The sequence below is a fragment of the Novosphingobium meiothermophilum genome, assembly GCF_003171715.1.
Taxonomy (GTDB): domain Bacteria; phylum Pseudomonadota; class Alphaproteobacteria; order Sphingomonadales; family Sphingomonadaceae; genus Novosphingobium; species Novosphingobium meiothermophilum.
In genome coordinates, this window is record NZ_QGHL01000015.1 from 1 (window position 1) to 54,384 (window position 54,384).

Annotated in this window: 60 protein-coding genes and 1 tRNA gene (1 of these 61 only partly in view); 26 read left to right on the forward strand and 35 right to left on the reverse strand. The window is 62.6% G+C overall.

The window, feature by feature from the left end:
• Positions 1-92: 92 nt before the first annotated feature.
• The 4 genes from DKM43_RS13020 to DKM43_RS16590 all read right to left on the reverse strand — a co-directional run bounded on the left by DKM43_RS13020 (position 93) and on the right by DKM43_RS16590 (position 4,862).
• Positions 93-1,151, reverse strand: coding sequence for a type I restriction endonuclease (locus DKM43_RS13020; protein ID WP_109798937.1), 1,059 nt, complete (start codon positions 1,149-1,151; stop codon positions 93-95).
• Entirely contained in the window at positions 1,148-2,413 is a 1,266-nt protein-coding gene (locus tag DKM43_RS13025) for a restriction endonuclease subunit S (protein WP_109798938.1), read from the reverse strand. The genes DKM43_RS13020 and DKM43_RS13025 overlap by 4 nt, the downstream gene beginning before the upstream one ends.
• Positions 2,410-4,434, reverse strand: coding sequence for a type I restriction-modification system subunit M (locus DKM43_RS13030; protein ID WP_109798939.1), 2,025 nt, complete (start codon positions 4,432-4,434; stop codon positions 2,410-2,412). The genes DKM43_RS13025 and DKM43_RS13030 overlap by 4 nt, the downstream gene beginning before the upstream one ends.
• Positions 4,435-4,526: 92 nt before the next feature.
• Positions 4,527-4,862: a DUF6471 domain-containing protein gene (locus DKM43_RS16590; protein WP_201739870.1), complete on the reverse strand. Its 336-nt coding sequence runs from the start codon at positions 4,860-4,862 to the stop codon at positions 4,527-4,529.
• A gap of 96 nt (positions 4,863-4,958) precedes the next feature.
• Between DKM43_RS16590 and DKM43_RS13040 the strand changes: the two genes are divergently transcribed.
• Entirely contained in the window at positions 4,959-6,038 is a 1,080-nt protein-coding gene (locus DKM43_RS13040) for an IS1595 family transposase (protein ID WP_161554091.1), read from the forward strand.
• Here DKM43_RS13040 and DKM43_RS13045 read toward each other — a convergent pair.
• From DKM43_RS13045 to mgtE, 4 genes are all read right to left on the reverse strand, one after another.
• Positions 5,993-6,541 carry a hypothetical protein gene (locus DKM43_RS13045; RefSeq protein ID WP_109798941.1) on the reverse strand — a complete coding sequence of 183 codons (549 nt, stop codon included), beginning with the start codon at positions 6,539-6,541 and terminating at the stop codon, positions 5,993-5,995. The genes DKM43_RS13040 and DKM43_RS13045 overlap by 46 nt on opposite strands.
• Before the next feature lie 93 nt (positions 6,542-6,634).
• Positions 6,635-6,725 (reverse strand) — tRNA-Ser (locus DKM43_RS13050).
• Positions 6,726-6,841: 116 nt separating this feature from the next.
• Positions 6,842-7,249 (reverse strand): DUF1489 domain-containing protein, encoded by a 408-nt coding sequence (locus tag DKM43_RS13055; protein ID WP_109798942.1) that lies wholly within the window; start codon positions 7,247-7,249, stop codon positions 6,842-6,844.
• A gap of 57 nt (positions 7,250-7,306) precedes the next feature.
• Complete coding sequence (gene mgtE / locus DKM43_RS13060) at positions 7,307-8,770, reverse strand: magnesium transporter (RefSeq protein ID WP_109798943.1); 1,464 nt, start codon at positions 8,768-8,770, stop codon at positions 7,307-7,309.
• Between the two features lie 110 nt (positions 8,771-8,880).
• Here mgtE and DKM43_RS13065 point away from each other — a divergent pair, with 110 nt between their 5' ends.
• A complete protein-coding gene (locus DKM43_RS13065) occupies positions 8,881-9,336 on the forward strand; it encodes a peptidylprolyl isomerase (RefSeq protein ID WP_109798944.1) in 456 nt (151 codons plus the stop codon).
• A gap of 62 nt (positions 9,337-9,398) precedes the next feature.
• Here the strand turns inward: DKM43_RS13065 and gltX are convergent, their stop codons facing one another.
• The 3 genes from gltX to DKM43_RS13080 all read right to left on the reverse strand — a co-directional run bounded on the left by gltX (position 9,399) and on the right by DKM43_RS13080 (position 12,971).
• Complete coding sequence (gene gltX, locus DKM43_RS13070; protein WP_109798945.1) at positions 9,399-10,745, reverse strand: glutamate--tRNA ligase; 1,347 nt, start codon at positions 10,743-10,745, stop codon at positions 9,399-9,401.
• A 39-nt stretch (positions 10,746-10,784) separates the two neighbouring features.
• Positions 10,785-11,225: a hypothetical protein gene (locus DKM43_RS13075; RefSeq protein ID WP_109798946.1), complete on the reverse strand. Its 441-nt coding sequence runs from the start codon at positions 11,223-11,225 to the stop codon at positions 10,785-10,787.
• A gap of 78 nt (positions 11,226-11,303) precedes the next feature.
• Positions 11,304-12,971, reverse strand: coding sequence for an NAD+ synthase (locus DKM43_RS13080; RefSeq protein ID WP_109798947.1), 1,668 nt, complete (start codon positions 12,969-12,971; stop codon positions 11,304-11,306).
• 102 nt (positions 12,972-13,073) lie between these two features.
• On the opposite strand from DKM43_RS13080, the gene DKM43_RS13085 reads away from it, so the two are divergent.
• Positions 13,074-14,009 carry a ribose-phosphate pyrophosphokinase gene (locus DKM43_RS13085; RefSeq protein ID WP_109798948.1) on the forward strand — a complete coding sequence of 312 codons (936 nt, stop codon included), beginning with the start codon at positions 13,074-13,076 and terminating at the stop codon, positions 14,007-14,009.
• A gap of 39 nt (positions 14,010-14,048) precedes the next feature.
• On the opposite strand, the gene DKM43_RS13090 is transcribed toward DKM43_RS13085, so the two are convergent.
• Positions 14,049-15,026: an AraC family transcriptional regulator gene (locus DKM43_RS13090; RefSeq protein WP_109798949.1), complete on the reverse strand. Its 978-nt coding sequence runs from the start codon at positions 15,024-15,026 to the stop codon at positions 14,049-14,051.
• A 180-nt stretch (positions 15,027-15,206) separates the two neighbouring features.
• Between DKM43_RS13090 and DKM43_RS13095 the strand changes: the two genes are divergently transcribed.
• Together DKM43_RS13095 and DKM43_RS13100 are read left to right on the forward strand one after the other, a co-directional pair.
• Complete coding sequence (locus DKM43_RS13095; RefSeq protein ID WP_109798950.1) at positions 15,207-15,986, forward strand: inositol monophosphatase family protein; 780 nt, start codon at positions 15,207-15,209, stop codon at positions 15,984-15,986.
• Between the two features lie 9 nt (positions 15,987-15,995).
• Entirely contained in the window at positions 15,996-16,466 is a 471-nt protein-coding gene (locus DKM43_RS13100) for a gamma-glutamylcyclotransferase family protein (protein WP_109798951.1), read from the forward strand.
• On the opposite strand, the gene DKM43_RS13105 is transcribed toward DKM43_RS13100, so the two are convergent.
• From DKM43_RS13105 to DKM43_RS13155, 11 genes are all read right to left on the reverse strand, one after another.
• Positions 16,461-17,342: a LysR substrate-binding domain-containing protein gene (locus DKM43_RS13105; protein ID WP_109798952.1), complete on the reverse strand. Its 882-nt coding sequence runs from the start codon at positions 17,340-17,342 to the stop codon at positions 16,461-16,463. The two genes, DKM43_RS13100 and DKM43_RS13105, sit on opposite strands and share 6 nt — an antisense overlap.
• Positions 17,343-17,352: 10 nt before the next feature.
• On the reverse strand, positions 17,353-18,306 hold the full coding sequence (locus tag DKM43_RS13110) for a CBS domain-containing protein (protein ID WP_109798953.1): 954 nt from the start codon (positions 18,304-18,306) through the stop codon (positions 17,353-17,355).
• A 20-nt stretch (positions 18,307-18,326) separates the two neighbouring features.
• Complete coding sequence (gene ybeY / locus DKM43_RS13115; RefSeq protein WP_109798954.1) at positions 18,327-18,830, reverse strand: rRNA maturation RNase YbeY; 504 nt, start codon at positions 18,828-18,830, stop codon at positions 18,327-18,329.
• A complete protein-coding gene (locus tag DKM43_RS13120; protein ID WP_109798955.1) occupies positions 18,830-19,888 on the reverse strand; it encodes a PhoH family protein in 1,059 nt (352 codons plus the stop codon). Before DKM43_RS13120 ends, ybeY begins: the two co-directional genes overlap by 1 nt.
• Positions 19,889-19,995: 107 nt before the next feature.
• Entirely contained in the window at positions 19,996-21,348 is a 1,353-nt protein-coding gene (gene miaB, locus DKM43_RS13125; protein ID WP_109798956.1) for a tRNA (N6-isopentenyl adenosine(37)-C2)-methylthiotransferase MiaB, read from the reverse strand.
• Positions 21,349-21,442: 94 nt separating this feature from the next.
• The gene (locus DKM43_RS13130; RefSeq protein ID WP_236632580.1) at positions 21,443-22,240 is read right to left on the reverse strand and encodes a lysophospholipid acyltransferase family protein; all 798 of its coding nucleotides are present in this window, start codon (positions 22,238-22,240) and stop codon (positions 21,443-21,445) included.
• A complete protein-coding gene (locus DKM43_RS13135; protein WP_109798957.1) occupies positions 22,224-22,646 on the reverse strand; it encodes a Fur family transcriptional regulator in 423 nt (140 codons plus the stop codon). Before DKM43_RS13135 ends, DKM43_RS13130 begins: the two co-directional genes overlap by 17 nt.
• 125 nt (positions 22,647-22,771) lie before the next feature.
• Entirely contained in the window at positions 22,772-23,212 is a 441-nt protein-coding gene (locus tag DKM43_RS13140) for a MucR family transcriptional regulator (protein ID WP_109798958.1), read from the reverse strand.
• A gap of 165 nt (positions 23,213-23,377) precedes the next feature.
• Entirely contained in the window at positions 23,378-23,851 is a 474-nt protein-coding gene (locus DKM43_RS13145; protein ID WP_109798959.1) for a GNAT family N-acetyltransferase, read from the reverse strand.
• Positions 23,852-23,898: 47 nt separating this feature from the next.
• The gene (gene tsaB / locus DKM43_RS13150) at positions 23,899-24,516 is read right to left on the reverse strand and encodes a tRNA (adenosine(37)-N6)-threonylcarbamoyltransferase complex dimerization subunit type 1 TsaB (protein ID WP_109798960.1); all 618 of its coding nucleotides are present in this window, start codon (positions 24,514-24,516) and stop codon (positions 23,899-23,901) included.
• A gap of 14 nt (positions 24,517-24,530) precedes the next feature.
• Positions 24,531-25,109 carry a NifU family protein gene (locus tag DKM43_RS13155; protein WP_109799056.1) on the reverse strand — a complete coding sequence of 193 codons (579 nt, stop codon included), beginning with the start codon at positions 25,107-25,109 and terminating at the stop codon, positions 24,531-24,533.
• A gap of 109 nt (positions 25,110-25,218) precedes the next feature.
• On the opposite strand from DKM43_RS13155, the gene DKM43_RS16735 reads away from it, so the two are divergent.
• Positions 25,219-25,842, forward strand: a complete 624-nt coding sequence (locus tag DKM43_RS16735; RefSeq protein ID WP_236632581.1) for an FKBP-type peptidyl-prolyl cis-trans isomerase — start codon at positions 25,219-25,221, stop codon at positions 25,840-25,842.
• A gap of 91 nt (positions 25,843-25,933) precedes the next feature.
• The gene (locus tag DKM43_RS13165) at positions 25,934-28,825 is read left to right on the forward strand and encodes a M16 family metallopeptidase (RefSeq protein WP_236632582.1); all 2,892 of its coding nucleotides are present in this window, start codon (positions 25,934-25,936) and stop codon (positions 28,823-28,825) included.
• 12 nt (positions 28,826-28,837) lie between these two features.
• Here the strand turns inward: DKM43_RS13165 and DKM43_RS13170 are convergent, their stop codons facing one another.
• The 3 genes from DKM43_RS13170 to DKM43_RS13180 are packed head-to-tail and all read right to left on the reverse strand — an operon-like array spanning position 28,838 to position 32,042.
• Complete coding sequence (locus DKM43_RS13170; protein ID WP_145960525.1) at positions 28,838-29,518, reverse strand: TadE/TadG family type IV pilus assembly protein; 681 nt, start codon at positions 29,516-29,518, stop codon at positions 28,838-28,840.
• The gene (locus DKM43_RS13175; protein WP_236632583.1) at positions 29,515-30,105 is read right to left on the reverse strand and encodes a TadE/TadG family type IV pilus assembly protein; all 591 of its coding nucleotides are present in this window, start codon (positions 30,103-30,105) and stop codon (positions 29,515-29,517) included. The genes DKM43_RS13170 and DKM43_RS13175 overlap by 4 nt, the downstream gene beginning before the upstream one ends.
• On the reverse strand, positions 30,102-32,042 hold the full coding sequence (locus DKM43_RS13180) for a Tad domain-containing protein (protein ID WP_109798963.1): 1,941 nt from the start codon (positions 32,040-32,042) through the stop codon (positions 30,102-30,104). The genes DKM43_RS13175 and DKM43_RS13180 overlap by 4 nt, the downstream gene beginning before the upstream one ends.
• Before the next feature lie 212 nt (positions 32,043-32,254).
• Here DKM43_RS13180 and DKM43_RS13185 point away from each other — a divergent pair, with 212 nt between their 5' ends.
• Positions 32,255-33,628, forward strand: coding sequence for a class II 3-deoxy-7-phosphoheptulonate synthase (locus tag DKM43_RS13185; RefSeq protein ID WP_109798964.1), 1,374 nt, complete (start codon positions 32,255-32,257; stop codon positions 33,626-33,628).
• A 64-nt stretch (positions 33,629-33,692) separates the two neighbouring features.
• Here the strand turns inward: DKM43_RS13185 and DKM43_RS13190 are convergent, their stop codons facing one another.
• The 6 genes from DKM43_RS13190 to DKM43_RS13215 all read right to left on the reverse strand — a co-directional run bounded on the left by DKM43_RS13190 (position 33,693) and on the right by DKM43_RS13215 (position 40,055).
• Positions 33,693-34,082 (reverse strand): ribonuclease HI, encoded by a 390-nt coding sequence (locus DKM43_RS13190; protein WP_109798965.1) that lies wholly within the window; start codon positions 34,080-34,082, stop codon positions 33,693-33,695.
• A 12-nt stretch (positions 34,083-34,094) separates the two neighbouring features.
• Entirely contained in the window at positions 34,095-35,174 is a 1,080-nt protein-coding gene (locus DKM43_RS13195; protein ID WP_109798966.1) for a phosphotransferase family protein, read from the reverse strand.
• Complete coding sequence (locus tag DKM43_RS13200; protein ID WP_109798967.1) at positions 35,171-36,259, reverse strand: Zn-dependent alcohol dehydrogenase; 1,089 nt, start codon at positions 36,257-36,259, stop codon at positions 35,171-35,173. The genes DKM43_RS13195 and DKM43_RS13200 overlap by 4 nt, the downstream gene beginning before the upstream one ends.
• Positions 36,260-36,283: 24 nt before the next feature.
• A complete protein-coding gene (locus DKM43_RS13205; protein WP_109798968.1) occupies positions 36,284-37,576 on the reverse strand; it encodes an acyl-CoA dehydrogenase family protein in 1,293 nt (430 codons plus the stop codon).
• Between the two features lie 158 nt (positions 37,577-37,734).
• Positions 37,735-39,204: an MFS transporter gene (locus DKM43_RS13210; protein WP_161554092.1), complete on the reverse strand. Its 1,470-nt coding sequence runs from the start codon at positions 39,202-39,204 to the stop codon at positions 37,735-37,737.
• A 2-nt stretch (positions 39,205-39,206) separates the two neighbouring features.
• Entirely contained in the window at positions 39,207-40,055 is an 849-nt protein-coding gene (locus tag DKM43_RS13215; protein ID WP_109798970.1) for an SDR family NAD(P)-dependent oxidoreductase, read from the reverse strand.
• A gap of 194 nt (positions 40,056-40,249) precedes the next feature.
• Here DKM43_RS13215 and DKM43_RS13220 point away from each other — a divergent pair, with 194 nt between their 5' ends.
• The 4 genes from DKM43_RS13220 (at position 40,250) to DKM43_RS13235 (ending at position 43,749) form a co-directional block, all read left to right on the forward strand.
• Positions 40,250-41,422 (forward strand): acyl-CoA dehydrogenase family protein, encoded by a 1,173-nt coding sequence (locus tag DKM43_RS13220; protein WP_109798971.1) that lies wholly within the window; start codon positions 40,250-40,252, stop codon positions 41,420-41,422.
• Between the two features lie 3 nt (positions 41,423-41,425).
• On the forward strand, positions 41,426-41,689 hold the full coding sequence (locus tag DKM43_RS13225; RefSeq protein ID WP_109798972.1) for a hypothetical protein: 264 nt from the start codon (positions 41,426-41,428) through the stop codon (positions 41,687-41,689).
• 3 nt (positions 41,690-41,692) lie between these two features.
• Entirely contained in the window at positions 41,693-42,832 is a 1,140-nt protein-coding gene (locus tag DKM43_RS13230; RefSeq protein WP_109798973.1) for an acyl-CoA dehydrogenase family protein, read from the forward strand.
• 113 nt (positions 42,833-42,945) lie between these two features.
• Positions 42,946-43,749, forward strand: a complete 804-nt coding sequence (locus tag DKM43_RS13235) for an SDR family oxidoreductase (RefSeq protein ID WP_109798974.1) — start codon at positions 42,946-42,948, stop codon at positions 43,747-43,749.
• A 28-nt stretch (positions 43,750-43,777) separates the two neighbouring features.
• On the opposite strand, the gene gmk is transcribed toward DKM43_RS13235, so the two are convergent.
• From gmk to DKM43_RS13250, 3 genes are read right to left on the reverse strand one after another with little or no spacing between them, the layout of a single operon-like run.
• Positions 43,778-44,443: a guanylate kinase gene (gene gmk / locus DKM43_RS13240; protein WP_109798975.1), complete on the reverse strand. Its 666-nt coding sequence runs from the start codon at positions 44,441-44,443 to the stop codon at positions 43,778-43,780.
• Positions 44,444-44,491: 48 nt separating this feature from the next.
• Positions 44,492-44,914, reverse strand: a complete 423-nt coding sequence (locus DKM43_RS13245; protein WP_109798976.1) for a hypothetical protein — start codon at positions 44,912-44,914, stop codon at positions 44,492-44,494.
• Between the two features lie 8 nt (positions 44,915-44,922).
• Positions 44,923-45,420, reverse strand: coding sequence for an SspB family protein (locus tag DKM43_RS13250; RefSeq protein ID WP_109798977.1), 498 nt, complete (start codon positions 45,418-45,420; stop codon positions 44,923-44,925).
• 86 nt (positions 45,421-45,506) lie between these two features.
• Between DKM43_RS13250 and hisB the strand changes: the two genes are divergently transcribed.
• The 14 genes from hisB to DKM43_RS13320 form a co-directional block, all read left to right on the forward strand.
• Positions 45,507-46,100, forward strand: coding sequence for an imidazoleglycerol-phosphate dehydratase HisB (gene hisB / locus DKM43_RS13255; protein WP_109798978.1), 594 nt, complete (start codon positions 45,507-45,509; stop codon positions 46,098-46,100).
• Positions 46,093-46,722, forward strand: coding sequence for an imidazole glycerol phosphate synthase subunit HisH (gene hisH / locus DKM43_RS13260; protein ID WP_109798979.1), 630 nt, complete (start codon positions 46,093-46,095; stop codon positions 46,720-46,722). The genes hisB and hisH overlap by 8 nt, the downstream gene beginning before the upstream one ends.
• Positions 46,723-46,727: 5 nt before the next feature.
• Positions 46,728-47,453: a 1-(5-phosphoribosyl)-5-[(5-phosphoribosylamino)methylideneamino]imidazole-4-carboxamide isomerase gene (hisA, locus tag DKM43_RS13265; protein ID WP_109798980.1), complete on the forward strand. Its 726-nt coding sequence runs from the start codon at positions 46,728-46,730 to the stop codon at positions 47,451-47,453.
• A 15-nt stretch (positions 47,454-47,468) separates the two neighbouring features.
• On the forward strand, positions 47,469-48,230 hold the full coding sequence (hisF, locus tag DKM43_RS13270; protein WP_109798981.1) for an imidazole glycerol phosphate synthase subunit HisF: 762 nt from the start codon (positions 47,469-47,471) through the stop codon (positions 48,228-48,230).
• A 100-nt stretch (positions 48,231-48,330) separates the two neighbouring features.
• Positions 48,331-48,495, forward strand: a complete 165-nt coding sequence (locus tag DKM43_RS13275; RefSeq protein WP_161554093.1) for a PEP-CTERM sorting domain-containing protein — start codon at positions 48,331-48,333, stop codon at positions 48,493-48,495.
• A gap of 33 nt (positions 48,496-48,528) precedes the next feature.
• On the forward strand, positions 48,529-48,852 hold the full coding sequence (locus tag DKM43_RS13280) for a phosphoribosyl-ATP diphosphatase (protein WP_109798983.1): 324 nt from the start codon (positions 48,529-48,531) through the stop codon (positions 48,850-48,852).
• A 1-nt stretch (position 48,853) separates the two neighbouring features.
• Positions 48,854-49,231 carry a histidine triad nucleotide-binding protein gene (locus tag DKM43_RS13285; protein WP_109798984.1) on the forward strand — a complete coding sequence of 126 codons (378 nt, stop codon included), beginning with the start codon at positions 48,854-48,856 and terminating at the stop codon, positions 49,229-49,231.
• Positions 49,232-49,304: 73 nt separating this feature from the next.
• Complete coding sequence (locus tag DKM43_RS13290) at positions 49,305-49,769, forward strand: YbgC/FadM family acyl-CoA thioesterase (RefSeq protein ID WP_109798985.1); 465 nt, start codon at positions 49,305-49,307, stop codon at positions 49,767-49,769.
• Complete coding sequence (tolQ, locus tag DKM43_RS13295) at positions 49,766-50,467, forward strand: protein TolQ (RefSeq protein ID WP_109798986.1); 702 nt, start codon at positions 49,766-49,768, stop codon at positions 50,465-50,467. Before DKM43_RS13290 ends, tolQ begins: the two co-directional genes overlap by 4 nt.
• A 3-nt stretch (positions 50,468-50,470) precedes the next feature.
• Entirely contained in the window at positions 50,471-50,923 is a 453-nt protein-coding gene (locus tag DKM43_RS13300) for an ExbD/TolR family protein (protein ID WP_201739871.1), read from the forward strand.
• A 10-nt stretch (positions 50,924-50,933) separates the two neighbouring features.
• Positions 50,934-51,935 (forward strand): hypothetical protein, encoded by a 1,002-nt coding sequence (locus DKM43_RS13305; protein ID WP_109798988.1) that lies wholly within the window; start codon positions 50,934-50,936, stop codon positions 51,933-51,935.
• Positions 51,932-53,311: a Tol-Pal system beta propeller repeat protein TolB gene (gene tolB, locus DKM43_RS13310; protein ID WP_109798989.1), complete on the forward strand. Its 1,380-nt coding sequence runs from the start codon at positions 51,932-51,934 to the stop codon at positions 53,309-53,311. Before DKM43_RS13305 ends, tolB begins: the two co-directional genes overlap by 4 nt.
• A 100-nt stretch (positions 53,312-53,411) precedes the next feature.
• Entirely contained in the window at positions 53,412-53,918 is a 507-nt protein-coding gene (pal, locus tag DKM43_RS13315) for a peptidoglycan-associated lipoprotein Pal (RefSeq protein WP_109798990.1), read from the forward strand.
• A gap of 122 nt (positions 53,919-54,040) precedes the next feature.
• Positions 54,041-54,384: the 5' portion of a J domain-containing protein gene (locus DKM43_RS13320; protein ID WP_109798991.1), read on the forward strand. 190 nt of this gene lie beyond the right edge of the window; the window shows 344 of its 534 coding nt (coding positions 1-344); the start codon lies at positions 54,041-54,043; the stop codon falls past the right edge of the window.

Consider the following 54,384-nt stretch of genomic DNA (forward strand, 5'->3'; position numbering starts at 1 on the left):
CCCCCATGATCTGATGATCAAACAGGCGGCATGAACGACAACCGGGATTAGCTTAACTCAGCCGCCAAACTGTCCAAGAAGGCGGGACCACCTCAGACGTTACGATCCGTGACGATGATGGCAGCGTCGAAGATGGGCGTGCCATCATCCTGCCGCAGCTTGACGAGGTCGTGAGCCGTCCATGCAATAGTCGAGGTTTTGCCCGAGCCGGCACTGTGCTCGCAGAGGTAGGCCTGTCCCGGGCCCTTCGCCTTGGCATCGGCGATCATCTTGTTCACTGCGTCCCACTGGTGGAAGCGCGGGAAGATCAGCGTCTCCTTCGTCGACCAATTTCCCTTGAGGTCCACCACCTCTCTCTTCTCGACGTAGACGAAGCTATGGAAGATGCGCAGCCAAGCGTCTCGCTGCAGCACGTCTTCCCAGAAATAGGCAACCGGGTATTCGCCGTCGTCCCGGGCAGGATTGCCCGCACGCCCATCGCGGCCCTTGTTGAAGGGAAGGAAGAAGGTGTTCTCGCCCGCCAGCTTGGTCGTCATCCAGATCTCGCTGTCTGACATCGCGAAATGGACAACGGCGCCGCGCTTAAAGGTAAGCAGTGGCTCCTTGCGCTTGGTGCGCGGGTCAATCGGCAGACGATCTTCGCGATACTGCTGCTTGGCCGCCTCGACTGATTGGACGAAGTCGGTCTTGAGCTCGACAGTGGCGACCGGAAGCCCATTGATGAAGAACACGAGATCGATCTCGAAGTCGGCGCTGTGATGGTAGCGCAGCTGAGGAACGACTCTAAGGCGATTGGCTGCGTAGCGGGCGAGGACATCCTGATTGCGTTGATCCTCTGGCGCCGCCTCGCTTACATCGATGTGACCGCAACCGGCGATATCGAAACCGCGACGGAGGACTTGGACGGTGCCGTGCTTTTCCAGCGCCTGGTCGAGCCGGTTCTTCAGGACCTTGAGGGCATTGTCGCCGTTCAGCGCAACCAGCTTGTCCCACTTCGCGGGCTGGGTCTGCTTGATCCAGTCGACCAAGTCGGCGGTGAAGATCGCATAGTCCTTGTCGTAGTCAGCAGAGATACCAACTAACCAACCTTGCGCCTCCAGCTTCTGGACGATGTAGGCCTCGAGGTGCTTCTCGTGATGCAAATCGCTCATGCGACATTCCTGACATCGATCTTGCCGGTCACGGCGGCAGCAATAAGTGCGGTGCGGTGCTCGCGCAGCAATTCGATACTGCGTGATAATTTCGAAATTACGGCATCGATCACGCTGATTTCGGATTGCAGAAACTTCACGATTTCGATCTGCTCTTCTCGAGGCGGGACAAGGATCGTCATTCTTTTGATGTCATCGAATCCAAGGGATTGGCGAAGGCCTCCTGCCATCGAATAGAAAACCTTGAGCAAATCATAACTCCGCATGAGATAGTTTAGATAATGCGGATTCATATCGTTGACGCGGACTGCCAGATATGCAGATGTGATTATACCTCTTTCACCTGCTATAGCTGAACGCAGGCTACGCTTGTCATTCTGCAGATCTGTAAATCTGAACACCAAATCATCTTTTTCGATAATCTGATATGTCTCGAACGAGTTAGGAAGGAGCCCTTCATTCCTATTTATGTCCTTTCGAACGATTCTTCCGTAGCTCAACGAGAGCAAATTTGCCTCTAACATTCCTAGGTTCTTCAACCGCCTCTCTATCGCAAAAGCCGAAAATGGCGCCTCCTCCCAATGTGAAGGAATTTTACCGACCCAGGCCGCTCTAGACGATTTTTTCGAGATACATCCATTCAGACCATTAGTGACCGCTCTTGTTATTAGTGCGTCACGCTTCTCTTTAAGTAAGATAGCCTGCTTTTGCTTAAATGCGATTAGCTTATCAATGCGCCAAGTCTCGCGATCAATGAAGTTAGCTATAACAATCTGCTCATCGATAGGCGGCAACGCCCAAAGACAATTCCCAACATCTTGAAAGCCAATCGTTTGTCGAATTCCCGCTCCCAAGGTCTTCATATGCCGAATGTCGAAGATGTGGAGAAGGTAATTACCAAAGCGCGTATCGATCTTCGCCTCTTTTGCCCGTAGAACTATATACGCCGGACTTACCACTACGTCCATTTCTGAGAGAGCAGTGCGAAGACTAACTAGATCGTAGTTAAGATTGATGGGATTGATCAGAAATTCTCCGGCTCGAACCTCTTGATAAGTAGCAAGGGTCTCCTCCGCGATCTTGTCTCCATCTTTTTTTACCACTTTTCCGTAACTGATGGCTCCCGCAGGCAGCTCTGGGGCAGCAACCTTTGCTTTCTCAGTCAACGAAAATTTGATCTTTTCTATGCTCCAGTGAGCAGGAATGTCTTCCATCCAACCCACAGGCGCCGCTTGATAATCGCTATAGGGGAGACGCTTCATGCCGTAACCTCGTTCAGAAGCGCAGCGATATCTGCTTCGATTGCCTTCAATTCCGCATCAATAACCTCGAGATCGCGAGGAGGTTGATACCGGTAGAAGTAGCGGTTGAAGTTGATCTCATAGCCAACAACCCCGACGTCTCGGTCCTGTTCATCGCGGAAGCTCAGATCGACATAAGCATCCGCAGCCCAAGGCAGCACCTCGCTTGCCATGTAATTGTCGATAGATGTTCCGAGCGGAACGTTTTCGAAATCCGTGAGATCGTCATCGGGAACGATGTTGCCCTTCCCATCTTTCACGGGTTCAGCATCGGGATCGCGCACACCGAAGGCGCCGATGAACGCTTTGATCAGCGCCTTGTCCGCTTTGCCGAGCGCTGCATTCTTCTTGCTGGCAGCTTTGGCGAAGGGCTCAAGCCAGTCGTATTCATGTTCGCGCCCAACGTGCGCGACGAGGATAGATGTCCATGCCTCCCTCTGATTGTCGGACAACTTGGTCCATGCTTTCTCGTTATCTAGGGCAGCAAAACCCTCCTCACTGATTACGATTTTTATTCGAAGCGGCCTGAGCACCTTTAAGCGTCGATATCCGAACTCTTCGTAGTGAAAAATCTTGCTTGTCTCGGTCTCCTCGAACGCAGAGTATGTGTTGACAATCTGGCGGGTCTGCTCGCCGCTGACCATGCGCTTCTTGTTCCCCTCGCTCTTCCGCATTGGGGTGTAGAGAGAGGTTGCATCAATGAGCTGCACTTTCCCCTGCCGTGTCGTCGGCTTCTTGTTCGACAAGATCCAGATGTAAGTGCCGATGCCGGTGCGGAAGAAGATCTCAGTCGGCAGAGCGATGATCGCTTCGACGTAGTCATTCTCAAGAAGGAAGCGCCGGATCTCGGACTCGCCTTGCCCGGCGTTCCCGTTGAACAACGGTGAGCCCGAAAGCACGATCGCAGCTCGTCCGCCTCCACGCTCCGGTGCCTCCAGTTTGCTGACAAGGTGCAGCAGGAACAACATGGATCCATCGCTGACCCTTGGAAGCTTGGGGCCAAACCGCCCTTCGAACTTCTTCTCCTGATGCTCGCGGACAACGGCGGCCTGGTCCTTCTCCCACTTCTTGCCGAAGGGCGGGTTGGAAATGCAGTAGTGGAAGCGCTCATTGGCATACTGATCATTCGACAAGGTGCTGCCGAGCTTGATGTTTTGGGAGAGGTCTCGCCCGGGGTCTGATTCCAAGGTCTTGAGTAGCATGCCGGCAAGGCAGACCGCATGGGTCTCAGGTTCGAGCTCCTGTCCATGCGGAACGACAACCGGAGCGATGCTGTATCGGTCGCGCAGGCTCTGGATGTGCTCCATGCCATCAGCGAGGAAGCCGCCCGTTCCGCAGGTTGGGTCGTAGAGCGTGCGGATCAGGCCGGGGTTATTGATGAACAGTTCATCGTCGGGGTCAAGCAGTAGCTCGATCGCGAGATGCACCACGTCGCGGGGCGTCATGAAGTCTTCGGCCGCCTCGTTGACCTCTGCCCCGAACCGGCGGATGAGGTGCTCGTAGATGTTGCTCATCACCCGCTCGGGAACCGAATCCGGATGCAGATCGGTGTCGGCGAAGTTCTGGCAGATCCGGTAGAGGACCCCCTGCTTGTCCATGCGGGCGATGGTGTTGGCGAAGTCGAACTGCTCGAAGATGACGCGAGCGTTGTCGCTGAACTTCGAAATGTAGTCCTCGAGGTTCTGCCGCGTCCGCGTCGCACCCAACGTCGCGAGCGAGTAGTTCGACGTGTTGTAGAACGGGTAGCCGGTGATCTGGCGCAGAACCACGCCGAGGTCGATGTCCTCACCAGAGAGACTTGCCACGGTTTCCAATGCTTCTTCGCGGGTAGGCTCTAGAACGCACTCAAGGCGCCGAAGAAGAGTGAAGGGCAGAATGATTTTGCCAAATTCGGTATGCTTGAAGTCACCCCAAAGGTCGTCGGCGTTCTTCCAGATAAAATCCGCCAGGGTGGTGTTCTTCGAAGATCTGGTCTCATTCATGATAATTCTGCGTCCCTGTTCTCATCATCGATTAGCTTATAGGATATCTTCTGATTTCAGCAAAATACCTTAAGCCGCGTGCCTGCGCTCTCTTATTTCTTCGTAGCAGGTGACGAGTCACGACTATGACTCTGGCGTGCCAGGAGTTGCGCGCCTTGATTGCCGATGCCGTCGCCGTTCAGGAGTGAATCGGAAGTCGGAATCTGGATCCAGTCGACCCCGATGGCGACCATCGCCTGCAAGAAGAACACGTGGGTGAATCGACCCCGTGAAACCTTGTTCTTGATCGCGGCTTCGGTCTCTTCGATCCCCAGGCGCGCGAGCAGCTCAACAAGTCGGGCATAGCTCAGGCCTCTCCGCATGAGTTCGGCGCGCAGAATGTTCCGCGCAAGCGATTCCCAATCCCCCTCGTTCAACGTCTCTGCCATCTTGCCCAACTCCAAAGTGCCGCATCCGGCATAAAAAGTCTCACATACGCAACTTTGCCCTTGATGTGCGGGCAGATAGGTGTCATATGCGAGACCATGAGTAGCGCAAGTGAGACTGGAAAGGCAAGGAGGGGCAGGAAAAAGCCTGCTCGCCCGTGCTTTCGCCAGACGAAAGCTTGGCGCGATTTCTCCCTCAAGGACCTGGAGAAGATCACCGAAGAGGAGGCGAAGGACATTTTCCGGAAGCTCCGCTGGCCCGATACCAATGGCGAACCAGTCTGTCCTTGGTGTGGCTCTCACGAACATTGGTGGCTTGAAAACCAGCAGCGCTGGAAGTGTCGCGCACCGAAGTGTCGAAAGCTCTTCTCCCTGACCAGCAACACGATGTTCGCCAACAAGAAGAAGTCCTTCAAGGATCTGATCGTGGCTGGTCGGGCCTTCGCGATTGGTGCCAAGGGCAAGAACGGTATCGACATGTCCGCTGAACTCGGTTGCGAGTATAAGACGGCGTTTGCTCTTCAGCACAAGTTTCGCGAAGGTCTCCTGAACAGCCAGATGGAAACCCGTCTTGAAGGCGAGGTTGAAGTCGATGGCGCCTGGTTCGGTGGATACATCAAGCCCGAGAACAAGAAGATCAATCGGGTCGACCGGCGCTTGAAGGAAAATCAGAATGGCAAGAGGCGGGTCGTCGTAGGCGCCCGCGAACGTAAAGGGAAGCGCCGCACAATCGTCGGCGTCTTCGATGGAGAAGATCAAGCGACCGCCTGGCTCTCAGAGCGCATCGACACCATGAGCCAGATCTATGCTGACGAAGCCCCTGCCTGGCTTGATCTCCATGCGACGCACAAGACGGAACGCGTCAACCACAGCGAGGAATACGCCCGAGGCGAACGCAACGAGATCAATACGAACCAGATGGAAAGCTTCTTCTCGAGGCTCCGCCGCTTCGAGATCGGGACACACCATAACATCTCGGGCCCGTATCTCCTCCGCTATGCAGCTGACGCAGCATGGCGCGAAACCAACAATGAAATGACGCTGAAGAGCCAGACAATGGCGATCCTTCAGGCAGCCATCCAATCGCCTCCGTCGCGGTCATTCTCGGGTTATTGGCAGCGTGGAAGCGCAAATCACGAGGATGTGCTTTTCGAAGACGTGTTCGCCGGCTTCATCTGACGCCTGCGCTCTTCGGCCGTGCAGATGCGCCACTTCCTTGCGAACTTGGCCCCGTCATGCGTCACGAGGCCCTTTTGCAGCTTGTCGCGCAAGGTAGCGTCGATCGAGTTTCTGAGGCGCTTGTGCTCAGCTTCGGAGATCTCTCCTAGCTTCTCCCTGTGAACGATTCCGTCCGCGATCTGCCTGATGGTCAATGACGCTGTGCTCTCCCGCAAGATATCGAGCGTCACCTTCGCGATTTGTCCTACGGCTGTCGGGGCCTTGTGGACGTGCGGCTTGATCGGGCGAACCTTGTCTGGAGAGAAGGAGGGGTTGATCTCTTTCAGGATCTCCTCAGCACAATCGATGAGGCGGTGAAGGCGCTGCTCCCTTGCGGTCAGCTTGGGCAGCTCTTCTCGGAAGAGGGACTCGATGTAATCTATCCTCTGCCGCTTCTCGCCAAGCTCGCCCTTGAACAGGGCATACTTGCGCTCGAGCGCAGCTTTCAAATTGGTTTCGCTCATAGCACCTCCTCACCCGCATAGGCGGTGAAGATCGGAAAATCACGCAAATCCCTTAAGATTCCGTGGTTCAAGTGCTACATTGTGCCGGGCCTGTGGCGGAGCGGGAGGGATTCGAACCCTCGATACGCTTTTGACGTATACTCACTTTCCAGGCGAGCGCCTTCGACCACTCGGCCACCGCTCCGCATTGCACTGGAGCCGACGCCCCTAGCGGCATGTCGTGCCTTTCGCAAGGCGTCGGTTTTGCAATGCCCAACTTCCAGCTTCAGGCCGTGATACGCCGCCTTGCAGGGATGCAGGTCAGACCAGGCCCAGCTTTGCAAGTTCCGAGGCGATTTGTGCCGGCAGAACTTCGCCCGCCTCGCCGTCGCCAAGGTCCGCTGGCGCATCTGCTGCTTCAAGATAGCGCCACCCTTGGTGGGCGCGGCGGGGTTTGGGGTGGACATCGATCAGCTTTGTGCTGACGAGAATATTTGTGTAGCCGCCTTCGGCATCTTCGAAGCCAAGGATTTCCGAGCGTGCGACAAGCTGGTGCTTATGGATCCAGTAGAGCGATCCGCCGACCAGTTCATCGGCACGCCTTGGCCGGTTGCGCGTGGTGAGGCGCGCGACCCTTGCGCCGCCGCGACGGCCCTCTGCGGAGAACCACTGGTGGATTTCGGCAAGTGACTGGGCGCCATAGGCGACCTTGGTGAGGTGAAGCGGCATGGGTTCATTCCGTATGGACGGGAAGGGCGCAGCCAGTTTTCCGGGCTTGCCGCAAGATCAGGCAAGGCCGGTAAGGACTGCAAGCCCCAGAAACGAGAAAAAGCCCATGACATCCGTGGCGGTTGTCACGAATACGGCCGAAGAGACAGCCGGGTCCACCTTCAGACGATCAAGCGAGACGGGGACCAGAATGCCGGCAAGCCCCGCAACGAGATTGTTGATGATCATTGCCGCACCGATCACCGCGCCGAGCAGCGGATTGCCGAACAGGAGCGCGGTGACACCGCCGATCAGCAGGCCGAGCGTGGCGCCATTGGTTGCGGCAATCCGGAGTTCGCGGAAGATCATGCGAAGGGTGTTGGAGCTTGTCAGCTGATTTGTGGCCAGCGCGCGCACGACAACGGCCAGCGTCTGCGTGCCGGCATTGCCGCCCATGCCCGATACGATCGGCATGAGCACCGCAAGCAGTGCGAACCTGCCGATGGCATCCTGAAACAGCCCGACAACCGACGACGCAAGGATGGCCGTGCCCAGATTGACGATGAGCCATGTCAGGCGCGTGCGCACGGTGAGAAGAACAGGCTCGTTGATGTCTCCATCACCGGCACCGGAAAGGCGCAGGATGTCCTCGCTCGCTTCTTCCTGAATGATGTGGACGATATCGTCGACCGTGATCTGGCCGACGAGGCGTCCGGATTCATCCACGACGGCGGCAGAAATCAGCGCATACTTCTGGAAGCGCAGGGCCACTTCTTCCTGATCCATCGTTACCGGGATCAGGGTCTGGTCGCGCTTCATCACGTCGGCCAGCGGAACGCTGCGCGGCGCGCGCAGGATCCACGAAAGGCTGCACGTGCCGATCGGGTGATGCTTGTGATCGACGATGAAGACTTCCCAGAACTCGGTGGGAAGCGTTTCCTCGCCGCGCAGATAGTCGATGAGATCGCCCACCGTCATCGCCTCCGGCACGGCGATGACATCGCGGCTCATCAGGCGGCCGGCGGTCTCTTCGGGATAGGACAGCGCGGATTCGATCGCGGCGCGGTCTTCCGGTTCCATTTCGGCCAGAACGGCCTGCTGGTCTTCCTCGTCGAGATCCTCGATCAGGGCGACGGCGTCGTCCGTCTCCATCTGCTCGGCGAGTTCGGCAACCTCTTCCGGCTCCAGTTCCTCGACAAGGTATTCGCGCACGTAATCGTTGAGTTCGGCAACGACTTCGCCGCCCATCAGGTCGGAGATGGCGCGGGCCAGCGCGACACGGTCGTTCTGGTCGATCAGTTCGAACAGGTCGGCGATGTCGGCCGGGTGGAGCGGCTCGACAAGGTTGTAAACCCGCTCGTCGTCACCCGATTCGAGCGCCTCGACGACCTTGCGCACGAACGAGGGGCGCAGGGTATTGTCTTCCTCGTCAAGGCTTTCGGCGTTTCGGGCAGGTTCTGCCGCACGCGTGCTGTCGGCCGTCGCAGCGCCGTCGGCCGCGTCGGGGAGCAGATTTTCAAGCTTGTCCTGATCACGCTCCATGGCGGCGGGTTAGCCGCTGTGCCGGCAATTGCAACCGCCTAGCAGACCTATGCGTGACTTTGCCCCCGAAGGCCGTATAGGAAACGCAAAACTGCAAGGAAGTGCGACCAATGGCTGACGAAAAACTGGTGCTGACGCTTGATTCGGGCGACGTGGTCATCAAGCTGCGCCCCGATCTGGCCCCCGGCCACGTAGAGCGGATTAAGGAACTGGCTGGCGAAGGCTTTTACGATGGCGTGAAGTTCCACCGCGTGATTCCCGGCTTCATGGCGCAGGGTGGCTGCCCGCAAGGCACCGGCATGGGCGGCTCGGACAAGCCCGACCTCAGGGCCGAGTTCAACGACGAGCCGCACGTGCGCGGCGTGTGCTCCATGGCGCGCACCAGCTATCCGCATTCGGCCAACAGCCAGTTCTTCATCTGCTTTGATGATGCCCGCTTCCTTGATCGCCAATACACGGTCTGGGGCGTGGTCGAGAGCGGGATGGAGCATATCGACGCGCTGCCCAAGGGCGAACCGCCCGCAAACCCCGGCGTGATCCGCAAGGCGAGCGTTATCGCTGTCTGACAGCCGTCAGGGTGATGCGGGAACGGGGGCGGGGCCGAAGGGCTTTCCGGCCCCTGTTGCATTCAGAGGGACTTTTCTGTTCGGGGCGAAAGGCGCCGCACCGCCTCGTCCTGCGCGATAAGGGGGAGCAGCGCGGCCATTTCAGGCCCGTGATCCTGCCCCGTCAGCGCCTGTCGAAGCGGCAGGAACAGCGCCTTGCCCTTGCGGCCGGTGCTGTCCTTCAAGGCTGCAGTCAGAGCGCGCCAGGGATCGGCCTGCCAATCAAGCGCTGCTGCGATGCTGGCTGCTTCCGACAGGTATGCGCGCGTTTCGTCATCGAATGCAGGGGCAGTGACCGGGCCGGTAATGACCTGCCACCAGTCTTTCGCCTCGTCGATATGGGAAAGGTTGGGACGGATCGCGTCCCATGCGGCCTCGCCCATGCCTTCGGGCAGGATGCGGGCAACGCGGGCATAGGGCAGGCGGTGGACGATCTGGGCGTTGACGCGGTGCAGGTCCGCCTCGTCGAAGCGGGCAGGGGCGCGGCCGAAGCGCGACAGATCGAAGCTGGCAGCCAGCGCTGCCGCGTCAAGCGCGGGATCGACCGGATCAGCCGTGCCAAGGCGGGCAAGCAGCGCGACAATGGCTTCCGGTTCGATGCCCTGTTCGCGAAAATCGGCCATGCCGAGGGAGCCGAGCCGCTTTGACAGCTTGCCCTCGGTGCCGGTCAGCAGCGCTTCATGGGCAAAGCGCGGCGGCTGGCTGCCAAGTGCAGTGAACATCTGGATCTGTGTGGCGGTGTTCGATACGTGATCCTCGCCGCGCAGAACATCGGTTATGTCCATGGCGATATCGTCGATCGCGGAAGGCAGCATGTAGAGCCACGAGCCATCGGCGCGGCGGATCACCGGATCGGACATCTGCCGGGGATCGAAGCACTGCGGGCCGCGAATGCCATCCTCCCAGGCGATCGGCTGATCGTGGTCGAGCAGAAAGCGCCAGTGGGGCTTTTCGCCTGCGGCGGCCTTGGCGGCATGATCGGCTTCGGACAGGTTCAGCGCGGCGCGATCGTAGATCGGGGGCAGCCCGCGGCCGAGCAGGATCTTGCGCTTGAGATCCAGTTCCTGCGCGGTTTCATAGCAGCGATAGATGCGGCCCTGATCGACCAGCCGACGGAATGCCTCTTCGTAGAGGTCGGTGCGGAGCGACTGGCGTTCCTCGGCATCGGGAACCAGGCCGAGCCAGGCCAGATCAGCGCGGATCGCCTCGACATAGTCTTCGCGGCTGCGCTCGGCGTCGGTATCATCGATGCGCAGCAGGAACCTGCCGCCGGATTTTCTTGCCAGCAGCCAGTTGTGCAGCGCCGTGCGCACGTTGCCGACATGCAGTTTGCCGGTGGGGGAAGGGGCGAAGCGGGTTACAATGGTCATGCGCGCCGCCCTACCGCGCCTGACTGGCAAGGGAAAGGGTCAGGGCAGCAGGGCCACGGCATGGATCGTGGCGTTGTAGAGCGCTTCGTGGCGGTCTGCGCGGACAAGCCCGGCGATAACCGCGCTGAAGGCTTCGCGCCGGCCCTGGCGCGCCGTGCGGGCAAGCGCGGCCAAAGTCACCTCGTCGGGCGTCATGGCGTGGCAGCAGGGGCGGTTGACGACAATGGGTTCGGGCCAGACCTGCCGCGCCGTCCGGACCAGCCCGTGAAGCGCGCAGGCCGCTTCGACACTGCGATAGCGCCGGGCAAGATCGGGCACGGGATCGCGCCCGGCGTTTTCGAAGACCGCGCAGAGCCGCATTGCCATGACAACGTGCAGCGCCTTGAGCGAAAGGCCGCGCACGTCGTGCGGGCGCACCATGGCATCGATGATCGTGGCGAAGCGGCCGGAAGCGGCGGCAGGAGGCTGGCGGGCAGGCATCTGACATCCTTTCTTGCGAACGATTCGCAAGTTAGGGGTGCCGCCCCTTCCGGTCAATGAGAATCGCTCGCAACAATATCAGGCGGTGCGGAACGCCTGCGTGATCGGATAGCGGCGATCCCGGCCATAGTTGCGCGCGCCCAGCTTCACGCCGGGCGGGGCCTGACGGCGCTTGTATTCAGCAAGGTGCAGCAGGCGTTCCACGCGCACCACGGTTTCGCGTTCATGCCCTTCGGCTACGACCTGATCGACGCTCTTCTCGTGTTCGACAAGGCCGAGGAGAATGGCATCAAGCACATCATAAGGCGGCAGCGAATCCGAATCCTTTTGATCGGGCCGCAGTTCCGCGCTGGGCGGCTTGGTGATGATGCGTTCCGGCATGACCGGGCCATCCGGGCCAAGGCCGATCTTCGGCCGATGGTCGTTGCGCCATTTGGATATGGCGAAGACGGTGGTCTTGTAGGCATCCTTCAGCGGGTTGTAGCCGCCGTTCATGTCGCCATAGATCGTGGCGTAACCCACGCTCATCTCGCTCTTGTTGCCGGTGGTGACAAGCATCGGGCCGAACTTGTTCGACAGCGCCATAAGCGTGACGCCGCGAATGCGCGACTGGATGTTCTCCTCGGTCAGATCGGGTTGCCTGCCTGCAAAGACGGGAGCAAGCATGGCATCGAAGGCATCGACCGCAGGCGCGATTGGCACGGTATCGAGCTTGACGCCCAGCATCTGTGCACAGCCTGCGGCATCCTCAAGACTTTCCTGACTGGTATAGCGACTGGGCAGCATGACGCACCACACCCGGTCCGGGCCCAAAGCATCGACCGCGATGGCCGCGCAGATGGCCGAATCGATGCCGCCCGAAAGACCCAGCACCACGCCGGGAAAGCGATTGCGATTCACATAGTCGCGCAGGGCAAGGACCATCGCGCAATAGATGTCTTCGGGATGTTCGGCCAGATCGTGCACTTCACCCGGCTCGCAGCGCCAGCGGTGCTTGCTGCCAATGGCGGAGCGCGTCCAGACCGTGGTGACGATGGCTTCCTCCCAATCGGGCATCTGCACCCACAGTGCACCTTCCGGGCCGACGACGAAGCTGGCACCATCGAATACCAGTTCATCCTGCCCGCCCACGCGGTTGAGATAGGCCAGCGGAATGCCCGTATCGATCGCGCGGCGCTTGGCCACGCCATCGATGCGCAGCACGTCCTTGTCGATCTCGTAAGGGCTGCCGTTGACGCAGATGAAGATTTCGGCGCCAAGATCGGCCAGATGGCGGCAGACATCGGGATGCCAGATATCCTCGCAGATCGGCAGGCCCAGCATCACGCCCTTGAACAATACCGGTTCAGGCAGGGGGCCGGGCAGGAAATAGCGCTTCTCGTCGAAAGTGCCGTAATTGGGCAGTTCATACTTGAAGCGCGTGGCTGCAATGCGCCCTCCTTCAAGCAGGGCCACGCCGTTGTGCAGCGCGCCGTCGCGCACAAAGACCGATCCCACCAGCATGGCCGGGCCGCCATCGGCCGTGGCCTGTGCCAGCCGTTCCAGTTCCACCGCCGCGCGTGCGATCAGCGCGGGCTTCATGATGAGGTCTTCGGGCGGATAGCCGATCAACTGGAGTTCGGGAAAGACCACGAGATCGGCATCGCGCGCCTTCTCCCGCGCGGCAAGCATGGCGGCGGCATTGGCGGCAAGATCGCCCACCGACTGGTTGAGCTGGGCAAGGGCGATGCGGAGCGTGTCTGTCATGTCTGTTCACTAGGCGGCAAGACCTGCCTGCTGCAAGAGTTGCAAACCTGTCATCTTGGGCTAAGGGCCGCATCGGGGATCGAATCCGAGGGAATCGCACGCATGAAGATCATGGCCGGCAACTCCAACCTGCCGCTCGCCCGCGCCATTTCGGCCTATCTCGAAATGCCGCTGACCGATGCCAGCGTGCGCCGCTTTGCCGACGAGGAAGTCTTCGTGGAAATCCACGAGAATGTTCGCGGCGAAGACGTGTTCGTGGTCCAGTCGACCAGTTATCCCGCGAACGACAACCTGATGGAACTGCTGATCTGCATCGATGCGCTGCGCCGCGCATCGGCCAAGCGGATCACGGCGGTCGTGCCCTATTTCGGTTATGCCCGGCAGGACCGCAAGCCGGGACCGCGCACGCCGATCTCGGCCAAGCTGGTGGCCAATCTCATCACCGAAGCGGGCGCTGATCGCGTGCTGGCGGTGGATCTGCACGCTGGCCAGATTCAGGGGTTCTTCGACATCCCGACCGACAACCTCTTTGCCGCGCCGGTCATGGCGGCAGACATCCAGACCCGTTACGGCACACAGGAACTTATGGTCGTCTCGCCTGACGTGGGCGGGGTGGTGCGCGCGCGCTCGCTGGCCAAGCGGCTCAACAACGCGCCGCTGGCCATCGTCGACAAGCGTCGCGACCGTCCCGGCCAGTCCGAAGTGATGAACATCATCGGCGATGTGAAGGGGCGCATGTGCATCCTGATCGATGACATCATCGATTCTGGCGGCACGCTGTGCAATGCGGCGCAGGCGCTGATGGATGCGGGTGCTGCGGGCGTTTCTGCCTATATCACCCACGGCGTGCTTTCGGGCGGCGCGGTGGCGCGCGTGAGCAATTCCGCGCTGAAGGAACTGGTCATCACCGACACGATCATGCCGACCGAGGCCACCGCCGCTTCGGACCGGATCAGGGTGCTGACCATCGCCCCGCTGATTGGCGAGGCCGTGCGCCGTATCGCCGATGAAAGTTCGGTGTCCAGCCTGTTTGACTGACAGGCCCAGGCTGGCCACGGTCCCGATTGACGGGCAGGGCTATTCCCAGGGCTTGACTTCGCCCGGTTCCAGTCGGCGGATCATTTCCAGACGGCGCGCCTGCCTGGTTTCAAGGCCAAGCGTCATCAAGGGCTGGGGCCGTTCGACGAACTGGCGCGGGCTCATCCCGAAAAGCTCGCCGAACTCGCGGATCAGGTGGCTCTGGTCGTAATAGCGCAGCGCAATGGCTTCGGCCTCGTCGTGATCGGCCACACCGCGCAGATGGCTGGCCATGTCGAGCGCGCGGGCGCGGCGCAGCACCTGCTTCGGCGGCATCCCGAAATCGCGCCGCACGATGCGTTCAAGCCGCCGCTGCTCAACCCCGAACTCTTCGGCCAGACGCTTCACGCTCACTGTCGGGTCGATGAAGGCGGCTGCCTCGAAGCGGGCGGAAACGGGATCGGGCTCGCGCACGGCGCGTTCAGCAATAAGGCTGCGCATTTCGTGCTCCATCGCCTTGGCCCAGTCTTCGGGTCTATCCGCAGGATGGCACAGGTCTAGCCAGCGCTCTTCATTGAGGCCAAGCGCGGTGAAGGTATCCAGCCGGTCCACCATCGCGGAAATGTCAGGCCCGCCAAGTGCGTGACAGACGCCGGGTCGCAGGAAGATGCCCACGCTGATGAAGCTGCCGGTAACGCTGATCGGCATCCGGCGCGATTGCGGACCGAACAGCATGGCCGCTCTTTCCGATTGCCTGATGCCGTCCGCCGTGCTCGCCTGCCAATGCCCGCGCAACTGGATGCGGATGCAGGCAAAATCACTCAGCAGGCCGCATTCCAGCCGATGATCAGGCGGCGTGTCGACAATGGTGACATACAGCCGCCCGATCCAGCGTTCGAGATCGGCTGCGGGCGCACGGCTGTAGGAAATGGGCTGGCCGTCGCGCGTCGCCTGCGGCGAGGCTATCGCCGGGTCGATTGCGGGTCCCTTTTCGGGCGGCGTAGGTCTTTCAGGTGCGGCCCGGTTGTTGCGTGTCATTCTGTCTGCCCCCAGACATTGCCTGACGTTCTATGTCTGACGATCTCTTAGTTGCCGTCTTGACCAGCGTTTGTGCGAATTGTCACGCAAGTCATGAACTTTGTTCTGTCAGGCGAACAATCGGCCCGCGCGCGAACTGCGGGTTGACCAGATGCATCGGGCGCGGGCAAGGACAGGGGCATGAAGCTGGACCAAGACATTGCGCTGGCGATGCGCCTTGCCGATGCTGCCGCAGCAGCAATCCGTCCCCATTTCCGCACGGTGGCGGCCGAGCGCAAGGGCGATGCCACGCCGGTTACGCTGGCCGACCGTGCGGCCGAAGAGGCCATGCGCCGCATCCTGACCGCCGAAGTGCCGCGCGATGCGATCATCGGCGAGGAGTTCGGCGCAAGCGGTGGCGGTTCAGGGCGAAGCTGGGTGCTCGATCCGATTGATGGCACGGCGGGGTTTCTGGCGGGACGGCCGATCTTCGGCACGCTGATTGCCCTGGTGATCGAAGGTTTTCCGGTGCTGGGCGTGATCGACCAGCCGATTACCGGCGAACGCTGGACGGGCGCGGCAGGAATGCCCACAACGCTCAACGGCAAACCCGTGCGCACGCGCGCGTGCCGCGAACTGACCGAGGCCACCCTCGCGACAACCGGCCCGCATTACTTCGACGACCATGATGGCGCGCACTTCATGGGGCTGGCCGCGAAGACCGATCATCGCCGCATGGTCATGGGTGGGGACTGTTACAACTATGCCATGCTGGCGACGGGCCAGCTTGATGTGGTGTGCGAGGCGAACCTCAAACTGCATGACTGGGCAGCGCTCGTGCCCATCGTCGAAGGCGCTGGCGGCACGATGGCGGACTGGAACGGCGAACCGCTTCATGCCGGATCGGATGGCCACGTTCTGGCGGTGGGTGATCCTGCACGGCTTGACGACGTGGTCGAGGCTCTGGCCTGCGGCCACTGAACTGACACAGTGCGCGGCACGTGGTTCTTCTTCTACGGAACGCTGTGCGAAGATCACGACAATCCCGTCACGCGCGCGATCCTGCCGGTTATGTCAGGGGGTAGGCGGGCGTGGGTGCATGGTTCGCTTCGGGCGGTGTTCGCCGCACGGGGCTGGTATCCGGCGCTGTGCGATATCGGGGGGCGGGCGCGGCGCGGGCGGGCGAGGGTCATGGGGCGACTCTATCGCGCCGGTCCCGGCTTCGGGCTGCGGCATCTGCGGCTGCTTGATGCCTATGAAATGTGCGATCCGCGCCGGCCCGGCTGGTCGGAGTATCGGCGCTGCCTGGTTTCCGTGAGGGCGCAGGGTCGCGCCGCTCCGGTCAGGGCGCTGGCCTATGTCCGTGCACGGCCCGCGCACCGCGGTATGCCGGTGATTGCCAGTGGCGATTTTGTCCGCTTCCTCAGGCGGCGCAGGGCGCGCGCCTTTGGCGCCTTATAGGCCTGCCTTCAGCATCCAGTCGTGGAACAGGCGCACCGGGCGCGATTGCAGCGCGCGGGGACGGCATACGAACCAGTAGGAATAGGGGCTGTCCACGTCGATGTCGTAAAGCCGGGCAAGACGTGAATCGTGGCTGCGATGATAGTGGTCATCGTGCATGATGGCGATGCCAAGGCCCTGGGCCGCCGCCTCAAGGATCAACTGCCCTGAATCGAAGTGGTCGATCGCCGCAGGTTCCAGCTTTTCCAGATGCAGTGCCTTCTTCCACGCCTCGAAGCTCATCGGCAGATCGTTGTGAACAAGGAACGTCTGCTTGGAAAGCTTGGCAATGTCTGGCTTGTCCCCCAGCTCCTCGGCGAGGGCGCGCGAGGTAATGGCATGGACGCGGTTGTGATCGAGCCGCACCGAATGCAGCGAGGCATCCGGACCTTCGGACAGGATGATCGCCGCATCGATCGTATCGCCCAGCTTCGTCTCCGCAGCGTGGCCGGAATCGATATCGATATGAAGCTGCGGGTGCAGCTTGCGCAGTTCGCCAAGGCGCGGGAACAGGCGCTGGCTGCCGAACAGCGGCAGAACCCCCAGACGCAGGCGCATGACCTTTCCGGTATCGATCAGGCGGTCAACCCGATCGGCCATTTCGTCGATCAGGGGCGCCACGGCATCGTAAAGCTGCTGGCCTTCCTCGGTCAGCTTCAGGGCCTGATGCTTGCGTTCGAACATCGGCTTGCCGATGAAGTCCTCAAGCGCGCCAAGCCGACGCGACAGGGCCGATGGGCTGAGCGCAAGCTCGGCAGCCGCCGTCTTGGCCGATCCGGCGCGCACGACGCGGATGAACGCCTCGAGCGAACGCAGGGGGGGCAGACGGCGGATCATTCTCTCGTCCTTATTCTTCCGGGGCCGTTGCGGCACCGGGGGCATGGAGCCTGAGGCGGGTGAGGCGACGTTCATCGCCCGCGATCACTTCAATCCGCCACCCGCTGGCATGTTCGAGAACACGCCCGACCGGCGGCACTTCACCTGCCAGTATCACGGCAAGCCCGCCCAGCGTATCCACGTCTTCTTCCACTTCGGCAAGCCGGGGATCGACCGTTTCCGCCACGTCGTCCAGTTCCGCGCGGGCATCGGCATCCCAGGTATCCGAATCGATGCGGCGCAGCAGTTCCTGCGGTGCATCGTCGTGTTCGTCCTCGATCTCGCCAATGATCTCTTCGACCAGATCCTCGATGGTGATGATGCCATCGGTGCCAGAGTATTCGTCGATCACCACGGCCAGGTGGGTACGCTTGCTGCGCATGTCGGCCAATACGTCAAGCGCGCCGCGCGCCTGCGGGACGAACAGCGGCTGGCGCATCAGGCTGGTCCAGTCCTTCGGTGGCTGCTTGCCCGAAAGGTGCATCCCCGCGACGATGGCAAAGACATCCTTCACGTGGATCATGCCGATGATCTCGTCGAGCGATTCGCCATAGACCGGCATCCGGCTGTGCCCGTGCTCGGCAAAGGCGGCAACCAGTTCATCGAAGCTGGCTGATGCCGCAATGGCGATGATCTCGCCGCGCGGGATGGCCACATCGTCAGCGTCATGCTCGCTGAAGTGGAGCAGATTGCGCAGCATCTGCCGCTCCAGCGGCACCAGATCGCCGTTGCGCTTGCCGTCGTGGCTCGGTTCGCCCTCGTGTTCGTCGATCGCTTCCTCGATCTGTGCGCGCAGCGACAGATCATGGTCCGATCCCTTGAAGAAGCTCCTGATCGTGCGCCACAGCGCGCGTCGATGTCCGGAACTGCTACTGTCTGCGTCTCCCGCACGGCCTTCGCCGGCAGAGCCATTGCCCTCAGGCACTGCTTGGTTCCCCCTTCAGGTCAGTCTTCGACCGCATATGGGTCGGCAATGCCCATAAGTGCAAGAACCTTGCGTTCAAGCCCTTCCATTTCTTCGGCCTCGGCATCGCCCTGTTCGTGATCGTATCCGGCAAGATGCAGCAGGCCGTGCACGATGAGGTGCGCCGCGTGGGTTTCCACCGCCACGCCCTTGTCCGCCGCTTCGCGCACGCAGACGCCGTGGGCAAGGATGAGATCGCCCAGCATGCAGGGCGCGTCGGGATTGCGTGCAGCGCGCAGCACTTCATCGCGGCTCAGCATCGGAAAGGACAGGACATTGGTCGGCTTGTCCTTGGCGCGCCATTGGCGGTTCAGGGCGTGCACTTCCTCGTCGCCGGCCAGAACCAGGCTGACCAGGAAGCATTCGTGCGCAAGTTCGGGGACGATGCGCGATACCGCCTCGGCCGCATTGCAGGCCAGAGCTTCCCAGTCGGTTTCCTCGCCCCAGAGCGGGTCGATATCGATTTCAAGAACCGGCGCGCTCATCATTCCTTGCCGCTGTTGGCGCCTTCATAGGCTTCGACGATCCGCCCGACGATGGGGTGGCGCACCACATCGGCCGTGCCGAAGCGCACGGTGGCGATGCCTTCGATCCCTTCAAGCCGCGCCACGGCATCGTTGAGGCCGCTTGCTCCGGTTCCGCCGGGCAGATCGACCTGCTTCGGATCGCCGCAGATCACCATGCGGCTGTTCTGGCCAAAGCGGGTGAGGAACATCTTCATCTGTGCGGGCGTGGTGTTCTGCGCCTCGTCAAGGATGACGAAGGCATCGGCCAGAGTGCGGCCACGCATGAAGGCAATGGGCGCAATCTCGATTTCGCCGCTGGCGATGCGGCGCTCCACCTGTTCGGGCGGCATGCAATCGTAGAGCGCATCGTAGAGCGGACGAAGATAGGGATCGACCTTCTCCTTCATGTCGCCGGGCAGGAAGCCCAGCCGTTCGCCTGCCTCGACCGCAGGACGCGAAAGGATCAGCCGCTGCACCGAGCCGGAGATGAGCTGTGCAACCGCCTGTGCCACGGCGAGATAGGTCTTACCGGTTCCTGCCGGACCAAGCGCGAAGATCACGTCGTTGGCGATCAGTGCCTTCATGTAGGCAATCTGGGTGGCGCTGCGCGGAACGATGGTTTTTTTGCGGGTGCGGATCATGATGGATGGTGCGCCGCCCGGTGCACCGGTGATGATCCCTTCCAGCGTGGGTTCCACGCTCATGGCGATGAGCGATTCGATGACTCCTGAATCCACGTCCTGCCCGGAAAGGAGGCGCTGGTGCATTCCTCGCAGCACATCGCGCGCCCTTGCCACGGCATCTTCGGGTCCCTCGATCAGCGCACGGTTGCCGCGTGCCGAGATGTAAACCCCCAGCCGGTTCTCGATGAGCACCAGATTTGTGTCGAACTGGCCGAACAGTGCGCCCAGCACGGTCTGTTCATCGAACTCGACCTCGATCCGCGCGCGGTGGTGCTGGTCCATGCGGTGATGGTCAGCCCGGTGAAGATCGGGGCGATAAGGCGCTTCGTGAGCGCGGGGGGGCTTTCGGGCCATGTGCTCCTTTCAGCTTGAAGCCTGAATCAGAGCATAGGAACGGATGTTGCGCGCACAAGACGCACGGCGCTGCTTTGCACAGAGGTTTTTGCCGAATGGCGGGCAATTCAGCCCAGCACGCGCCCCGCCAGCGAATTGGGACCGGCTTCCACCAGTTCAACCCGCACCATATCGCCAATCCCGGCCTCGCCCATGAAATGCACCGATTGCAGCCACGGCGATTTTCCGAGCCATTGGCCGGGATGGCGGCCCCTGCGTTCGACCAGCACCTCGCAGGTCTTGCCCACGCTGGCACGGTTGAAGGCAAGCTGGTCGCGGTTGAGCGCGGCCTGGAGACGTTGCAGGCGATCGTCCATCACTTCGGCGGGGACGTGATCGGGCATGGTGGCGGCCGGGGTGCCGGGGCGGGCGGAATACTTGAAGCTGAAAGCCTGCGCGTATCCCACGGCATCAACGATGCGCAGCGTGTCCTCGAACTCGGCTTCGGTCTCGCCCGGAAAGCCGACGATGAAATCGCCCGAAAGCGCGATGTCGGGCCGCGCGGCGCGGATGCGCTCCAGCAGTCGCAGATAGCTTTCGGCGGTGTGGCTGCGGTTCATCGCCTTGAGCACACGATCATTCCCGGCCTGGACGGGCAGGTGCAGGAACGGCATCAGCTTGTCCAGTTCGCCATGCGCCGCGATCAGTCCATCGGTCATGTCGTTGGGATGGCTGGTGGTATAGCGGATCCGCTTGAGATCGGGGTCAGCGGCAAGGGCGCGGGCAAGCCCGTCGAGGCCGATGGCGCGCCCCTTGTCATCCTCGCCGGTCCAGGCATTCACGTTCTGGCCCAGAAGGGTGATCTCGCGCGCGCCGCCAGCTACCAGCAGCCTTGCCTCCTCCACCAGATCGGAAAACGGCCGGCTGATTTCCGCGCCGCGCGTATAGGGCACCACGCAATAGGTGCAGAACTTGTCGCAACCCTCCTGCACGGTGAGAAAGGCCGTGGGGGCCGATTTTCGACGCTTGGGCAGCGCGGCGAACTTGGCTTCGGCGGGCATGTCTGTTTCGGACGCGCGGCCACCGCTGGCCGCCTTGGCGACCATTTCCGGCAGACGGTGATAGGACTGCGGACCGACCACCACCTTCACGCTGGGCGCACGGGCCATGATCTCCTCGCCTTCGGCCTGCGCAACGCAGCCAGCCACGGCAATCAGCGGTGCCGAGCCATCATCCCTGCGCAACCGGCCGATGTCGGAATAGACCTTTTCCGTGGCCTTCTCGCGGATGTGGCAGGTGTTGAGCACGACGAGATCGGCATCTTCGCCCTCCGCCGCAGGCGTCATCCCTTCCGCGCCCAGCAGTTCGGCCATGCGCTCGCCGTCATAGACGTTCATCTGGCAGCCGAAGCTCTTCACGCGGAAGGTGCGGGGAGTGGCTGCGGCGGTAGCGGGTGCGGCGGGGTTGGCGGAAGACGACATGGCCCGCGCCGTTACTGGATTTGCAGGGCCTTGTCTAATCCAGGGTCTAATCCGGGGTCTAATCCGGGGCTGATCCGGCTGGCCCCGCCTTGCCTCAGGGGAGATCCGCGGCGGGCCTGTGATCGGCGAGTGCCATGGCTGCGGCGATGCGTTGCTGCGCCGCTGCGGCCATGACCTTGCGGTTGGCCATTTCGGCATCTTCGAGCGGTTTCAGGAAATGCACGGTCACGTCGATGGCGCGGCGACGGGCGAGGATTTTCAGGAAATTGTCCAGCCCGTGCTCTGCGCCCACCCATGCAATGACTGGCGCCTGCGGTCCGTAATCGATCCACAGCGGCTGAACCGATATGCCGGGCGGGGGTGGATCAAGCGCGGACAGGAGCGACGACTTGAACGGCAAGAGGCCCGTTCCGTCGCTGGTGGTGCCTTCGGGAAAGACCGCAAGCGCTCCGGTATCGGACAAGGCCTCACGAACGCTGGCGACCTGTTCGTGAACGCTGCGGCGGTTGTGACGCGCGACGAAGACCGTATCGTTCATCTGGCACAGCCACTTGAGCAGCCCGATTTCGGCAAGGCCCGAATGCGCGATGAAGGCTGTGCCGCTGGCACCGGCGATGACCGGAATATCAAGCCAGCTTACGTGGTTGGCGAGGAAAAACGCGCCGCCGGTCACGCGGCCCCCGGTTTTGCGCACCCGCGCGCCAGCGATCCGGGCAATGGCACCAAGGAACAGGCGGGGCCACGGATTGGGCAGCCGCAACAGGGCAAAAGCATAATACAGCGGCACGCAAGTCACGAGCAGCAGCACCATCGCCGCAAGCCGCAGGACGATGCGGCAGCGCCCGGCGAACGAGATTGCCGGACGCAGGACTGCCTCAGCCGTCGCGCTCAATCTTCACGCCATAAAGCTCCATGCGATGATCGACGAGCCGGTAGCCGAGCTTTTCCGCGATCTGCCGCTGGAGCTGTTCGAGTTCGGGATCGACAAACTCGATCACCTTGCCGGTTTCCACATCGATCAGGTGATCGTGATGGGCTTCCGGCGTGGCTTCATACCGGGCGCGACCATCGCCGAAATCGTGACGATCAAGAATGCCCGCCTCTTCAAACAGGCGTACGGTGCGATAGACCGTGGCGATCGAAATGCGCGAATCAATGGCCGAAGCGCGTTCATGCAGCTTCTCCACGTCGGGATGATCGTCGCTTTCCGAAAGGACGCGCGCAATTGTGCGGCGCTGATCGGTAATGCGCAGTCCGCGTTCGGCGCAGAGAGCTTCAATGTCGATGGCCTGATGCACGATGGACCCGCTAACAAGAAATTGGCCCTCCCGGATATAACCGGGCGGGCCAAATCTTCAACCGCGCGCAATCGTATTGCGGGATTGTCCCTGTCTTGCAGGGCAGCCTGCGGATCGGGTCCGGATCAGGCGGCTGCGGGCTTGCGGCCGCGCTTGGGCGCGGGCTTGCGGCCAAGGCCGATCTTCTTGGCCAGTTCGCGCCGCTTTTCCGCATAGGCCGGGGCGACCATCGGATAGTCGGCCGGTAGGTTCCAGCGCGCACGATACTGTTCGGGGGTCATGTTGTAGCGAGTCGCAAGATGGCGCTTGAGCATCTTGAGCTTCTTGCCGTCTTCAAGGCAGACGATGTGATCGTTCTTGACCGATGCGCGGATTGAAACCGCTGGTTCCGGAGCAGGCTCTTCAGCCACGGCGGGCTGATCAAGCCCGGCCAGTGCCGAATAGACATTGTTGATGAGCGTGGGCAGATCGCTCACGGCGACGCTGTTGTTGCTCACATGAGCGGCCACGATATCCGAGGTCAGGGTAATCAGCGTCTCGCGCATGTCATTTTGTATTTCACTCATTGCGAACCGACTTTCGTTGTTTGTTGTTCAGCAGGATCCTGCGATGATCTATTTGCTTGGTGATCCAGATCACAGCATATAGTCAAGTCGTGACCAGAAACAACCGGATCGACAGCCAATTTTGAAACTCTGCCCAAAAAATCCCAATAGGCAGCAAGTATCGGCTCAATCCTCGAAAGTCAGCTCGTGGCTTACCGCATCAATCCGCTGCCCGCCGGGGGTGCGATAATAAGCCGGTCGTATGCCGGTTTCCCGGAAACCATGCGCTGCATAAAGAAACCCTGCCGGATTTCCGCGTCGCATCTCCAGAAAAATCCGTGTCATACCATGGTCTTGGGCGTCGGCGATGAAGCGCGCAAGCAGACGATGCCCCAATCCCCTTCGCCGATAGGCTGGCGCGATGGCAAAAAGCAGCAGCTCTTCTTCGTCGAGTATTCGGCGGCCCATGAAGAAACCGGCGGCAGGATTTGTTTCAGAAGGATTTTCCGTGCCATCGGCGGCGATAAAGCCATAATGGCAATTGCCCACGATCAGGGCATCGCAAACCTGCCTGCGGCTCCAGGCTTCGCCGTATTCGGGCGGAAAGGCAGTTTCCATCACTGCCATCAGCCAGTCGATCTCGGTTGCAGGGGCCATCATGCCGTGGCAACGCCTCGAAGGGCAGGGCGGGATGCCGCTGGCGCCAATCAGGCCGCCGCAGGCAGGCGCGCGTCGGGCGCCCGGCCGTAGCTGGGCCGGGGATCTGCATGCAGCAAAGCCGGGTCCAGCAGGTTGAACAGGCGCGCATCGGGCCGCAGATCAAGCATGACGATGCCGGGGCGCTGGCCAGCGATGGCCTGGGCCTGGCTGCCCGCGACAAGAGCGGCACTGCTGCGCGCAATCGCATCGGCGGGGCTGAGCGATGCGACATCGGCCAATGGCGCCCCGTCTGCCGAGAATGGCTGGAAGAACCATTCGCCGTGCCCCCCGGTCATGCAGATGTCGACCGGCTGTCCGGGGTGCTGGGCAAGCGCCATTGCCGCCACCAGTGCCGGGCATTCGAATCCTTCGACACTGGCATTCCATACAAGGGCAAGCGCGCGCGCCGCCGCAAGGCCAACGCGGATGCCGGTAAAACTGCCGGGGCCGACGTTGACGGCGATGCGCTCTGCGCGTCCCCTGCCGGGAAGGGACGCGATCATCGGCACCAGCCGTTCGGCATGGCCACGGCCCAGTTGCTGGCATTCACCGGCAACAAGCTGCCGATCATCGAACAGGGCGACCGAGCAGTTCTCGGTTGCGCTGTCGATCACCAGAGTGCGCATTCCTGCCGTCCCGATCAGGCCGCGCGCACTTCGCTGACTTCGGGCACGTAGTGCTTCAGCAGGCTTTCGATGCCGTTCTTCAGTGTGGCGGTGGAGGATGGACAGCCAGAGCAGGCCCCCTGCATCTGGAGATAGACCACGCCCTCGCGAAAGCCGCGGTAGATGATGTCGCCGCCATCGTTGGCAACGGCCGGGCGCACGCGCGTTTCGATCAGATCCTTGATCTGTTCAATGATGTCCGCATCGGCGGGATCATCGGCAAAATCATCATCGGCATCGGCAGGAACGGCAATTCCGGCAGCGGTGCCACCAGCGAAAAGCGGCGCCTTGCTGACGAAGTGATCGAGCAGGATCGAGAGCACCTGCGGTTTCAGCCCGGCCCATTCCACGCCCGGCGCGGCAGTGACCGAAACGAAATCCCGCCCGAACAGCACGCCGGTCACGTCACCCAGATCAAACAACGCCTGTGCCAGCGGCGAGGCTTCGGCCGCTTCGGGCGACGTGAACTCGCGCGTGCCGGCGGCCATGACCTGCTCGCCCGGAAGGAACTTGAGCGTGGCCGGATTCGGGGTTGTTTCGGTCTCGATGAACATGATTCGCATTTAGGCCGGTCAGACGGGCGGTCAAGTGGCGCAAGGGCCGGGAAACCCCGCAAACCGCGGGGCTGGCCACGATTTATCCGCATCGGGCAATCATGGCGCCATGGTGCGAAACGCGGCGGGCGGCTATGGCATGGCAATGAAGCTTATCCGCAACGCGCTTTTGCGCCTCCGTCACCCCGTCATCACCCCTGTTGCGGCCGCTGCCGTGCTGGCCCTTGGGCTGCAAACCGCAACCGCCGCGCCGGCAAAGGTGGCGGTGCAGCCCCCCAAGCCTTCTCCAGACGTTATCCCGCTGCCGCTCAACCCGGTGGTCCCGGCAGGCCAGAGGCTGTGCAGCGCCACCACGCCCAGCGGGCTTGGGGTGATGCAACTGAAGCCGGCAGAGGCGGCAAAGCCCGCCAAGGCGGATTACGTGCTCGTCAACTATCTCGGCTTTCTCGCGGCCAATGGCGAAGTGTTTGATCAGAACATGCAGGCAGCCTTTCCCGTGGACGGCGTGATCCCCGGCTTCTCCGAAGGTCTGCAAATGATGACGAAGGGCAGCATCTGGCGCTTCTGCGTGCCTGCGGCACTGGGCTATGGCGATCAGGTTTCGGGACCGATCCCGGCGGGTTCCGATCTGGTGTTTCAGGTGGAACTGCTTGATTTCAAAAGCCCGGCCGAGCTTGAAGCAATGCGCGCCGCCCAGCAGGCAGCAGACCCGGCACCTGCCGCGCAGAAGTGAAGCGGAAAGGGCAAAGGTGCGGGGTCGATGACAGGTCTATTCACTGGTCCTTCATCGCAAGCGCTCTTATAGTCCGCCCATGCGATCCCGTATGAAGCGCACGCCGCGCCTTGGCCTGTTCCTGTCCCTCCTGCTGGTCACGACCGTTCCCACCCTGGCGCAGGGCAGGCAGGACAGTCCGCCCGCCGCCGCGCAGAAGAGGGCCGATGTTCCGTGGCTGTATCAGGGTTCGGACGTGCCGCAGGACAAGGCATGGACCTTCGGGGTGCTGCCCAACGGCCTGCGCTATGCGGTGCGGCGCAATGGGGTTCCGCCCGAACAGGTTTCGGTGCGGGTGCTGGTCGATGCCGGGTCGATGTACGAAACCGAAGATCAGCGCGGCTATGCTCACCTGCTTGAGCATCTGACCTTCCGCGAATCGAAGTATCTGCGCGAGGGCGAGACAATACCGACCTGGCAGCGCCTTGGCGCGACCTTCGGCAGCGATACCAATGCCGAGACCAGCCCGACCCAGACGGTTTACAAGCTGGACATTCCGCAGGCCTCGGCAGCGAAGCTGGACGAGACGTTCCGCCTCCTTTCCGGCATGATCATGGCGCCCGTCATCACCGATCACGGGGTGAGAACCGAAGTTCCGATCGTGCTGGCCGAAATGCGGGAGCGCAAGAGCGCGCAATCGCGCGTGCTGGATGAAACGCGCGATCTTTTCTTCAAGGGGCAGCTGCTGGCCTCGCGCAATCCGATCGGCACGGTGGAAACGCTCGAAGCGGCCAATGCCGCCAAGGTCCGCGCGTTTCACAGGAAATGGTATCGCCCCGACAATACCGTGATCGTGGTGGCGGGCGATGCCGAACCCGAAGCGCTGGTAAAGCGCATCGAACAATGGTTCGGGACGTGGAAGGCGGCGGGGCGCAAACCTGCCCAGCCCGATTTCGGAAAGCCTGTCGCCCCTCCCGGAACCGATCCGGCAAACCCGGTGGCCGAAGCCATGGTTCTGGTCGAGCCTGACCTGCCGCGCCTTGTCAACTGGGCGATCCTGCGGCCGTGGAAGAAGGTGGACGATACCATCGTCTATAATCAGGGCCTGATGATCGACCGGCTGGCGCTGGCGCTCATCAACCGGCGGCTTGAAGGGCGCGCACGGGCGGGTGGAAGCTATCTTGCCGCCTCGGTCGACGAACTGAAGCAGCAGCTTTCGCGTTCGGCCGATGCAACCATGGTTTCGGTCACGCCTCTGGGCGAGGACTGGAAGAGCGCGGTTGCCGATGTGCGTGCCGTCATTGCCGATGCGCTGGCAACGCCGCCCTCGCAGGAGGAGATAGACCGCGAGGTGGCCGAGTTCGAGGTGGCCTTCAAGGTTGGCGTCGAAACGCAATCGACCATCTCCGGATCGAAATCGGCGGATGACATCGTGAATGCGGTGGACATTCGCGAAACCGTGGCCAGCCCGGATACGGTCTATGATATCTTCCGGCGCTCGATCCCGCTGTTCCGGCCGGAAGCCGTGCTTGAACACACACGCGCCCTGTTTCAGGGCACCGTGATCCGCCCGATGCTGATAACCCCGGTCGCGGGAGAGGCCGACGAGGCAGCACTGAAGGCAGCGCTCACCATGCCGGTCGATGCGGCATCGGGCAGCCGCGTGGCAGCGAACATCATCAAGTTTTCCGATCTGCCGCCGGTCGGCAAGCCGGGCGCGGTTGAAAGCGCGCGGCCGCTGGGCCTGCTAGGCATCGAGCAGATTGAACTGGCAAATGGCGTCAAGGTGCTGCTGTGGCCCAACGATGCGGAGCCGGGCCGGATCATCGTGAAGGCCCGCTTTGGCGGCGGCTTTTCCGCCATTCGCCCCGAAGATGCGGTTTATGCCTCGATCGGGCGGGTGGCGCTGATGGACAGCGGCATTGGCGATCTGGGCCGCGACGATCTTGACCGGCTTGCCACCGGACGCAAGCTGAGCCTCGATTTCGATATCGATGATACTGCCTTCGTGCTCTCTGCCGATACGCGCCCGGCGGACATGGAGGACCAGCTCTATCTCATGGCGGCCAAGCTGGCCATGCCGCGCTGGGACGCGAACCCGGTGCTGCGGGCAAGGGCAGCAGCGAAGCTGCAATACGAAAGCTACAACTCGGCCCCGATGTCCGTGCTGAACCGTGATCTCACGGCGCTCCTGCGCGGGGGCGATCCCCGCTATGCCACCCCCACACCCGCCCAGCTCGATACGGTCAGCCCCGAAGGCTTCCGCAAGGTCTGGGAGCCGCTGCTGGCGCAAGGGCCGATCGAGATCGACATGTTCGGCGACTTCACGCGCGAGGATGCCATCGCCGCGCTTGAGCGCACATTTGGCGCTCTGCCCCGGCGCCCGGATGCCCCGCCGTCCACCCTCATGCCTGCGATCCCCGCGCACAACGAAAAGCCGATGGTGCTGACCCATCGGGGCGACCCTTCGCAGGCGGCTGCCGTGGTGGCATGGCCCACGGGGGGCGGGCAGGCCGGTGTGCGTGAAAGCCGCCAGCTCGAAATCCTCGCACAGATCTTCAACAACCGCCTGTTCGATGCGATGCGCGAGAAAGTGGGCGCAAGCTATGCCCCGCAAGTGGGATCGAGCTGGCCGCTCGATCTGCCGACGGGCGGTTATCTTTCGGCCATGGTGCAATTGCGGCCCGGCGATTTCGGCACGTTCTTCAGCGCGGTTGATGCCATTGCCGCAGACCTTGCCGCCAAGCCGCCGACGGCCGACGAGATCGGCCGCGTGACCGAGCCGCTGAAACAGCTCATCACCCGCGCCAGCACCGGCAACGGCTTCTACATGTATCAGCTCGAAGGGGCGGCCAACGATCCGCGCAAGATCGCGGCGATCCGGACCATCCTCAACGACTACAGCCAGACCACGCCCGAACGGATGCAGGCGCTTGCGCAGAAGTATCTTGTGCGGGAAAAGAGCTGGCGCTTGCAGGTCGTCCCGGAAAGTGCGGCGCGCTGACCTTTGCGGCGGTTATGAGCAGCTGTTGCTGGTCGGGCTGCCGACAAGGCCCACTGTCGTGTTACGATTATCGCGCACGATGACGGCGGCCTGTTCGTGCATCATGAACGGCTGCACGAAGAGATCGCCGAACAGTCCCTTGTAGTTGAACCAGACTTCGGCGACGATCATCGCCGTGTCCTTGGGCGCCTTGACGGTTGCCTTGCCGATCTTCACCCCGCTGCTGACCGCCGTGTTGAGAAGGCCGGTCGGATCAGGGTTGCCGAGCAGGGAGTTCTTTTTCACCGGCCCCTTGCACTGCTGCCAGTGGATGTATTGCTTCCCGGTCACGGGATGGACTTCCACGCTGGAAAGGATCACCCGGCCCTGCTGGTCGATGCCGATGTCGCTGCCTTCAAGCAGGGCGCCGGTCAGCACCGAATTGACATCGGCCGCGCTTATCGTTGGGGTCACGCTGGTATTGTCGGTCTGGGCAATGCGCGATGCGTTATCGGCAAGGGCCACGGCCACCTGGCTGGCCTGCATCGCGGCCACGTTCATCCACGCGATCTCGGCGCCATACATGCCAAGGGTAACGAACAGCGGCAGGACAAGCGCGAACTCGATCACCGAAACGCCGCTGCGGTCGCGGCGCAGGCGGCGCAGCATCCGGCGGGCAGGCTTGCGTTGAGGAAGTGCCGCCTGTGGTTTCATGGACAGCTCCCTGCGCTCGATCCATAGCCAAGCTGATCGGCAAAGGCTTCGTTCTTGGTCACGGCCGTTGAGGTAAGGGTGCGCTCGTTCCAGCGTTGTGGCAGGAACGGCACCTTGAACACCGGCTTGAAGCGGGCAGTGACGGAATAGACCACAACGTCGCTGCCGCCGCCTTCGCTGCCTTTTCTGCCCATCTCCTCGTCCCACTGGCCGTTGCGGTTCTCGTCAGTGTAGATCTCGTTGTTGTCGCAGCGGCCGTTGCCGTTGGCATCGTTCCACTTTTCCGCGCGGCCCACGTCCGAGAAATCGACATAGCTGGTGCGCGAAGTCTCGATGGTCACACCCGGCAGAACGGGCCTGATGGCGTCCAGAACGCGCGCATCGGCGCCGGAAATGGTGCGCGTTTCCAGCGCGGATTCGCGCGCGGCGCGGCGCACCGCGCCCGACAGCACGGATTTGCCATAGACCATCTGCCCCACATCCATGATCCCCAGCAGCAGCAGCAGGAACATCGGCAGCACGATGGCGAACTCGACAATGGTTGCGCCTTCCCGGTCGGCGGCAAGCGGGCGAAGCAGGCGCATCATTGCACCACCCGCAGTTGGCCCACCTGCTTGGCGATTGACTGGAAAGCAGCCTCAAGCTGGCTGGCGTTGCTGGCCGTGAAGGCACTGTTGGAGGATGCGCACGTGGCCAGAGGCTGAGTCATGGCCTGCGCAAAGGCGATCACCCACAGACGGATGCCCTTTGCCTTGACCGCCTCGCAGATGGCAAGGAAGCGCGAATTGTGCCGTGCGGCCTGGTTGGTTACGCCATCGTTGGTCACGCGGCGGTCATGGTATTCGATGCCCCACGATGACTGGATCGAGAAGTTGGGCGCCATCTCGCCATCGGTCATGAAGATGATGTGACGTGAAACTTCGCCCCGGTTCGTCGGCACGGCGCGCACATTGTCGCGCCACATGCCATCGGGCGACATCATCCGCCCACCCCAGACCAGCCCGATATCGTGATAGGTTGCCCCTTCGGGCTTCAGGCCATCGGCATAGGCATAGAAATCGGCCTTGCTCATCGGCGCCAGCAGCCGCGCGCGCGATGGACAGAACGATGCCGCCCGCTGGCCGTTGGCGGTGGGCGTGTTGGGGTCCATGTAGGTCGTGCCGTTCCACACGTAAGTGCGGATATAGGCAACTTCGGGCCACATGGGCGCCCATTTGGTTGCCTGCGATCCGTCGGGTGCGTTGTCGATGTCAAGATCGAGCGCGCCTGAAGGGGTGAAACCGGTGATCGAAGACCACGAATAGGCATCGGCCTTTTCGGTCTGGCGCTCTTCGATGCAGCCCTGCCAGCGCGAAGTGACCGCGGCGCCATTGTCGCCGGTATTGGTGGTCACGTCCTCGAAGAGCTTGTAACGGCTGGTGTTGTAGGTGACTGGCCGGTATTCCCAGCGATCGAAAACCTGGATTGTCGTCTGGATCGGATTGGCGGTGGAAACCACCGTGGTGATGAGGTTGCGCGATCCGGTGCGGCGCTGCTGGTTGAAAAGCAGCAAAATGCCGTTGCACTGATAGTCGATCATCGTCTGCGGCTGGGTCGTCGTCGTGGTCGTGACCTGCTGGCCGGCGCCGTTGATCGTGGTGGTGGTCGTGGTGGTGGCAGGACCGCTGTTGGTCCAGGCCGTATCGGCAGGAAGCGTCGCATTGCACATGGCAAGCGTGCCGAACGAGGTGCCCGAATGGTTGGTCCAGCCCGACCACGTGACGGGGCTCATCGTCGTTGTCGGCGCTCCGGCGGTCGGCGCCTGGTAGCCGGTGGTCACGGTCTGGTTGCGGTAGATCGGAATGCGTGACTGGATCGTCCAGTTATCGACCACGTAATCAGGATTGAGATTGATGAGCAGATGCCCGACGTTCACCGACGAGCTATAGGGCACGAAACCATAGCGCACGCGCGCGTTGGTGCCCGAAACGGCGGTTTCAACGGTATCGTAGAAGCTTTTCATCGAGGCGCGCAGCGCCTGCATCCGGGTCTGGTTGCCTTGCAGAATCCAGTCCATCGATCCGGTGGTGTCGAGCACCATCATCACGTCGCTGTTGCCGATCTGCATCGAAGCGGTGCACCGCGTGACGATGTCCATCGCGCCGTAGCCGAACAGCTGCATCAGCAGCGGGGGCAGGCGGGTGGTGGCGATGCCGTCGATCGTCTCGCCCTTGTCGGCGGAGCTGGCGCTGAAAGTGGTGTCGCGCGATCCGTAGATCTCTTCGACGAAGTTCGCGGCGAAGTAGCTCTTTGCCTCGTCGTCGGCATTCTTGTCGTAACCCTTGTTGGTTACGGCGCGGCGTCCGGCCAGCACCCCGGCATCGCAGGCTGCCTGGAGGCGCGTGTGCGTGCGCCAGGCGCGGCTGATATCGACGGCGCCGCCGATCAGCGCGGCCACCGCAAAGATGGCCATCGCTGCCAGAGGCAGGATGTTACCCGATCGGTTGCGCAGAAGACCTGCGAAAAGGCGCGCCAGACAAGCCATTCCAACAGTGGCGAATACTGGCCAAAGGTAAAGCAATGCCTATCAGATGGCCGCTAAACTGTCCGGAGCGGGCCTATTCGAAGGTAAACGGCAGCACTTCGCGCCTGCCTTGGCGCAATGATGGGAAAAACCGATTCCCGTGATCGCAAGGCTTGCTTTGCATTTCCGGCGCGCGAGGGGTATGGGGCCGCCTCTTGAAAGGAAGAGGCAAAGTGGCACAGAACTGGACTGCGGATTCGTGGCGCGGGTTTGAAGGACGGCATCTGCCGACCTATCCTGACGCCGAAAAGCTGAACGAGGTCGAGAAGACCCTGTCGAGCTTTCCGCCACTGGTCTTTGCCGGCGAGGCGCGTGCGCTCAAGGCCGACCTCGCGCAGGTGGCGGCGGGCAAGGGTTTCCTGCTTCAGGGCGGAGACTGTGCCGAAAGCTTTGCCGAGTTTCATCCCAATAACATCCGCGACACTTTCCGCGTGCTGCTCCAGATGGCGGTGGTGCTGACTTTTGCCAGCAAGCAGCCGGTGGTGAAGGTAGGCCGCATGGCAGGGCAGTTCGCCAAGCCGCGCTCCTCGCCGGTGGAAAAGGTCGGTGATGTCGAGCTTCCCAGCTATCTGGGCGACAACATCAACGGCATCGAGTTCACGCCCGAAGCGCGCATTCCCGATCCTGAGCGGATGCTGCGCGCCTACAGCCAGGCGGCGGCCACGCTGAACCTGCTGCGGGCATTCTCGACCGGCGGCTATGCCAATCTGCGGCAGGTGCACCAGTGGACGCTGGACCATATCGGCAAGAGCCCGTGGGCCGCGAAGTTTGCCGAGATGGCCGACAAGATCGGCGAGGCGCTGGACTTCATGGAAGCCTGCGGCGTCGATCCGCGCACTGTCCCGCAGCTTCAGGGCACCAGCTTCTACACCAGCCACGAGGCGCTTCTGCTGCCCTATGAAGAAGCGATGACCCGGCAGGATTCGCTGACCGGCGACTGGTATGACACCAGCGCCCACATGCTCTGGATCGGTGATCGCACCCGCTTTGAAGGATCGGCACACGTTGAATACCTGCGCGGGGTGCAGAACCCCATCGGCATGAAGTGCGGGCCTTCGCTTTCGTCCGATGCGCTGCTCAGGATGCTCGACACGCTGAACCCGGCGCGCGAGGCGGGCCGTATCACGCTCATCAGCCGCTTCGGTCACGACAAGGTCGAGGCCGGGCTGGCCCCGCTGGTGCGCGCGGTGCAGCGTGAAGGCCATCCGGTGGTGTGGTCGTGCGATCCGATGCACGGGAATGTCATCAAGGCCGACAACGGCTACAAGACCCGCCCGTTCGACCGCATCCTTTCGGAAGTGAAGGGCTTCTTCGCCGTTCACCGTGCCGAGGGAACGCACGCTGGCGGCATCCACATCGAGATGACCGGCCGCGACGTGACCGAGTGCACCGGCGGTGCCGTGGCAATCACGCAGGAAGGGCTGGCTGACCGGTATCACACGCACTGCGATCCGCGCCTCAACGCGGCACAGTCCATCGAGCTGGCCTTCCTTCTGGCCGAAGCGCTCAATCAGGAACGGGAAGGGCGCAAGGCCGAAGCGGCCTGACTTCGGCACTGTTCCATCGGAAGAAGGCCCCCGAAGCCCGGCGTTTTGGGGGGCCTTCCTGCCTCTATCGTGCGTGCCGCGCGTTCAGCGCAATACCGGCAAGGTTTTGCGCGCGCCTGATCCAGCGGATGCGCGCTGGCGGCTGGCGTTCGGCAAGGCGCTTGAACCGGGCCAGATGCGCGCGGTCCACCGCCGTGCGCGGTTTGGCGTTGCCCGTTGCCTGCGCGATGATCGAGCGGCTGTCTCCGATCAGATCGAAGGGCTGCGCCGTGCTTTCCTGCGCGCATTCCAGCGCGTGGATCAGGGCAAGCCATTCGGCATCGCCATTGGTTCCGCAGCCCAGATCAGTGCGGAAGCGGGCCACGCCGCGCACCACCGCGCAGACTTCTATCGGGCCGGGATTGGGACGGCAGCCGCCATCGAAATAGACCTTCAGCCTGCGCCCCGCGGTCATGCCTTGCGCCGGTCAGGCCCCTGCCTTTGCCGCAAAGCGCATGGCCAGTTCGGCCAGCGGCCTTACTCTTTCCGACATGGCCTTGGCATGGGCGCTTGATGCGGTGCCGTCGATAACGCGCTTCTTGATGCCCTGGATGATCGCGGCAAGCCGGAAGAAGTTGTAGCCGATATACCAGTCGAGATCGGGCAGACCGTCGCGCCCCGTCTTTTCGCAGTAGCGGGCCACCACTTCATCCAGTTCGGGGATGCCCAGTGCCTTGCGGTCAAGATCCTGCACGCCCGATCTGCCGCCATTATCCTGCACCCATGCCGTGCAGAAATAGGTGAAATCGGCCAGGGGATCGCCCAGCGTGGACAGTTCCCAGTCAAGCACGGCGGCAACGCGCGGAGCATCGGGGGCGAAGATCATGTTGTCGATGCGGTAATCGCCGTGGACGATGCTGGTGCGCGTCTGTTCGGGCAGCGTTGCGGGCAGCCATTCGATCAGCCGCTCCATTTCAGGCATCGTCTCGGTTTCCGATAGGCGATACTGCTTGGTCCAGCGGTCAACCTGTCGGCCGAAATAGTTGCCTGGTTTGCCGAAGTCGGCAAGGCCCGCGGCCTCGACATCGACCGAATGCAGCGCGGCCAGCGTATCGACCATGGCGTGATACGTGGCACGCCGGAAATCGGGCGTCGCGCCGGGCATGGCCCCGTCCCAGATCGTGCGGCCGTTGACGCAGTCCATGACATAGAACCACGATCCGATCACGCCATCATCGGTGCATAGGCCATACTGGCGCGCCACCGGAAAACCGGCGGCGTGAAGCCCCGCCTGCACCCGGTATTCCCGGTCAACCGCATGGGCCGAAGGCAGCAGCTTGCCAAAGGGCTTGCGGCGCAGGACATAAGGGCCGGAAGGACTGTCGATCCGGTAGGTGGGGTTCGATTGCCCGCCCTTGAACTTGGCCACGGCAAGTGGTCCCTCAAAGCCCTCGACATTTGCCTCGAACCAGCGGGTAAGACTTGCCTCGTCCAGCCGGTCAGTGCCTTCGGGCGTGACCGTGCCGGTAAAGGCGGCCTGTGCGTCGATCGGTGCTGCCTCGGTCATTGATCGAACACGATCACCGAACGGGCGGAATGGCCCTGCTTCATCTTCTCGAACCCGTCATTGATGGCAGACAGCGGGATGCGCTCGGCAATGATCGTATCGAGATCGAGCAGCCCGCGCATGTAGAAGTCGACAAGCCGCGGCAGGTCCACCGGGAAGTGGTTGCGGCCCATGATCGCGCCTTGCACCTTCTTGTCCGAAAGCAGGTCCATGGCTGAAAGGCCGACCTTGTGGTTCAGCGGCATCATGCCGAGGATCGTGGCGGTGCCGCCGCGCCGCAGGGTGGCCACGGCAAGGTCGCCCGAAGCCGGACGTCCGACCGCCTCGATCGCATGATGCACGCCGCCCTTCGTCATTTCCACGATTTGCGCGGCGGCATCAGGCCCTGCATCCACGACGTCGGTCGCGCCAAGCTTTCTGGCAAGCTCGCGCTTTTCGGGCATGGGATCGACCGCGATGATCCGCCCTGCGCCTGCAATCTTTGCGGCATTTACCGTGGCAAGGCCCACTCCGCCGCAGCCCACCACGCATACCGTCTCGCCGGGGGTTAGCTTGGCGGCATTGAACACTGCGCCCGCGCCGGTCGTCACCGCGCAGCCGATCACTGCCGCCCTGTCGAGCGGCATGTCCGGGTTGATCGCCACGCAGGCATGTTCATGGACCAGCATCTGCTGCGCAAAGGCCGAAAGGTTGAGCATCTGGTTGACGGTGCTGCCATCATCCGTGCGCGTGAGGCGCGGTGGTTGTCCGGCGCCGCGTCGCGTGTCGCCGCCAAGGCAGAGCGACATGCGCCCGGTAACGCAGAACTCGCAGTGTCCGCAGAAGGCCGAAAGGCAGGTGACGACTGCATCTCCCGGCTTGACCGTGCGCACTTCCGCGCCGACGGCCTCGACGATCCCGGCCGCTTCATGCCCCGGCACGGCAGGCAGCGGGTGGGGATAGGCGCCTTCGATGAAATGCAGGTCCGAATGGCAAAGGCCGCAGGCGGCCGTGCGGATCAGCACTTCATGCGGGCCGGGGGCCGAGACGGTGAGATCGTGAATCTCAAGCGGCTTGCCCGGTTCGACAAGGACGGCAGCTTTCATGCGATACTCTCCCTTTCGTGCCGATTATCGAGCCACGCCAAGATCGCCGGAACTGAAGCTGCGGTCATCGCTGGGCATATCGGCATGGCGGGCAAACTCGATGCGTGCGATGGCGCGTGCGTGCACCTCGTCCGGACCATCGGCCAGCCGCAGCGTGCGCTGGTGGGCATAGGCTTCGGCAAGGCCGAAGTCTTCCGAAACACCGCCGCCGCCATGGGCCTGAATGGCATCGTCGATGATCTTCAGCGCCATGCGCGGGGCCTGGACCTTGATCATGGCGATTTCGAGCGCGGCGGACTTGTTGCCCACCTTGTCCATCATGTCGGCGGCCTTGAGGCAGAGCAGGCGGGTCATCTCGATATCGATGCGGGCCTGGGCAATGCGCCATTCCCAGATCGAATGATCGGCCACCCGCTTGCCGAAGGCCACGCGCGATTGCAGGCGCTTTGCCATCTTGGCGATGGCTTCCTCGGCAACGCCAATGGTGCGCATGCAGTGGTGGATGCGGCCCGGCCCAAGGCGTCCTTGCGCGATTTCGAAGCCGCGCCCTTCGCCCAGCAGGATATTGGATGCGGGCACACGCACGTCCTTCATCACCACTTCCATGTGGCCGTGGGGCGCATCGTCATAGCCGAATACCGGCAGATGGCGCACCACCTCCACGCCCGGAGCATCGAGCGGCATGAGGATCATCGACTGCTGCTGGTGGCGCTTGGCCTCGAAATCTGTCTTGCCCATGACGATGGCGATCTTGCAGCGCGGATCGCCCACGCCAGATGACCACCACTTGCGCCCGTTGATGACGTATTCGTCACCCTCGCGGCGGATCGAGGTTTCGATGTTGGTCGCATCGGACGAGGCGACCGCCGGTTCGGTCATCAGGAAAGCCGAGCGGATCTCGCCGTTCATCAGCGGGCGCAGCCACTGTTCCTTCTGTTCCAGCGTGCCATAGCGATGGAACACTTCCATGTTGCCGGTATCGGGGGCCGAGCAGTTGAAGACCTCGCTCGCCCAGCCGATGCGGCCCATTTCCTCGGCGCAGAGCGCATATTCAAGGTTGGTAAGGCCCGGCCCCTCGAACACGAAGCTCTCTTCCACGTGGTGGTGCCCGGCATTGCGCGGGGGCATGAACAGGTTCCAGATGCCCGCGGCCTTGGCCTTGGCCTTCTCCTGCTCGACCGTCTGGAGCACCTTCCAAGGATCGCCTGCGGCTTTTTCGGCCTTGTATTCGCCGTGGCGGGGGCGGACGTTGTCTTCGATGAACTGGCGGACGCGGTCGCGCCAGTATTTCTGGCGGTCGGTCGGTTCGAAATCCATGAGCCTCTCCTCTGATGCCCGGCAGTGTTCAACGGGCAGGCGGTTAATTCAAGTGAAAATTAAGTGATCGGTTAAGCGGTGTCGTTGATCTGGCGCATGGCGCGGGGGGCGGCAAGCCGCATTCCTGCTCCGAATCCCCTGCCTTCCGCCGGACACCGTCAGGGATGCAGCCCCGACGCATCCGGATCGGCCCGCGCCACCGAATCGAGCCGCGCCAGCCGCGCCTCGTGTGCTGCGCGATCGATCGGGAAGCGCCGGACGATCAGCGCCGTCAGCGTGGCAAGCGTGGCTATGCAGGCCACATAGGCAAGGCTCAGCCGATAGGTCACATCGGGCAGGACATCGGCAGGCGGCGTGTTGGCTCCAAGGCCGGCAAAACTCAGCAGCAGGCCCGAAATGAACACGCCCATACCGCCGGCGCACTTGCTGGCAAGAAATGCGCCTGCCGAAAGCGTTCCTTCGGATCGCCGCCCGGTTTCCTCTTCCGAGGCTTCGACTACATCGGCCACCATTGACCAGAGCGTCATGGTTCCGGTCACGGTGAAGGTGTTCGAAGTGAGCGTGCAGGCGAACATGGCGGCAAGTGCGGGGGTGGTGCCATCCGGCGCCCACAAGCCCAGCCAGCGCAGCAGCAGCGGACCTGCCCAGAACACCATGCCCAGCGGCACCATGCGCATCACCGTCCCCGCCTTGCCCCAGCGCTTCTGTGCGCGCCCGACCAGCAGCGATGCCCCCACCACGCTCGCGAACAGCAGGAACGGAAAGGCCTTGAGTGCGGTGGGCGTGAACTTCCACACATAGAGATAGAGGTAATTGGACAGCGCAAAGGTGATGCCCTGTGCCGTGAGGGCAGCGGCAATTGCGCCCATCACGATGAGGCAGGCGGGATGGGCAAAGCTTTCGCGGATTTCGCCGAGCGAGGCGAGAGCGCTCTTGCGCGGACCGGCCTGTTCGGGCGGCGATCCGGCCACCCACCGGTGCTGGCCGATGGCTGAAGCCAGCACGCAAAGTGCCATAAGTCCAGCTCCGAACAGCCCGAAATTGCGGTAGCCTTCGCGCGCCAGCATGGCATTGGGCAGGAACACGCCATAGGCCAACAGCAGCATCAGCAATCCGCCGCCCCAGGAAAACAGGAAGCGGAACCGCGTCAGCCGGGTGCGCTGATCGTAATCGCGGGTGATTTCGGGGATCAGCGCCGCCGATGGCACTTCGCACATGGCCACCAGCGCTCGCACGAGGATTGCCGAGAACAGCAGCACGGCAAAGCTCGGCTCTCCCACCGGAGACCACAGGAATGCCCATGCCAGAGCCAGCGGAATCGGGGCGAGGTAGAGAAATGGCAGACGCCGCCCCCATGCGGTGCGGGTGCGGTCGCTGAAATGGCCGACGACCGGATCGATCAGCCCATCGAAAACCAGCGCGATCAGCAGGGCAAGGCTGACGAGCCGCGCGTCCATGCCCAGCACCTGATTATAGAACAGCAGCAGAAAGGTGGCAAAACCGCTGTCCTTTACGCCATAGGCGACGCTGCCCAGACCGTTGAACAAGGCAAGACGAGTGGGCACGCGTCCGGCAACCGGGATGGCCGGTGCCGCAATGGCACGGGCGGAGGTGGTCGGTCCGGCCATTGTCATTCGGCCTTCGCACCCTCGGCCATCTGCTCCAGCGCTTCGAACAGGCCGGGCGTTTCGGGATCCCAGCTGTGCCGGGGACCAAGCGTGATGCCCCCATCGACCAGCAGCGATGTGCCCGTAACAAAGCCCGCGGCCTCGCTGGCGAGGAACAGGACGGCCTGCGCGATGTCATCGGCCTGTCCGCCGCGCGCCACGGGCTGAGCCTGCGCAGACATCATGGCGATGGCAGCCTTGGCCTGCGCTTCCAGCGCTTCGGGCATATTCAGCGCGCGCGTGAAGATATTGGTGTTGATGAAGCCGGGCTGCACGGCGTTCACCCTGATCTGGTGCCTGGCAAGATCAGCGGCTGCCACCTTGGTCAGGTGCAGCACGCCCGCCTTGGCAACGGCATAGGCCGTGGGCGAATAGCCCGGCCCGATCGCGGCGACGCTCGACGTGTTGACGAACGAGGCGCCCTTGCGCCCGATCATGTGCGGCACGGCATAGCGGATGCCGAAGGCCACCGAACGCAGCAGCAGGTCCATCGTGCGGTCCCAGCCGTCAGGTTCGATCTCGTCGATGGGCGCGCGGTCACCGCCTGCGCCCGCATTGTTGAACACGCTGTCGATCCCGCCAGTTTCGGCTGCGGCGCGGTCCATCAATGCCTTGATGTCCTCGGTTCGGGTCACATCGCAGCGGGCGGTCCGGATCGTGCCGTTCGAGGCCGCCGCGGTTTCGGCAAGGCCCGCCTCGTCGATATCGGCCGCATAGACGATGGCCCCTTCGACGGCGAATGCCAGCGCGGTGGCGCGCCCGATTCCCGATGCCGCACCGGTCACGACGACCGTCTTGCCGTTGAATCGCATCCCTCTCTCCAGCGCTTGTCATATCGTTTTACGTTTGCGTCAGCTTAGGCGCGAAAGGTCATGCGTCAATGCCGATGCGCTTGACGCTACGGCATGCTTGGCTTGCCCCAAAGCGCAGGAAAGCTGCCGAAAATCCACGCTTGCCAGCGGCGTGCGACTCGCTTTAACCTTGCGATTAAGAGAGGAGCACAGACATGTCCGACCTTGATGCCTTCCGCGCCGAAATCCGCGCGTGGCTTGAAGAAAACTGTCCTGCCGAAATGCGCGAACCGGTCCGAGACGAGGCCGATGTGTGCTGGGGCGGGCGCAATTTCCGGTTCAAGAACGAAGCCCAGAAGATCTGGCTCGAACGCTGCGTGGCCAAGGGCTACACCGTGCCCGATTGGCCCAAGCCCTATGGCGGTGCAGGCATGTCTCCGGCCGAGGCCAAGGTCTGGCGCGAGGAGTGCGCGCGCATCGGGGCGCGCCCACCGCTCTCCAGCTTCGGCATCTGGATGCTTGGCCCCGCGCTGCTCAAGTTCGGCACCGAGGAGCAGAAGGCCCACTACCTGAACCAGATCGCCCGCGGGGAAATCCGCTGGTGTCAGGGCTATTCCGAGCCGGGTTCGGGTTCGGACCTCGTCAGCTTGCAGACCTTCGGTGAAGACAAGGGCGATCACTGGGTGGTCAACGGCCAGAAGATCTGGACATCCTATGCCGACAAGGCGGACTGGATCTTCTGCCTTGTGCGGACTGACAAGACGAACAAGTATCAGGGCATCAGCTTTCTGCTGTTCGACATGACAACGCCCGGCGTCACGACTCGCCCGATCAAGCTCATCAGCGGCAATTCTCCGTTCTGCGAAACCTTTTTCGACAATGTGGTGGTGCCCAAGAACCAGATCGTGGGCGAGGTGAACCGCGGCTGGGACGTGGCCAAGTATCTGCTCGGCCACGAGCGCGAGATGATTTCGGGCGCGGGCGGGGGCGACCGCCTCAATGCCATCGGCGCAGTGGCGGCCCGCAATGCAGGGGCGCACGGGCTGGAGGATCCCATCCTGCGGGCGGAACTGGCGATGTTCGATGTCGACGCGTTGGCCTATGCCTGCATGGGCGAGAAGTTCCTTGATGAAGCCAAGGTGGGCAAGGCCCATCCCGCGCAGCCCAACATGATGAAGTATGCCGGGACCGAACTGAACAAGCGGCGCCACGAACTACTGATGGCAGCGGGCGGCGCGACTGCGCTGGAATGGGAGAGCGAGCGCACCAATGGCGGCACGCCCGCGCGTTCGTGGCTGCGCACCAAGGCCAACTCGATCGAGGGGGGCACCAGCGAGGTCATGCTCAACGTCATTTCCAAACGCATTCTCGAACTGCCGGGGGCCTGATCGATGTCTGAGATTTTCCTCAGCGAAGAGGACGAAGATCGGCTGAAAGAGGCTGCGTTAAGAAAAGTTTTGCTTGCATTAACGGCTACATTTGTTGCGCAGTCAAATGATCCGAGTGCTTCCCTCGAAAAAATCAGAAGCTTAGCGAAGGGATTGGCCGAAAAAGGAAATTATTCAGGCGAAGAGATCGTTAATGAATACTCAATCGCACACATATCTTCGGTAGTGGATATGTTCTTGGATCAAATCAAGTTAGGTGGAGCATAATCCATGCCGCTTTACCACACCGAAGATCAGGCCATGCTGGCCGAGACCGTCACCGGCTTCATGGCCGATGAAGGCGCGATCAAGAAGCAGTTGCGCCATTTCCGCGACATGAACTGTCAGGATGGCTTCGGCCATGCCTTGTGGAAGCAGTTTGCCGAAATGGGCCTTACCGGAATGCTCGCCAGCGAGGCCGATGGCGGGATGGCGATGGGCCATGTCGAGGCCGGGATCGTGCTCAAGGAAATCGGGCGCAATCTCACGCCTTCGCCGTTCCTGACGACCTCGGTCATGGGTGTTACCGCGCTTTCGGGCGGATCGGATGATCTGCGCGGCCGCTGGCTTCCGGGCGTGATCGCGGGCGAAAGCGTGCTTGCCGTGGCCGTCGATGAAAGCCCCAAGCACCGTCCCGAACGCATTGCCTGCAAGGCAGAAAGGGCAGGCAATGGCTTCCGTCTTCAGGGACGCAAGGCGTTTGTCGTGCATGGTGCATCGGCCGATGCCATCATCGTGGCCGCGCGCACTTCGGGCAGCGACAGCGACGTTGACGGCATTACCCTGTTCGCCGTGCCGAAGGATGCCGCCGGCCTCTCTCACGAAAACCTGCGTCTGGTCGACAGCGCAATGGCCAGCAACGTGACGTTCGATAATGTCGAGCTGGATGGCGATTGCGTGATCGGTGAGGTTGATGGCGGGCGCGAACTTTTGAACAAGGTGCTGCGCGCAGGGCGCATTGGCGCCGCGGCCGAACTGACCGGGGTCGGTCAGGGCGCATTCGGCATTACCACCGCCTATCTCAAGACGCGCAAGCAGTTTGGCCAGCTGATCGGCGAGTTTCAGGCGCTCCAGCATCGCGCGGCGCATCTCTATTCCGAACTGGAGATTGCCGAAGCAGCCGTCATCAAGGCGCAGCAACTGCTTGATGGCAATTCGGAAAGAGCCGATCTCATGACCTCGGTCGCCAAGGCCAAGGCTTCGAAGGCGTGCAATCTGGCCGTGCGCGAAGGCGTGCAGATGCATGGCGGCGTGGGCATGACCGATGAATACGACATCGGCCTTTACATGAAGCGCGACCGTGCGCTGGCCGAGTTCATGGGCGATCAATACTATCACGCCGAACGCGTGGCGCAGCTCAGCGGCTATTGATCGAAAAAGCGGTTCTCCCCCGCTGCCGCGGCGCCGGGGGAGGGCGCGCTTCAATCTAGTGCTGGCGATGGCACACCCCGGACCGGAACAACCGGCCAGCAAGGGAACGGGACATGGATTTTACCAAGCTTTTCAGCCTTGAAGGGCGTATCGCGGTTGTTACCGGCGGTTCGCGCGGGATTGGCGAGATGATTGCCGAGGGCTTCATCGCGGCAGGCTGCGCGCGGGTTTACATCACGGCGCGCAAGGCCGCTGTGGTCGAGGAGACCGCAGCGCGGCTGGGTGAGCGCTGCATTGCCCTGCCTGGCGACATTTCGAACCTTGCCGGGATCGAGCAGCTTGCCGCCGATCTGGCCGCCCGCGAGGAAAAGATCGACATTCTGGTGAACAATGCCGGGGCTGCGTGGGGCGCCGATTTCGAGGACTTTCCGGAGATTGGCTGGGACAAGGTCATGGACCTCAATGTCAAGACGCCGTTCTTTCTCACGCAGAAGCTTCATGGCCTGCTCAAGGCGGCGGCGAGCGCGGATCAGCCGGCCAAGGTCATCAACATCGCCTCGGTCGATGGTCTTCGCGTGAACCCTTGGGAAACCTACAGCTATCAGGCGTCGAAATCGGCGCTGGTTCATCTCACGCGCCGCATGGCCGCGCGGCTTATCAAGGACCGGATCGTCGCAAGCTGCATTTGTCCCGGTGCGTTTCCTTCGGAAATGAACAAGGCTGCGGCGAAAAAGCCCGAAGAGTCGGCAAAGGGCATCCCGTCAAAGAGGATCGGCACGATCGAAGACATGGCGGGCGGCGCAATCTATCTTGCCAGCCGTGCCGGTGATTACGTCGTCGGCACGCCGTTGCCTATCGATGGCGGCATCGTCAACGCATGGATTCCCGAAAACGCGATCGATCCGACCGGGCACTGATTGCGCGGGGCACGCCCCCATCGGGCGATTACCCCCGCATCAGTTCGCGCACGAAATCGATAAGCCCGGTCTGCCGGGTGCGCTTCATGCGCTCGGCCGCGAGGATTTCGCGGACTTTGGCAAAGCAGCTTTCAACCTCGTCGTTGATGACGACGTAATCGTAGCCGTCCCAGTGACTGATTTCCGCCTGGGCGCGGGCCATGCGCGCAGCGATGACTTCGGCGCTGTCGGTCCCGCGCCCGGTCAGGCGGCGTTGCAGTTCCTCAAGGCTGGGCGGCAGGATGAAAACGCGCACCACGTCGGCCTGCGCCTTCTGATAAAGCTGCTGGGTGCCCTGCCAGTCGATGTCGAACAGGACATCCCCGCCCGCCTTCAGCCGTTCGCGGATATGGGCCTTGGGCGTGCCATAGGAGTTGCCGAAAACCACTGCCCATTCGTAGAAGGCATTGTCCTCGACCAGCCGGTCGAACTCGGCCTGATCGACGAAGAAATAGTCCTTCCCGTGGACTTCACCGGGCCGGATCGGGCGCGTTGTTACCGAAACCGAAGGCGCGATTTCGGCATCCTCGGCCAGAAGTTTGCGTGCGATCGTGGTCTTGCCGGCGCCCGATGGCGAAGACAGGATCAGCATCAAGCCCCGGCGTTGCAGGGTGTCGGTTCCGGGCGTCTGGGCGGAAGAAGAGTCGGATGCCATGCGCGCTAGTGGCGCAACGCGAAAGGTGCGGTCAAGTGCGGATCGGTCTTATCCGGTCTGACCTGCGTCGGAACCGGCACCCGGCAAGTGCAGCTTTTGCTTCTTGCGCCGCCGGTCATAAAGCGTCTTGGCGAGAAGGCCGCCCCCGACCACAATCGCGCCGGGGACCGACCGGGTTGCTACGCCGACAAGCGCCTTTCCGACGAGAGTATGCACGATACCGCGCCCCTTGAGTGCGCCTGACGTGCCCTTTGTCAGCGGCTTGGCACTTCCCAGCCTCTGGTTGACGCTGCGTTTCAGGAGACTGGTGCCCAGCCGCAGAACAAGATCGGCCGCCACGAGCCCGGCAAGGGTGGCCTTGGCGGCTTCTGGTGCGGCTCCGTCCTTGCTGGCCGCTTCGCCGCCTGCTGGCGTGGGCGCGGCGGAGTCGACGCGCTCATCACCTTTCGTCTTGCTGCGCCGCGGGGCCACGGTCCGCCCTACTTCTTCTTGCCGAAATCCACGGTGACTACGTTCGAGCCATCATCGGCCCGTTCGACGACCGGTTTCCCGGCCTGATCGGGCGAATCGTTCTCGGCCGGTTCGGGCGGTTCGGCCTCATGGTCGATCACGGCCTGGAACTGGAGGCCAAAATCCACCGCCGGATCCACGAAGGCCGTGATGGCCGCGAACGGGATCACCAGCGTTGACGGGATCTGGTTGAACGAGAGCCCCACGCTGAACCTGTCGGCTTCCACCTTCAGATCCCAGAACTTGTTCTGGAGGACGATCGTCATCTCGTCGGGGAAACGTTCGCGCAGGCGCTGAGGAATGTCCACGCCGGGCGCGCCGGTCTTGAAGGTGATATAGAAGTGGTGGGTGCCGGGCAGCATTCCGCCCGCGGCCTCGACCTGGCCCAGAACCCGGCCGACGACCGCGCGCAGCGCCTCCTGCACGATTTCGTCGTAGGGGATCAGGCTGTCGGGTGCATCGCTCATGGCCCAACAACTGGCCTCCGGGCGCGCGCCGGTCAAGTGGGCACGGTGATTGATTCTCAGGGCAAGGGGCGTATAGGCGCTTTCCCATGCGCACCGGATCGATCACGCGGAAGACCGAGGAAACCGACATTGCCGTGTCGGTCAACCTCGATGGCACCGGCACCTACAAGGTGGACACCGGCATCGGATTTCTCGATCACATGATCGAGCAGTTCAGCCGCCATTCGCTGATCGACATCGAATGCCGGGTGAAGGGCGATCTGCACGTCGATCAGCACCACACCACCGAAGACAGCGCCATCGCGCTGGGGCAGGCGATTGCGCAGGCTCTGGGCGACAAAAAGGGCATCACCCGCTACGGCCACACCTATTCGCCGATGGACGAGGCGCTGTGCCGCGTCGCCCTCGACATTTCGGGGCGCCCCGTGCTGGTCTGGAAGGCGGCGTTCACGCAGCCCCGGCTGGGTGAAATGGACACCGAACTTTTCGAACACTGGTTCCAGTCGATCAGTCAGGCTGCGGGCATCACCCTGCACATCGAAAGCCTTTACGGATCAAACAATCACCACATCATCGAAGGCATCTTCAAGGGTTTTGCCCGCGCCGTGCGCGCGGCCATCGCCATCGATCCGCGCAAGGCCGACGCGGTGCCCTCCACCAAGGGCATTCTCGGTGGCTGAAACGCTCGCGCTGGTCGATTACGGCGCGGGCAATCTCCGCTCGGTCGCCAACGCGCTGAAGGCGGCAGGCGCGCAAGGAGTGTCGGTCACGGCCGATCCGAACGTGGTGCGAGCGGCGGACCGCATTGTCCTGCCCGGTGTCGGCGCGTTTCGGGCGTGCATCGATGCGCTGCGCGGCGTTGCGGGGCTGGTCGAGGCGATGGAGGAGCGCGTGCTGGTGGGCGGCGCGCCGTTTCTGGGCATTTGCGTGGGAATGCAGCTTCTGGCCGATCGCGGCGTTGAGCATGGCGTTTCGCAAGGGCTGGGCTGGATCGGCGGCGAAGTGCGGGTGATCGAACCCGCCGACCCCACGATCAAGGTGCCGCACATGGGCTGGAACGATGTTGCTCCCATGCCGCACAAGGGCGGCGCGGAACTGATTGATGCGGGCGAGGCCTATTTCCTCCACTCCTACCACTTCGTGACCGAGCAGGGCGCGGACGTGGCAGCCATGAGCGACCACGGCGGCGGCATTGTTGCGGCCGTGGCGCGTGACAATATCCTTGGCGTGCAGTTCCACCCGGAAAAGAGCCAATCCTATGGCCTTTCGCTGCTTGCCCGTTTTCTGGAATGGAAGCCTTAAAGCCCATGATCGTGTTTCCCGCCATCGACCTCAAGGGCGGCCAGGTCGTCCGCCTTGCCGAAGGCGACATGGACCGCGCCACCGTTTATGGTGACAATCCTGCGCATCAGGCCACGCTGTTTGGCGAGGCGGGGAGCCAGTATCTCCATGTCGTCGATCTTGACGGCTCTTTTGCGGGCCGCGCCGAAAACCGTGAAGCTGTGGAAGGCATCCTGAAGGCGTTCGATGGCCATGTTCAGCTTGGTGGCGGCATCCGCACGCGCGAGGCGGTTGAGGGCTGGTTCGATCTTGGCGTCAGCCGCGTGGTGATGGGAACGGCGGCGCTCAAGGATCCCCAGTTCGTCAAGGACATGGCAAAGGCATTCCCCGGCGGGATCGTCGTTGCGGTGGATGCGCGCGATGGCATGGTGGCAACCGCAGGCTGGGCCGATGTTTCCGATGTTCCCGTGGTCGATCTGGCTCGCCGGTTCGAGGATGCGGGGGTGGCCAGCCTGCTGTTCACCGATATCGGACGCGATGGTCTGCTCAAGGGCGTGAACCTTGACGCAACCGTCGAACTTGCGCGCCGCGTTGACATTCCGGTGATTGCCAGCGGCGGGGTGAAGGGCATCGACGATATCCGGATGCTGAAAATTCACGAAGCCGACGGGATCGAGGGAGTGATTACCGGGCGGGCGCTGTTCGAAGGCAGGCTTGACCTCAAGGCCGCAATCGCCATGGCACAAGCGTGAAAGCGGAGGCCTGACATGACCGTTCGCGTCCGGGTTATCCCCTGTCTTGATGTGGCCGATGGGCGCGTCGTCAAGGGCGTGAACTTTGTCGACCTGCGCGATGCAGGCGATCCGGTGGAGCAGGCCCGCGCCTATGACCGGGCAGGGGCCGACGAGCTTTGCTTTCTTGACATTTCCGCCAGCCATGAAGGGCGCGGCACGCTGCTGGATGTTGTCGCGCGCACGGCCGAGGTCTGCTTCATGCCGCTGACGGTTGGCGGCGGGGTGCGCGCGGTGGAAGATGCGCGCGCGCTGCTGCTGGCAGGGGCCGACAAGGTGGCGGTCAATTCAGCCGCCGTTGCCCGGCCAGAACTGGTGCGCGACATTGCCGAGAAGTTCGGCGCGCAATGCGTGGTCGGCTCGGTCGATGCGCGCCGGGTGGCGCCGGGCAAGTGGGAGATATTCACGCACGGCGGACGCAAGGCCACCGGCATCGATGCGCTGGCCCATGCGGTGAACCTTGCCACGCTGGGTGCGGGCGAATTGCTTGTCACCTCGATGGATGGCGACGGCACGAGGGAAGGCTATGATCTTGAACTCACGCGCGCCATAGCCGATGCCGTGCCGGTGCCGGTGATCGCCAGCGGCGGTGTGGGAACGCTCGATCATCTGGTCGAAGGGGTGACAAAGGGTCATGCCAGCGCGGTGCTGGCGGCCTCGATTTTCCATTTCGGCACTTATTCCATCGCACAGGCGCACGCGGCGCTGCGCGCGGCAGGGCTGCCGGCAAGGTCCTGAGTCCCGCATCGGGACGCCAAGCGCATGATCTGAGGGATTTTACCGAATCGGCGGTTCTGGCAAAGGCTTTGATGTCAACATTTTCAAGGTCGTACTGCTCTTGCCGCGTTCGCTTTCCTGTCTGATTGTCCTGCTGGCATCGATCTCTTCGGCTGCGGCACAGGGCGTGGGCACTTCTGTTCCGGAGCCGACCGATGGCGCGCTGTTCGCCCTTGGCGTGGTTGGCCTGATCGTCGGCAGGCGGATCGCCAAGCGCCGGGGTTGACCGCAACGCCCGTTCCGCGCCATTGCGGCGCATATGGAACACGGTGACATACTTGCCCGGCTCGAAGCCACGATTGCCGCGCGCCGCGCGGGCGATCCATCGGCCAGCTACGTTGCGAAGCTGAACGCAAGGGGCCTTGCCAAGATCGCGCAGAAAGTGGGCGAGGAAGGCACCGAAACCGTGATCGCCGCCCTTGCCGGAGACCGTGCCGAACTGGTTGGCGAGGCGGCGGACCTGATCTTTCACCTGATGGTGCTGCTTTCGGCCAGGGATGTGCCTCTGGCCGACGTGCTGGCCGAACTCGAACGGCGCGAGGGCACATCGGGGATCGTGGAAAAAGCCAGCCGGAGCATGTGACATGGCCGTTGATGCCACTCAGCCCTATGACGACCAGAACGTGTTTGCGAAGATCCTGCGTGGGGAAATCCCCAACCGGACCGTCTATGAGGACGATTTCGCGCTGGCCTTTCACGACATCAATCCACAGGCGCCTACGCATGTGCTCGTGATCCCCAAGGGGTCATACGTGTGCTGGGACGATTTTTCGGCGCGGGCGTCCGATGCTGAGATCACAGGCTTCGTCCGGGCCGTGGGCAAGGTGGCGCGCGACATGGGGCTGGTGGCGCCGGGCTATCGCCTGCTTGCCAACACCGGGCTGGATGCGCATCAGGAAGTGCCGCATCTGCACGTCCACCTTTTTGCCGGACGTCCGCTTGGCCCCATGCTGGCGCGATGAGTCGACCGTTTTGCAGGATAAGACGTTTACCCCTCTTGCGGGCGGAGTCGTCCGCAAGCTAGGCAAGGCGCGAATGTATTTTCCTTGTCCGCCTTCCGGCCTGTTCGATGGTCCGCGCCACCTCTTTCCGGTTCGCGTCTATTTTGAGGACACGGACCTTTCGGGGGTGGTCTATCATGCGAACTATCTGCGCTGGTTCGAACGCGCCCGGTCGGACATGCTGCGCCTGCTGGGCATAGACCAGCGCGCCGCGCACGAGGCGGGCGAGGGCGCCTATGCAGTGACCGATATGGACCTGCGCTATCTCAGGCCCGCGCGGCTTGATGACGACGTGGTGGTTCACAGCCACGTAGCCGAGCTTTCTCCCGCCACCTGCCGCATCGTGCAGCGTGCGTTCAGGCATGAGACGCTTCTGTGCGATGCCAAGGTGCGGGTTGCTTTCGTTTCGCCGAACGGACGCCCGCTTCGCCAGCCGCGCGAATGGGTGGCTGCCTTCCAGACCCTTTTATCCGATCCTCTAGGACCGCAAACCGCATGACCATTGATCTGCTCGCCGCCGGCCCGACTTTCGCGCCGACCGATCTCAACCCGCTGAAGCTGTTCCTCGATGCCGACTATGTCGTGCAGGCGGTGATGCTTGGCCTTGTTCTGGCCAGCATCTGGACTTGGGCAATCATCATCGGCTTCTCGCTGCGGATGCGCAAGGTGCAGGCCGGGTGCGACACCTACGAGCGCGGTTTCTGGGAAACGCGCGACATCGAGCAGTTCCAGAAGGAAAACAAGGGCAAGGACATTCCCACCATGCGGGTGGTCAATGCCGCGCTTGCCGAATGGCGCCGCTCTACCGCGGGCAAGACGATCGACCGCGAAGGCACGCGTCAGCGGCTTTCGACCGCGCTTGACGGCGCGGTGGTGGCCGAGACCGATGCACTGGCCGCCCGGCTGAACTTCCTTGCCACCACCGGGTCGGTTGCGCCCTTCGTCGGTCTGTTCGGCACTGTCTGGGGCATCATGGACAGCTTCTTCAATATCGGCGCACAGCAAAACTCCTCGCTTGCGGTGGTGGCTCCCGGCATTTCCGAAGCGCTCTTCGCCACTGCCATCGGTCTGTTTGCGGCCATCCCGGCAGTTATTGCCTACAACCGCTTTTCGCACCGGGTGAACCGCTTCGAGACCCGTCTCTACCGCTTCGCCGACCGGTTCCACGCCTCGCTCAGCCGCGAACTGGAGGGCTGAGCCATGGGCATGTCCATGGGCGGAAGCGCAGGTGGCGGGCGCGGACGGCGCGGCAGGGGCGGCCGGGCAGCGATGAGCGAAATCAACGTGACGCCGCTGGTCGATGTCATGCTGGTGCTGCTCATCATCTTCATGGTCACGGCGCCCATGCTGGCCGCCGGGGTTCCGGTCGATCTGCCCGACAGCAAGGCCGATCCGCTCGATCAGCAGCAGGACCAGATTACGGTGAGCATCGATGCCGCGGGCGCCGTCTATCTCGACGACGAGCAGCTTGCCCCCGGCGAACTGGCCGATCGCCTGGCCGGATTGCAGCGCGGTCCCAAGCCGCCGCTGGTTACGCTGCGTGCCGATCGTGCGCTTGACTGGGGACGCGTCGCGGCGGTCATGGGCGAACTGAACGCAGCCGGGTTCAAGTCGATCTCGCTGGTCACAAACAGTTCATCTGCGCCGCAATAAGGCAGCCACGATGCGAGAGTTTGCCGCAGACGGATTTCCGGATACCGATGCCTCCCTCTCACGGCAGGAAAGGCTGGGGCTTGGCCTTGCCGTGGCGGCGCATGTGGCCCTGCTGGCAGTGCTGTCGATTGCTCCTCCCGGAAAGACGATAAAGCCGCCGCCGGAACGGATGGAAGTGACCTTCTCGCAGGAGATCGCCCAGCAATCGACCTCGCCCGATCCAATGGCGGAAGCCGCGCCTGATATCGCGCCTGAACTTGGTGAACCGCAGCCGGCAGAGGCGCGGGCGGAGCCTCAACCAGAACCAAAGCCCGAACCCAAACCGGAGCCGAAGCCAGCGCCCAAGCCCGAACCCAAACCGGAGCCGAAGCCAGCGCCCAAGCCGGAACCCAAGCCGCTTCCGAAACCGGTTCCCAAGCCGGAGCCTGCGCCAAAGCCCAAGCCGGAACCGGTCAAGCCCGCGCCAAAGCCTTCGCCAGCCCCTTCGGCAAGCGCACCGGCCAAGAAGCCTGCGCCTCCCGTGGCGAAGCCTTCTGCCACTGCCAGTGCGCCGGCAAGGCCGGCCGATGACGCCGCGCGGCGCCGCCCCGATGTGCCTGCTGGCGGAAGCCGTATCGGTTCGGATTTTCTCAAGGGCATCCCCGGCGCCACCAGGCCCGGCACCGCCACGAGCGCACCCGCCGCCACGATGGGGCCGGAAGTGAAGGCATCGCTTGCCAGCGCAATTTCGCGCCAGATCAAGCCGCATTGGGCCGCGCCGCAGGGTGTCGATGCCGACAAGCTGGTCACGATCCTGGCATGGGATCTCAATCCCGACGGAACGCTTGCAGGCCGTCCGCGCGTGGTCGATCAGGAGGGCATCACGCCTGCCAATGAAGCCCAGGCCAAGCGCCATGCCGAGCAGGCGATCCGCGCGGTGCAGCTTGCCGCACCGTTCGATCTGCCTGAAATGTATTATTCCGGCTGGAAGCGCGTTGCCGCCTTCCGCTTTGACAGGAAATTGTCCCAATGAAGAAACGCCTGACGATCCTTGCTTTCGGACTGGTCTCGCTTCCTGCCATCGTGGCAGCCCAGCAGGCGTCGCTGCCTGCCTCCTCGGCGCGGCAAGTCGCCACCGATGAGGGGCTTACCGGATCGGTTTCCGATGAGAACGAATGGCAGGATCTGGGAATCGCCATTCCTGCCTTTCCCACCAACGAAGTTGTCGAAACCGCTGCCGATGGCGGCAATACCGAAGCACTTGGCCGCAATGTGGCGCGGGTGGTTTACAACGATCTCAAGAACAACGGCCTGTTCAAGCCGGTCGGGCCTGATGCCCTGCCGCGCGTGCCCTTTGTCGAGGTGACGGCGCCTGCATTTTCCGGCTGGCGCGGACGATCGGCGGAAATGCTGGTGCAGGGCTTCGTGAAGGCCAATCCGGACGGGCGACTGACGGTTGGCTGCTATCTCTATGACGTGGCGCTGGGCAGCGAGCTCGCCCGCCAGGGCTATGTTGTAAAGCCTGAAGAATGGCGCCGTGCTGCGCACAAGTGTGCCGACATGGTCTATTCGCGCCTGTCGGGCGAGAGTCCGTTCTTCGACAGCAAGATTGCCTATATCGCCGAAACCGGCCCGAAGGACCGCCGCCGCAAGCAACTGGCGATCATGGATTCGGATGGGGCCAACCACCGCTTTATCACGAACGGGCAGGCCACTGCGCTGACGCCGCGCTATTCGCCCGATTACAGCAAGATCGTTTATCTCAGCTATCTGAACGGTGCGCCGCGCATCTATGTTTACAATGTCGGCACCGGGCAGCAAACGCTCGTGACATCAAGCACCAATCCCACTTTCGCGCCCCGCTGGTCGCCCGATGGCAAGTGGATCCTCTATTCGATGGCGGTGGCAGGCAATACCGACATCTACCGCGTCTCTGTCAACGGAGGCCCTTCCACCCGCCTGACCGACAGCCCCGGCATCGATGTTGGCGGGTCTTACTCGCCCGATGGCAGCAAGATCGTGTTCGAGAGCGACCGTTCGGGCAGCCAGCAGCTTTATGTGATGGATGCCGATGGCTCCAACCAGAAGCGCATCAGCTTTTTCGGCGGCCGCGCGGCAACGCCGGAATGGTCCCCACGCGGCGACCAGATTGCCTTTACCCATATCGGGGGCAATTTCCGCATTGCCGTGACCGATCCCAACGGCCGCTCGATGCGCTTCCTTACCGATTCGTGGCAGGATGAGGCGCCCACATGGTCGCCCAACGGCCGTATCGTGCAGTTTTTCCGGACCGAGCGTGGCAGCGGACGCACCGGGATCTGGCAGGTTGATCTCACGGGCCGGAACGAGCGGAAACTGAATACCCCAGTCGATGGTTCCGACCCTGCATGGGGTCCGGTTCTGCCCTGATGCGGAGAAAGGGGCTTGCTTCCGGCAAGGAAGTCGGCCAACGTCTCGTCGCAATTTAAGCACACTACACCGCCATTTTTCCGAAATAGAGGAGAAACACATGTCCCGTTCGCTGCTGTATGTCGGCCTTGCTGCCGCGACGCTGACCCTCGGTGCCTGCGCCTCAAAGCCCAAGACCCTTCCGCCCGAACCCGGCCCGACGCAGTCGTCCTATCAGGGATCGACCGCGCCGAGCGGTCCGGTGCCTGGCAGCCAGGCCGATTTCCTGGCCTCGATCATGTCCGATACGGTGCTGTTCGACACCGACCGCTACAACATCGACGCTGCGGATCAGGCCATCCTTCAGAGCCAGGCCGCATGGCTGGCGCGCTATCCGAACAAGGCCATCACCATCGAAGGCCACTGCGACGAGCGCGGCACGCGCGATTACAACATTGCGCTGGGTGAACGGCGCGCCAATGCCGCGAAGAACTATCTTGCCAGCCTCGGCATCGATCCTTCGCGCATCACTGTCGTCAGCTATGGCAAGGAACGCCCCATTGCGCTTGGCTCTGACGAGCAGTCGTGGGCGCGCAACCGCCGCGCGGTAACTGTCACGGTGAACTGACACGGGTTATCCACGCACAAGCGCAAGGCCCGGAAAGGCATTCGTCTTTCCGGGCCTTTTTGCGCGCCATGCCGGCCGGTTCATCTTGACCTTTGGTAAAGGCTTTGGCTTTGCACAGTGCGATGGCGCGTTCCACTCGATCCAATGACTGGGGCTTTCCCCGCTGGCGCGGCTATGGCAGCGCGCGCGATGCGGCGCCGGTGCGCCTGTGCGACCGCGCAGGGTGCGACCAGAAGGGCGACTGCCCGGCGCCCAAATCGCCCAACAGCCCGGAGCGCTGGTATTTCTGTCAGGCCCATGCGGCCGAATACAATCAGGGCTGGAACTATTTCGAAGGGCTGGACAAGGAAGAGGCCGAACGCCGCGAGGCCGAAGAGCGCGGTGAGGCTTCGGGTTATCGGCAGGCGGCATGGGCCGAGTGGGGCGGTTCCGGCGATGGCACGCGCAGCCGCGATGAACTGCGCGC

Bases quoted from the DNA above. Each gene is read 5' to 3' on its own strand.
- DKM43_RS13085 (WP_109798948.1), top strand. From the start codon at position 13,074: ATGAAGATCATGGCCGGCAACTCCAACCTGCCGCTCGCCCGCGCCATT.
- DKM43_RS13080 (WP_109798947.1), bottom strand. From the start codon at position 12,971: ATGACAGACACGCTCCGCATCGCCCTTGCCCAGCTCAACCAGTCGGTG.
- tolB (WP_109798989.1), top strand. From the start codon at position 51,932: ATGAAGAAACGCCTGACGATCCTTGCTTTCGGACTGGTCTCGCTTCCT.
- DKM43_RS13145 (WP_109798959.1), bottom strand. From the start codon at position 23,851: ATGATGGCCCCTGCAACCGAGATCGACTGGCTGATGGCAGTGATGGAA.
- DKM43_RS13120 (WP_109798955.1), bottom strand. From the start codon at position 19,888: ATGGCCCGAAAGCCCCCCCGCGCTCACGAAGCGCCTTATCGCCCCGAT.
- DKM43_RS13165 (WP_236632582.1), top strand. From the start codon at position 25,934: ATGAAGCGCACGCCGCGCCTTGGCCTGTTCCTGTCCCTCCTGCTGGTC.
- DKM43_RS13020 (WP_109798937.1), bottom strand. From the start codon at position 1,151: ATGAGCGATTTGCATCACGAGAAGCACCTCGAGGCCTACATCGTCCAG.
- DKM43_RS13025 (WP_109798938.1), bottom strand. From the start codon at position 2,413: ATGAAGCGTCTCCCCTATAGCGATTATCAAGCGGCGCCTGTGGGTTGG.
- hisB (WP_109798978.1), top strand. From the start codon at position 45,507: ATGCGCACCGGATCGATCACGCGGAAGACCGAGGAAACCGACATTGCC.
- DKM43_RS13065 (WP_109798944.1), top strand. From the start codon at position 8,881: ATGGCTGACGAAAAACTGGTGCTGACGCTTGATTCGGGCGACGTGGTC.
- DKM43_RS13285 (WP_109798984.1), top strand. From the start codon at position 48,854: ATGGCCGTTGATGCCACTCAGCCCTATGACGACCAGAACGTGTTTGCG.
- DKM43_RS13140 (WP_109798958.1), bottom strand. From the start codon at position 23,212: ATGAGTGAAATACAAAATGACATGCGCGAGACGCTGATTACCCTGACC.
- miaB (WP_109798956.1), bottom strand. From the start codon at position 21,348: ATGTCGTCTTCCGCCAACCCCGCCGCACCCGCTACCGCCGCAGCCACT.
- DKM43_RS13105 (WP_109798952.1), bottom strand. From the start codon at position 17,342: ATGATCCGCCGTCTGCCCCCCCTGCGTTCGCTCGAGGCGTTCATCCGC.
- DKM43_RS13290 (WP_109798985.1), top strand. From the start codon at position 49,305: ATGTATTTTCCTTGTCCGCCTTCCGGCCTGTTCGATGGTCCGCGCCAC.
- DKM43_RS13040 (WP_161554091.1), top strand. From the start codon at position 4,959: ATGAGTAGCGCAAGTGAGACTGGAAAGGCAAGGAGGGGCAGGAAAAAG.
- DKM43_RS13300 (WP_201739871.1), top strand. From the start codon at position 50,471: ATGGGCATGTCCATGGGCGGAAGCGCAGGTGGCGGGCGCGGACGGCGC.
- DKM43_RS13235 (WP_109798974.1), top strand. From the start codon at position 42,946: ATGGATTTTACCAAGCTTTTCAGCCTTGAAGGGCGTATCGCGGTTGTT.
- tolQ (WP_109798986.1), top strand. From the start codon at position 49,766: ATGACCATTGATCTGCTCGCCGCCGGCCCGACTTTCGCGCCGACCGAT.
- gmk (WP_109798975.1), bottom strand. From the start codon at position 44,443: ATGGCATCCGACTCTTCTTCCGCCCAGACGCCCGGAACCGACACCCTG.
- DKM43_RS16590 (WP_201739870.1), bottom strand. From the start codon at position 4,862: ATGGCAGAGACGTTGAACGAGGGGGATTGGGAATCGCTTGCGCGGAAC.
- DKM43_RS13175 (WP_236632583.1), bottom strand. From the start codon at position 30,105: ATGATGCGCCTGCTTCGCCCGCTTGCCGCCGACCGGGAAGGCGCAACC.
- DKM43_RS13090 (WP_109798949.1), bottom strand. From the start codon at position 15,026: ATGACACGCAACAACCGGGCCGCACCTGAAAGACCTACGCCGCCCGAA.
- DKM43_RS13280 (WP_109798983.1), top strand. From the start codon at position 48,529: ATGGAACACGGTGACATACTTGCCCGGCTCGAAGCCACGATTGCCGCG.
- DKM43_RS13210 (WP_161554092.1), bottom strand. From the start codon at position 39,204: ATGGCCGGACCGACCACCTCCGCCCGTGCCATTGCGGCACCGGCCATC.
- DKM43_RS13230 (WP_109798973.1), top strand. From the start codon at position 41,693: ATGCCGCTTTACCACACCGAAGATCAGGCCATGCTGGCCGAGACCGTC.
- gltX (WP_109798945.1), bottom strand. From the start codon at position 10,745: ATGACCATTGTAACCCGCTTCGCCCCTTCCCCCACCGGCAAACTGCAT.
- DKM43_RS13055 (WP_109798942.1), bottom strand. From the start codon at position 7,249: ATGCCGCTTCACCTCACCAAGGTCGCCTATGGCGCCCAGTCACTTGCC.
- DKM43_RS13180 (WP_109798963.1), bottom strand. From the start codon at position 32,042: ATGGCTTGTCTGGCGCGCCTTTTCGCAGGTCTTCTGCGCAACCGATCG.
- DKM43_RS13095 (WP_109798950.1), top strand. From the start codon at position 15,207: ATGAAGCTGGACCAAGACATTGCGCTGGCGATGCGCCTTGCCGATGCT.
- DKM43_RS13030 (WP_109798939.1), bottom strand. From the start codon at position 4,434: ATGAATGAGACCAGATCTTCGAAGAACACCACCCTGGCGGATTTTATC.
- DKM43_RS13045 (WP_109798941.1), bottom strand. From the start codon at position 6,541: ATGAGCGAAACCAATTTGAAAGCTGCGCTCGAGCGCAAGTATGCCCTG.
- DKM43_RS13190 (WP_109798965.1), bottom strand. From the start codon at position 34,082: ATGACCGCGGGGCGCAGGCTGAAGGTCTATTTCGATGGCGGCTGCCGT.
- DKM43_RS13225 (WP_109798972.1), top strand. From the start codon at position 41,426: ATGTCTGAGATTTTCCTCAGCGAAGAGGACGAAGATCGGCTGAAAGAG.
- DKM43_RS13075 (WP_109798946.1), bottom strand. From the start codon at position 11,225: ATGCCTGCCCGCCAGCCTCCTGCCGCCGCTTCCGGCCGCTTCGCCACG.
- tsaB (WP_109798960.1), bottom strand. From the start codon at position 24,516: ATGCGCACTCTGGTGATCGACAGCGCAACCGAGAACTGCTCGGTCGCC.
- DKM43_RS13170 (WP_145960525.1), bottom strand. From the start codon at position 29,518: ATGAAACCACAGGCGGCACTTCCTCAACGCAAGCCTGCCCGCCGGATG.
- hisF (WP_109798981.1), top strand. From the start codon at position 47,469: ATGACCGTTCGCGTCCGGGTTATCCCCTGTCTTGATGTGGCCGATGGG.
- DKM43_RS13195 (WP_109798966.1), bottom strand. From the start codon at position 35,174: ATGACCGAGGCAGCACCGATCGACGCACAGGCCGCCTTTACCGGCACG.
- ybeY (WP_109798954.1), bottom strand. From the start codon at position 18,830: ATGAGCGCGCCGGTTCTTGAAATCGATATCGACCCGCTCTGGGGCGAG.
- DKM43_RS13200 (WP_109798967.1), bottom strand. From the start codon at position 36,259: ATGAAAGCTGCCGTCCTTGTCGAACCGGGCAAGCCGCTTGAGATTCAC.
- DKM43_RS13215 (WP_109798970.1), bottom strand. From the start codon at position 40,055: ATGCGATTCAACGGCAAGACGGTCGTCGTGACCGGTGCGGCATCGGGA.
- hisA (WP_109798980.1), top strand. From the start codon at position 46,728: ATGATCGTGTTTCCCGCCATCGACCTCAAGGGCGGCCAGGTCGTCCGC.
- DKM43_RS13205 (WP_109798968.1), bottom strand. From the start codon at position 37,576: ATGGATTTCGAACCGACCGACCGCCAGAAATACTGGCGCGACCGCGTC.
- DKM43_RS13305 (WP_109798988.1), top strand. From the start codon at position 50,934: ATGCGAGAGTTTGCCGCAGACGGATTTCCGGATACCGATGCCTCCCTC.
- DKM43_RS13220 (WP_109798971.1), top strand. From the start codon at position 40,250: ATGTCCGACCTTGATGCCTTCCGCGCCGAAATCCGCGCGTGGCTTGAA.
- pal (WP_109798990.1), top strand. From the start codon at position 53,412: ATGTCCCGTTCGCTGCTGTATGTCGGCCTTGCTGCCGCGACGCTGACC.
- DKM43_RS13155 (WP_109799056.1), bottom strand. From the start codon at position 25,109: ATGTTCATCGAGACCGAAACAACCCCGAATCCGGCCACGCTCAAGTTC.
- DKM43_RS16735 (WP_236632581.1), top strand. From the start codon at position 25,219: ATGGTGCGAAACGCGGCGGGCGGCTATGGCATGGCAATGAAGCTTATC.
- DKM43_RS13250 (WP_109798977.1), bottom strand. From the start codon at position 45,420: ATGAGCGATGCACCCGACAGCCTGATCCCCTACGACGAAATCGTGCAG.
- mgtE (WP_109798943.1), bottom strand. From the start codon at position 8,770: ATGGAGCGTGATCAGGACAAGCTTGAAAATCTGCTCCCCGACGCGGCC.